At 63.2% G+C, this 55,664-nt stretch carries 54 protein-coding genes and 1 riboswitch (1 of these 55 only partly in view); of the genes, 24 read left to right on the top strand and 30 right to left on the bottom strand.

Going from position 1 to position 55,664, the window contains the following annotated elements; genetic code table 11:
• Window positions 1-149: 149 nt before the first annotated feature.
• Window positions 150-1,364, bottom strand: a complete 1,215-nt coding sequence (locus ACEXP3_RS14715; RefSeq protein WP_377297960.1) for an MFS transporter — start codon at window positions 1,362-1,364, stop codon at window positions 150-152.
• A 141-nt stretch (window positions 1,365-1,505) separates the two neighbouring features.
• Window positions 1,506-2,327: a UDP-2,3-diacylglucosamine diphosphatase gene (locus tag ACEXP3_RS14710; RefSeq protein ID WP_377297959.1), complete on the bottom strand. Its 822-nt coding sequence runs from the start codon at window positions 2,325-2,327 to the stop codon at window positions 1,506-1,508.
• 224 nt (window positions 2,328-2,551) lie between these two features.
• Between ACEXP3_RS14710 and ACEXP3_RS14705 the strand changes: the two genes are divergently transcribed.
• Window positions 2,552-4,882 carry an NADP-dependent malic enzyme gene (locus tag ACEXP3_RS14705; protein WP_210105227.1) on the top strand — a complete coding sequence of 777 codons (2,331 nt, stop codon included), beginning with the start codon at window positions 2,552-2,554 and terminating at the stop codon, window positions 4,880-4,882.
• A 98-nt stretch (window positions 4,883-4,980) separates the two neighbouring features.
• Complete coding sequence (locus ACEXP3_RS14700; RefSeq protein ID WP_210104918.1) at window positions 4,981-5,682, top strand: hypothetical protein; 702 nt, start codon at window positions 4,981-4,983, stop codon at window positions 5,680-5,682.
• Between the two features lie 21 nt (window positions 5,683-5,703).
• Here the strand turns inward: ACEXP3_RS14700 and bluB are convergent, their stop codons facing one another.
• From bluB to ACEXP3_RS14675, 5 genes are all read right to left on the bottom strand, one after another.
• A complete protein-coding gene (bluB, locus tag ACEXP3_RS14695; protein WP_377297958.1) occupies window positions 5,704-6,405 on the bottom strand; it encodes a 5,6-dimethylbenzimidazole synthase in 702 nt (233 codons plus the stop codon).
• Window positions 6,402-7,232, bottom strand: a complete 831-nt coding sequence (locus ACEXP3_RS14690) for a TolB family protein (RefSeq protein ID WP_377297957.1) — start codon at window positions 7,230-7,232, stop codon at window positions 6,402-6,404. The genes bluB and ACEXP3_RS14690 overlap by 4 nt, the downstream gene beginning before the upstream one ends.
• 95 nt (window positions 7,233-7,327) lie before the next feature.
• Window positions 7,328-9,004: an NAD+ synthase gene (locus ACEXP3_RS14685; RefSeq protein WP_377297956.1), complete on the bottom strand. Its 1,677-nt coding sequence runs from the start codon at window positions 9,002-9,004 to the stop codon at window positions 7,328-7,330.
• A gap of 88 nt (window positions 9,005-9,092) precedes the next feature.
• A complete protein-coding gene (locus tag ACEXP3_RS14680) occupies window positions 9,093-9,527 on the bottom strand; it encodes a GFA family protein (protein WP_377297955.1) in 435 nt (144 codons plus the stop codon).
• A gap of 162 nt (window positions 9,528-9,689) precedes the next feature.
• On the bottom strand, window positions 9,690-11,063 hold the full coding sequence (locus ACEXP3_RS14675; protein WP_377297954.1) for a class II 3-deoxy-7-phosphoheptulonate synthase: 1,374 nt from the start codon (window positions 11,061-11,063) through the stop codon (window positions 9,690-9,692).
• Between the two features lie 255 nt (window positions 11,064-11,318).
• Between ACEXP3_RS14675 and ACEXP3_RS14670 the strand changes: the two genes are divergently transcribed.
• Entirely contained in the window at window positions 11,319-12,596 is a 1,278-nt protein-coding gene (locus ACEXP3_RS14670; RefSeq protein ID WP_377297953.1) for a Tad domain-containing protein, read from the top strand.
• Between the two features lie 18 nt (window positions 12,597-12,614).
• Here the strand turns inward: ACEXP3_RS14670 and gor are convergent, their stop codons facing one another.
• The 3 genes from gor to rpiA all read right to left on the bottom strand — a co-directional run bounded on the left by gor (window position 12,615) and on the right by rpiA (window position 15,444).
• Entirely contained in the window at window positions 12,615-14,009 is a 1,395-nt protein-coding gene (gor, locus tag ACEXP3_RS14665) for a glutathione-disulfide reductase (RefSeq protein WP_377297952.1), read from the bottom strand.
• Between the two features lie 158 nt (window positions 14,010-14,167).
• Window positions 14,168-14,731, bottom strand: coding sequence for a DUF2059 domain-containing protein (locus ACEXP3_RS14660; RefSeq protein WP_210104910.1), 564 nt, complete (start codon window positions 14,729-14,731; stop codon window positions 14,168-14,170).
• 17 nt (window positions 14,732-14,748) lie between these two features.
• On the bottom strand, window positions 14,749-15,444 hold the full coding sequence (gene rpiA, locus ACEXP3_RS14655; RefSeq protein WP_210104909.1) for a ribose-5-phosphate isomerase RpiA: 696 nt from the start codon (window positions 15,442-15,444) through the stop codon (window positions 14,749-14,751).
• Window positions 15,445-15,657: 213 nt separating this feature from the next.
• Between rpiA and ACEXP3_RS14650 the strand changes: the two genes are divergently transcribed.
• Window positions 15,658-16,356, top strand: coding sequence for an HAD family hydrolase (locus tag ACEXP3_RS14650; RefSeq protein WP_377297951.1), 699 nt, complete (start codon window positions 15,658-15,660; stop codon window positions 16,354-16,356).
• Between the two features lie 87 nt (window positions 16,357-16,443).
• Here ACEXP3_RS14650 and ACEXP3_RS14645 read toward each other — a convergent pair whose 3' ends face one another.
• The gene (locus ACEXP3_RS14645; RefSeq protein ID WP_377297950.1) at window positions 16,444-18,441 is read right to left on the bottom strand and encodes a L,D-transpeptidase family protein; all 1,998 of its coding nucleotides are present in this window, start codon (window positions 18,439-18,441) and stop codon (window positions 16,444-16,446) included.
• A 427-nt stretch (window positions 18,442-18,868) separates the two neighbouring features.
• Between ACEXP3_RS14645 and fumC the strand changes: the two genes are divergently transcribed.
• A complete protein-coding gene (gene fumC / locus ACEXP3_RS14640) occupies window positions 18,869-20,257 on the top strand; it encodes a class II fumarate hydratase (protein WP_210104908.1) in 1,389 nt (462 codons plus the stop codon).
• Between the two features lie 235 nt (window positions 20,258-20,492).
• Window positions 20,493-21,563 (top strand): GGDEF domain-containing protein, encoded by a 1,071-nt coding sequence (locus ACEXP3_RS14635; RefSeq protein ID WP_377297949.1) that lies wholly within the window; start codon window positions 20,493-20,495, stop codon window positions 21,561-21,563.
• A gap of 50 nt (window positions 21,564-21,613) precedes the next feature.
• On the opposite strand, the gene ACEXP3_RS14630 is transcribed toward ACEXP3_RS14635, so the two are convergent.
• The 3 genes from ACEXP3_RS14630 to ACEXP3_RS14620 form a co-directional block, all read right to left on the bottom strand.
• Window positions 21,614-22,222, bottom strand: coding sequence for a pyridoxamine 5'-phosphate oxidase family protein (locus ACEXP3_RS14630; RefSeq protein WP_377297948.1), 609 nt, complete (start codon window positions 22,220-22,222; stop codon window positions 21,614-21,616).
• A 78-nt stretch (window positions 22,223-22,300) separates the two neighbouring features.
• Window positions 22,301-23,512: a low temperature requirement protein A gene (locus ACEXP3_RS14625; protein WP_377297947.1), complete on the bottom strand. Its 1,212-nt coding sequence runs from the start codon at window positions 23,510-23,512 to the stop codon at window positions 22,301-22,303.
• Between the two features lie 3 nt (window positions 23,513-23,515).
• Window positions 23,516-23,902 carry a gamma-butyrobetaine hydroxylase family protein gene (locus tag ACEXP3_RS14620; protein WP_377297946.1) on the bottom strand — a complete coding sequence of 129 codons (387 nt, stop codon included), beginning with the start codon at window positions 23,900-23,902 and terminating at the stop codon, window positions 23,516-23,518.
• A 210-nt stretch (window positions 23,903-24,112) separates the two neighbouring features.
• Here ACEXP3_RS14620 and moaA point away from each other — a divergent pair, with 210 nt between their 5' ends.
• The 3 genes from moaA to ACEXP3_RS14605 all read left to right on the top strand — a co-directional run bounded on the left by moaA (window position 24,113) and on the right by ACEXP3_RS14605 (window position 27,208).
• Window positions 24,113-25,099 carry a GTP 3',8-cyclase MoaA gene (gene moaA, locus ACEXP3_RS14615; protein WP_377297999.1) on the top strand — a complete coding sequence of 329 codons (987 nt, stop codon included), beginning with the start codon at window positions 24,113-24,115 and terminating at the stop codon, window positions 25,097-25,099.
• Between the two features lie 287 nt (window positions 25,100-25,386).
• Window positions 25,387-26,682, top strand: coding sequence for an MFS transporter (locus ACEXP3_RS14610; RefSeq protein ID WP_377297945.1), 1,296 nt, complete (start codon window positions 25,387-25,389; stop codon window positions 26,680-26,682).
• A gap of 85 nt (window positions 26,683-26,767) precedes the next feature.
• Window positions 26,768-27,208, top strand: coding sequence for a hypothetical protein (locus ACEXP3_RS14605; RefSeq protein ID WP_377297944.1), 441 nt, complete (start codon window positions 26,768-26,770; stop codon window positions 27,206-27,208).
• 97 nt (window positions 27,209-27,305) lie between these two features.
• On the opposite strand, the gene ACEXP3_RS14600 is transcribed toward ACEXP3_RS14605, so the two are convergent.
• On the bottom strand, window positions 27,306-29,840 hold the full coding sequence (locus tag ACEXP3_RS14600; RefSeq protein WP_377297943.1) for a methyl-accepting chemotaxis protein: 2,535 nt from the start codon (window positions 29,838-29,840) through the stop codon (window positions 27,306-27,308).
• A gap of 251 nt (window positions 29,841-30,091) precedes the next feature.
• Here ACEXP3_RS14600 and ACEXP3_RS14595 point away from each other — a divergent pair, with 251 nt between their 5' ends.
• Genes ACEXP3_RS14595 through mobB form a run of 3 tightly spaced genes read left to right on the top strand, consistent with a single transcriptional unit; the run spans window position 30,092 to window position 32,185 of the window.
• Entirely contained in the window at window positions 30,092-31,012 is a 921-nt protein-coding gene (locus ACEXP3_RS14595) for a DMT family transporter (RefSeq protein WP_377297942.1), read from the top strand.
• On the top strand, window positions 31,012-31,644 hold the full coding sequence (gene mobA, locus ACEXP3_RS14590) for a molybdenum cofactor guanylyltransferase MobA (RefSeq protein WP_377297941.1): 633 nt from the start codon (window positions 31,012-31,014) through the stop codon (window positions 31,642-31,644). The genes ACEXP3_RS14595 and mobA overlap by 1 nt, the downstream gene beginning before the upstream one ends.
• Window position 31,645: 1 nt before the next feature.
• Window positions 31,646-32,185 (top strand): molybdopterin-guanine dinucleotide biosynthesis protein B, encoded by a 540-nt coding sequence (mobB, locus tag ACEXP3_RS14585; protein ID WP_377297940.1) that lies wholly within the window; start codon window positions 31,646-31,648, stop codon window positions 32,183-32,185.
• Window positions 32,186-32,529: 344 nt separating this feature from the next.
• Here the strand turns inward: mobB and ACEXP3_RS14580 are convergent, their stop codons facing one another.
• On the bottom strand, window positions 32,530-33,468 hold the full coding sequence (locus tag ACEXP3_RS14580) for a hypothetical protein (protein WP_377297939.1): 939 nt from the start codon (window positions 33,466-33,468) through the stop codon (window positions 32,530-32,532).
• A gap of 393 nt (window positions 33,469-33,861) precedes the next feature.
• Window positions 33,862-36,243, bottom strand: coding sequence for an OmpA family protein (locus ACEXP3_RS14575; RefSeq protein WP_377297938.1), 2,382 nt, complete (start codon window positions 36,241-36,243; stop codon window positions 33,862-33,864).
• A gap of 277 nt (window positions 36,244-36,520) precedes the next feature.
• On the opposite strand from ACEXP3_RS14575, the gene ACEXP3_RS14570 reads away from it, so the two are divergent.
• On the top strand, window positions 36,521-36,787 hold the full coding sequence (locus ACEXP3_RS14570) for an usg protein (protein ID WP_210104895.1): 267 nt from the start codon (window positions 36,521-36,523) through the stop codon (window positions 36,785-36,787).
• Between the two features lie 81 nt (window positions 36,788-36,868).
• The gene (locus tag ACEXP3_RS14565; protein ID WP_377297937.1) at window positions 36,869-37,687 is read left to right on the top strand and encodes a class I SAM-dependent methyltransferase; all 819 of its coding nucleotides are present in this window, start codon (window positions 36,869-36,871) and stop codon (window positions 37,685-37,687) included.
• A 47-nt stretch (window positions 37,688-37,734) separates the two neighbouring features.
• Here the strand turns inward: ACEXP3_RS14565 and ACEXP3_RS14560 are convergent, their stop codons facing one another.
• Window positions 37,735-37,929 carry a hypothetical protein gene (locus ACEXP3_RS14560; RefSeq protein ID WP_377297936.1) on the bottom strand — a complete coding sequence of 65 codons (195 nt, stop codon included), beginning with the start codon at window positions 37,927-37,929 and terminating at the stop codon, window positions 37,735-37,737.
• Between the two features lie 163 nt (window positions 37,930-38,092).
• Here ACEXP3_RS14560 and ACEXP3_RS14555 point away from each other — a divergent pair, with 163 nt between their 5' ends.
• Window positions 38,093-38,653, top strand: a complete 561-nt coding sequence (locus ACEXP3_RS14555) for a DinB family protein (RefSeq protein ID WP_377297935.1) — start codon at window positions 38,093-38,095, stop codon at window positions 38,651-38,653.
• 3 nt (window positions 38,654-38,656) lie between these two features.
• Window positions 38,657-39,067 carry a CopD family protein gene (locus ACEXP3_RS14550; RefSeq protein ID WP_377297934.1) on the top strand — a complete coding sequence of 137 codons (411 nt, stop codon included), beginning with the start codon at window positions 38,657-38,659 and terminating at the stop codon, window positions 39,065-39,067.
• A gap of 55 nt (window positions 39,068-39,122) precedes the next feature.
• On the opposite strand, the gene ACEXP3_RS14545 is transcribed toward ACEXP3_RS14550, so the two are convergent.
• The 4 genes from ACEXP3_RS14545 to ACEXP3_RS14530 are packed head-to-tail and all read right to left on the bottom strand — an operon-like array spanning window position 39,123 to window position 43,044.
• Window positions 39,123-39,974, bottom strand: a complete 852-nt coding sequence (locus ACEXP3_RS14545) for an ABC transporter ATP-binding protein (RefSeq protein ID WP_377297933.1) — start codon at window positions 39,972-39,974, stop codon at window positions 39,123-39,125.
• 19 nt (window positions 39,975-39,993) lie between these two features.
• A complete protein-coding gene (locus tag ACEXP3_RS14540; RefSeq protein ID WP_377297932.1) occupies window positions 39,994-40,824 on the bottom strand; it encodes an ABC transporter permease subunit in 831 nt (276 codons plus the stop codon).
• Window positions 40,825-40,874: 50 nt separating this feature from the next.
• Window positions 40,875-42,050, bottom strand: a complete 1,176-nt coding sequence (gene ssuD / locus ACEXP3_RS14535) for an FMNH2-dependent alkanesulfonate monooxygenase (protein WP_377297931.1) — start codon at window positions 42,048-42,050, stop codon at window positions 40,875-40,877.
• 28 nt (window positions 42,051-42,078) lie between these two features.
• On the bottom strand, window positions 42,079-43,044 hold the full coding sequence (locus ACEXP3_RS14530) for an aliphatic sulfonate ABC transporter substrate-binding protein (protein WP_210104887.1): 966 nt from the start codon (window positions 43,042-43,044) through the stop codon (window positions 42,079-42,081).
• 252 nt (window positions 43,045-43,296) lie between these two features.
• Between ACEXP3_RS14530 and ACEXP3_RS14525 the strand changes: the two genes are divergently transcribed.
• On the top strand, window positions 43,297-44,208 hold the full coding sequence (locus tag ACEXP3_RS14525) for an NAD(P)-dependent oxidoreductase (protein ID WP_508436198.1): 912 nt from the start codon (window positions 43,297-43,299) through the stop codon (window positions 44,206-44,208).
• A 15-nt stretch (window positions 44,209-44,223) separates the two neighbouring features.
• Here ACEXP3_RS14525 and ACEXP3_RS14520 read toward each other — a convergent pair whose 3' ends face one another.
• The 5 genes from ACEXP3_RS14520 to ACEXP3_RS14500 form a co-directional block, all read right to left on the bottom strand.
• Window positions 44,224-44,862 carry an ATPase gene (locus ACEXP3_RS14520; RefSeq protein ID WP_377297930.1) on the bottom strand — a complete coding sequence of 213 codons (639 nt, stop codon included), beginning with the start codon at window positions 44,860-44,862 and terminating at the stop codon, window positions 44,224-44,226.
• Entirely contained in the window at window positions 44,859-45,056 is a 198-nt protein-coding gene (locus tag ACEXP3_RS14515) for a hypothetical protein (protein ID WP_377297929.1), read from the bottom strand. Before ACEXP3_RS14515 ends, ACEXP3_RS14520 begins: the two co-directional genes overlap by 4 nt.
• A gap of 64 nt (window positions 45,057-45,120) precedes the next feature.
• The gene (locus ACEXP3_RS14510; protein ID WP_210104883.1) at window positions 45,121-45,609 is read right to left on the bottom strand and encodes an Lrp/AsnC family transcriptional regulator; all 489 of its coding nucleotides are present in this window, start codon (window positions 45,607-45,609) and stop codon (window positions 45,121-45,123) included.
• 66 nt (window positions 45,610-45,675) lie between these two features.
• Window positions 45,676-46,323 carry a uracil-DNA glycosylase family protein gene (locus ACEXP3_RS14505; protein WP_377297928.1) on the bottom strand — a complete coding sequence of 216 codons (648 nt, stop codon included), beginning with the start codon at window positions 46,321-46,323 and terminating at the stop codon, window positions 45,676-45,678.
• Window positions 46,287-46,916, bottom strand: coding sequence for a thermonuclease family protein (locus tag ACEXP3_RS14500; RefSeq protein WP_377297927.1), 630 nt, complete (start codon window positions 46,914-46,916; stop codon window positions 46,287-46,289). The genes ACEXP3_RS14505 and ACEXP3_RS14500 overlap by 37 nt, the downstream gene beginning before the upstream one ends.
• A gap of 131 nt (window positions 46,917-47,047) precedes the next feature.
• On the opposite strand from ACEXP3_RS14500, the gene ACEXP3_RS14495 reads away from it, so the two are divergent.
• The 4 genes from ACEXP3_RS14495 (at window position 47,048) to ACEXP3_RS14480 (ending at window position 50,183) form a co-directional block, all read left to right on the top strand.
• Complete coding sequence (locus ACEXP3_RS14495) at window positions 47,048-48,586, top strand: sensor histidine kinase (protein ID WP_377297998.1); 1,539 nt, start codon at window positions 47,048-47,050, stop codon at window positions 48,584-48,586.
• A gap of 406 nt (window positions 48,587-48,992) precedes the next feature.
• The gene (locus ACEXP3_RS14490; RefSeq protein ID WP_377297926.1) at window positions 48,993-49,259 is read left to right on the top strand and encodes a DUF1488 family protein; all 267 of its coding nucleotides are present in this window, start codon (window positions 48,993-48,995) and stop codon (window positions 49,257-49,259) included.
• Between the two features lie 51 nt (window positions 49,260-49,310).
• A complete protein-coding gene (locus ACEXP3_RS14485; RefSeq protein ID WP_377297925.1) occupies window positions 49,311-49,496 on the top strand; it encodes a hypothetical protein in 186 nt (61 codons plus the stop codon).
• A gap of 129 nt (window positions 49,497-49,625) precedes the next feature.
• Window positions 49,626-50,183, top strand: a complete 558-nt coding sequence (locus ACEXP3_RS14480) for a hypothetical protein (protein WP_377297924.1) — start codon at window positions 49,626-49,628, stop codon at window positions 50,181-50,183.
• Between the two features lie 102 nt (window positions 50,184-50,285).
• On the opposite strand, the gene ACEXP3_RS14475 is transcribed toward ACEXP3_RS14480, so the two are convergent.
• Both ACEXP3_RS14475 and ACEXP3_RS14470 read right to left on the bottom strand, forming a co-directional pair.
• Window positions 50,286-51,272, bottom strand: coding sequence for an aldo/keto reductase (locus ACEXP3_RS14475; RefSeq protein WP_377297923.1), 987 nt, complete (start codon window positions 51,270-51,272; stop codon window positions 50,286-50,288).
• Between the two features lie 14 nt (window positions 51,273-51,286).
• On the bottom strand, window positions 51,287-52,063 hold the full coding sequence (locus ACEXP3_RS14470; RefSeq protein ID WP_377297922.1) for an SDR family NAD(P)-dependent oxidoreductase: 777 nt from the start codon (window positions 52,061-52,063) through the stop codon (window positions 51,287-51,289).
• A 108-nt stretch (window positions 52,064-52,171) separates the two neighbouring features.
• Between ACEXP3_RS14470 and ACEXP3_RS14465 the strand changes: the two genes are divergently transcribed.
• A complete protein-coding gene (locus ACEXP3_RS14465; protein ID WP_377297921.1) occupies window positions 52,172-53,089 on the top strand; it encodes a LysR family transcriptional regulator in 918 nt (305 codons plus the stop codon).
• Window positions 53,090-53,144: 55 nt separating this feature from the next.
• A riboswitch (Fluoride riboswitch) is annotated at window positions 53,145-53,221 on the top strand.
• A gap of 27 nt (window positions 53,222-53,248) precedes the next feature.
• Window positions 53,249-54,688, top strand: coding sequence for a voltage-gated chloride channel family protein (locus ACEXP3_RS14460; protein ID WP_377297920.1), 1,440 nt, complete (start codon window positions 53,249-53,251; stop codon window positions 54,686-54,688).
• Between the two features lie 4 nt (window positions 54,689-54,692).
• Here the strand turns inward: ACEXP3_RS14460 and ACEXP3_RS14455 are convergent, their stop codons facing one another.
• The gene (locus ACEXP3_RS14455; RefSeq protein ID WP_377297919.1) at window positions 54,693-55,373 is read right to left on the bottom strand and encodes an HAD family hydrolase; all 681 of its coding nucleotides are present in this window, start codon (window positions 55,371-55,373) and stop codon (window positions 54,693-54,695) included.
• Window positions 55,374-55,635: 262 nt separating this feature from the next.
• On the opposite strand from ACEXP3_RS14455, the gene ACEXP3_RS14450 reads away from it, so the two are divergent.
• Window positions 55,636-55,664: the 5' portion of an acyl-CoA thioesterase gene (locus ACEXP3_RS14450; RefSeq protein WP_210104873.1), read on the top strand. The gene runs 358 nt beyond the window's last position; the window shows 29 of its 387 coding nt (coding positions 1-29); its start codon is at window positions 55,636-55,638; its stop codon lies beyond the right edge, outside the window.

The following is a 55,664-nucleotide window of genomic DNA, read 5'->3' as shown; positions in this document are numbered from 1 at the left end:
ACGGGAATTGCCATGCCGCCGAACGGCAAAAAGGCCGGGCCGTAACCTCAAAGCCACAGGTCGTTTCCGCATGCCGGGCAAGGCTCGCAGAGAGCAAGACAGGCGCGTGCCGGCGCGATCCTGTCGGGCGTTTAGGTCCCCCGCGCTCATCAGCAGGATTTCTTCGCCACGGCAGCTGACGGTGCGCGTCTGGCAGCCCGCAGCGTCAGCACCAGGCCACCGGCTGCCACAAGCGCCATGAGATAGTAGCTGTTCTGGCCGAGAGCCCGGTATATCAGGCCGGAGAGGAAGGTCGAGGCGGCAAGAAACACGCCGTTATAGAAGAAATAGGTCCCCTGCACCGTCGATTCCCGGCTTTCATGCACGCTCTCGACGATCTTCTGCTGCATGCCGAAATGCAGGAAAGCGAAGCTGAAGGCATGGCTGCACTGCAAGAGCGTGGCGGCGGCAAAGCCGAGCGGCTGAACGAAAAGAAGCCAGCGCAGCACCGCCACCACCGAGCCGAAGGTCATCAGCGCAATCGGCGAGATTTTGCGGGCAATCAGGCCCGAGAGGAAGAAGAACAGGATTTCCGCCACCACGCCCGCCGACCACAAGACGCCGATCTGCGAGCCGGAAAATCCAAGCTGCTGCCAATGGATGCCGGAAAACGCGTAATACATGCCGTGGGTGGATTGGACCAGCGTGCAGCCGATCATCAGAAGGTTGAGGTCCGGCTCGACGGGAAGCGCCCGCTGGCGTGCGGCACCCTGCCCTTTGTCCGGATCCGCTTTCGCCGGAGAGGCAACCGCACGGCCGAGCCGCGGCACGATGAGGGCCGCGCCGAGTGTCAGCGAAAAGGCGATGGCGGCACTGAGCGGCACTATGGACGCCGAGAAACGCTGCACGGCCCAGCCGGCCAGAAGCGTCGTCACCACAAAGCCTATCGAGCCCCAGACCCTGATCGTGCCATAGCGATAACCCCAGCGGCGCACGCCCATCACCGTGATGCTTTCCAGGATCGGCGTAAACGGCGCAAAGGCTGCCCCCTGCAGACCAAACACCAGGAGCACCATCCAGAACCCGTCGACCACCATCAGCAGAAGCGCCGTGGTGATGGAGAGGATGGCGGAGAAGAGGAGGATGCGGACGCGTTCCGACAGCCGATCGGCCAGAAAGCCGGCCACCGGCGCCGACAGCACCCGCAGCACGATCGGCAGCGACAGGATAAGGCCGATCTGCCAGTCGGTGAGCGCCAGCGATTTCAGCCAGACCGGAAAAAACGGCAGGAGAATGCCATTGACGCCGAGCGCCGCGCCATAGGCCAGCGCACAGCGAACGGGAAACAGGCGCGGAATGGCAATCGGTGAAACAGCCTGGGCCACGGGGGCTCCCATGCGGACGGCGGGTGCGGCGATCGGGGAATCGTCAGTTATTTGATCGCTTTACCATGCACGGGCAAGAGGCGCTACAGGCTTGCAGCGCCCGCGCCTTCAAAGACGCACCAGCCTTGTCGCCATCACGCTTCAGGCCGCCTGCATGTCACCCTTTGCCGGAACGGGGGGCGACAGCAGAACCGGCGCTTCCGCCTTCTGTCCGGAATGCTGCCAGGAAATCAGCTCGAACGTGCCGTCCCTGTGTTCGACGACCGCCGTGCAGCTTTCCACCCAGTCGCCGGTGTTGATGTAGCGGATGCCGTCGATGTCCTCCATCACGGCGTGATGGATATGGCCGCAGATCACGCCATCGACATTGTTGCGGCGGGCTTCCTCGGCCACGACCTTCTGGAATTCGCCGATGAAATTGACCGCCTGTTTGACCTGCAGTTTTGCCCAGGCGGAAAACGACCAGTAGGGCAGATTGAGGCGCCGGCGCACCGCGGCCAGCACGACATTGATGGCAATGGCCGCGTCATAGGCCCAGTCGCCGAGATAGGCGAGCAGGCGGATATTGCGCACGACCACATCGAATTCGTCGCCATGCAGCACGAGGTATTTGCGACCGTCGGCCGCCTCGTGGACCATGCGGTCGGCCACTTCGATGCCGCCGAAGTGAACGCCGGGAAAGGCGCGCAGGAATTCGTCGTGATTGCCTGGAATATAGACGATGCGGGTGCCCTTGCGCGCCTTGCGCAGCAGTTTCTGCACCACGTCATTGCAGCCCTGCGGCCAGTACCAGCTGCGCTTCAGCCGCCAGCCATCCACCACATCGCCCACGAGAACGATCGTGTCGGCTTCATGATAGCGCAGGAAGTCCAGAAGGAAATCGGTCTTGGCTGCCTTGGAACCCAGGTGGATATCGGAAATGAACAAGGTCCTGAAGTGTCTGGTTTCCAGTATCTCTGCCATGTCGATCACCTTTTTGTCTCACCGCCCTCCTCTGTCCAAACCAGACTCGTATTTCAGGAACATGACAGCCAAGGCGCTCGGGGCACCTTGTCGCTCCAGCAAGCGGGTAGATGCGGCAACAGAGACACAGGCTTGTGTCATCCTCCCCAATATTTCACTACTGTTCCCCGGCGTCGTTTGATGTAAGAGACAGACCAAGACAAAAGACTGATAGGAGAATGGCGATGGAGCAGCAGGGCAATACACCTGTGGACAAGGACACCGCAAAGGCGGACCTGGATGAGCAGGCACTGTTTTTCCACCGCTATCCGCGTCCCGGCAAGCTGGAAATCGTCGCCACCAAGCCGCTTGGCAACCAGCGCGACCTGGCGCTTGCCTATTCGCCGGGGGTGGCCGCCCCCTGCCTTGCCATTCGTGACAATCCCGACATGGCAGCCGAGTATACCGCGCGCGCCAACCTCGTCGGCGTCGTGTCGAACGGCACGGCCGTGCTTGGCCTTGGCAATATCGGGCCGCTCGCTTCCAAGCCGGTGATGGAAGGCAAGGCCGTCCTCTTCAAGAAATTTGCCGCCATCGACGTGTTCGACATCGAAGTGGCCGCCGATACGGTGGAGGCCATGGTGTCCACCATCTCGGCGCTGGAGCCGACCTTTGGCGGCATCAACCTTGAAGACATCAAGGCGCCGGAATGTTTCGAGGTCGAGCGCCAGTTGCGCGAGAAGATGAACATTCCGGTCTTCCACGACGACCAGCACGGCACGGCCATCATCGTGGCGGCGGCCATCCTCAACGGTCTCGAACTCGCCGGCAAGCCGATTGCAGACGTCAAGATCGTCACCTCCGGCGCCGGTGCGGCAGCGCTTGCCTGTCTCAACCTTCTCGTTTCGCTCGGCGCTCGGCGCGAAAACATCTGGGTCCACGATATCGAAGGGCTCGTCTATGACGGTCGCAACGTGCTGATGGATCCGTGGAAGGAAATCTACGCCCAGAAGAGCGACAAGCGCGTGCTTGCCGAATCGATTGCCGGTGCGGACGTCTTCCTCGGCCTGTCGGCCGCCGGCGTGCTGAAGCCGGAACTTCTGGAACAGATGGCGGAAAAGCCGCTGATCATGGCGCTTGCCAACCCGACGCCGGAAATCATGCCGGAACTGGCGCGTGCCGCCCGTCCCGATGCGATGATCTGCACCGGCCGTTCGGATTTCCCAAACCAGGTCAACAACGTCCTCTGCTTCCCCTATATCTTCCGCGGTGCGCTTGATTGCGGCGCAACCACGATCAACGAAGAAATGAAGATGGCGGCGGTGAAGGCGATTGCAGGCCTCGCCCGCGAGGAAATCTCCGACGTGGCCGCGCGCGCCTATGCCGACGAAACGCCGGTCTTCGGTCCGAACTACCTGATCCCCTCGCCGTTCGATCCGCGACTCATCCTGCGCATCGCGCCGGCGGTTGCCAAGGCTGCCGCCGAAACCGGCGTTGCCTCGCGTCCGATCGCCGATTTCGACCACTATCTCGACCAGCTGAACCGCTTCGTCTGGCGCTCCGGCTTTGTGATGAAGCCGATCTTCACCAGCGCCAAGCAGGCGGAAAAGAACCGCGTGATCTTTGCCGAAGGCGAAGACGAGCGCGTGCTGCGCGCCGCCCAGGTTCTGCTCGAGGAAAAGACCGGCGTGCCGATCCTGATCGGCCGTCCCTCCGTCATCGAGGCCCGCCTCAAGCGTTTCGGCATCCGCATTCGCCCGAATGTCGATTTTGCCGTGGTCAATCCGGAAGACGATCCGCGCTACCGCGATTACGTCGATGATTATGTCGCGCTTGTCGGCCGCGCCGGCATCAATCCGGAAGCCGCCCGCACCATCGTTCGCACGAACAACACCGTCATCGGTGCCCTGTCGGTGAAGCGTGGCGAGGCGGATGCGCTGATCTGCGGCGTCGAAGGCCGCTTCGACCGCCACCTCAAGGATGTCGGCCAGATCATCGGCAAGCAGAAGGGCGTCTGCGCCTTTTCAAGCCTCAGCCTGCTGATCACCCAGAAGGGACCGGTCTTCTTCACGGACACCTTCGTCAACTACAACCCGACGCAAGAAGAGATCGCCGAAATCACGGTGCTCGCCGCGCAGGAAATCCGCCGCTTCGGCATCACGCCGAAGGCTGCCCTGATCTGCCACTCGAATTTTGGTTCGCGCAATTCCGAAAGCGCCACCAAGATGCGGGCGGCCCTGCAGATCATCCGCCAGCGTGCGCCGGATCTGGAAGTGGACGGTGAAATGCAGGCCGGCTCAGCGCTTTCGGAACAGTTGCGCAAGCGCGCCCTGCCGGACAGCAGCCTGGTCGGCGAAGCCAATCTGCTGGTCTTCCCGAACCTCGATGCGGCCAATATATCGCTCGGCATTGCCCGCACCATGATGGATGCGCTGCATGTCGGTCCGATCCTGCTCGGGGCAGCCCAGCCGGCGCATATCCTGTCGACCTCTGTCACCTCGCGCGGCGTCGTCAACATGGCAGCGCTTGCTGTGGTGGAAGCCTCGCATGCGGACTTTGCCGTCACCTCTGGCTAAAACAAAAACGTGCGCTAGATTTTGCGGTGATCTATCACATCTGAACCTGAAGTGGCATTCCGCCGCTTCGGGTCCTGTGCCATCGACGGACGCTTTCGATGCGAATTCCATCGCTGCTGACCACCGTATTTCTCCTCGTGCCTGCGGTCACGCATGCCGCGGAGAATGTCGAACGATGCCTGACGCTTGGGCGAAAACTTGCCGCGACACCCTCGACGGTCGGCGCGCCTGACACAGGTCGCGGCTTTCCCCAGTTGCTTGCGGCCCAGAACCGTGAAATCCGCAACGTCCGCCTGGAAATGCAGGAACTGCGCTGCCGTACCGGCAGCATCGTCACCTTTCAGAACGGCGCGCCGGACCCCTGCATCGCGCTCAACGATGCCCTGTCGGCCATGGAGACCAACCGGCGCGCCATGATTGCCCGTCGGCAAGGCCAGATGAGCGTGGTGTCGGCTCCCCAGCGCAGCGAGGACGATATCCGCGCCGAGATGCTCAGCCTGCGCTGTGGTGAAATCGATTATGCCGCCGTCGAGCAGGAGAGGCTCGCACCGCGCCCTGCCGTCCTGCCGCAGGTGCCGTCAACGCCCTCTGCAATTCCGGGGGCAGGTCTGTCGGGCTCTTCGTCCATCCTCAGCCTGCAGTCAAAGATCGAGCCCTTGCAGGCCGCGCGACCGCAGGGGCCACCGGAACGCGACTGGGATCCGTCCAAACCCGTGCGCATGGTGGGACCGATGTTCTTTCCCGACGAAAAGATCGATCTGGCCCATCCCAAGATGCCGGGTGCGCAGCCCACGCAGTGAGCGGCAAGATCCGACAATCGTTCAGAGCTTCGGGTCTTTCCATCTTTCGGTGCAGATGAGGTCATCGAGGGGCAGTCTCTGGCGCCAGCCCTTCAACGCCAGTTCCGGCGCGTCATAAAGTTCATCGACATAGCCGAGGCAGAGCCAGGCAACGATCTCGATGCGATCGGGAATGCCGAGCAGCGCGCGCACGTCCTCGTCGCGAAAGATGCTGACCCAGCCGACGCCGACGCCTTCGGCGCGGGCGGCAAGCCAGAGGTTCTGCACGGCGCAGACGGTGGAATAGACATCCATCCGCGGATTGTGCGTGCGCCCGAGCACCACCGGCCCTGCCCGGTCCGGATCGCAGGTGACGATGATGGAAAGCGGCGCCTTGGCGATCCCTTCGAGCTTCAGGCTGCGATAGAGCGCCTGTCGCTCGTCGGCAAACAGCGCGGCGGCTTCATCGTTGGCGCGTGAAAATGCCTCGACGGCACGCTGGCGCGTTTGCGGGTCGCGGACAAGGATGAAGCTCCATGGCTGCATGAAGCCAACCGAGGGGGCTGCATGGGCCGCCTCCAGAAGCCGGCGCACCAGATCGTCCGGCAGGGGCTTGGCCAAAAACTGGTCGCGCACGTCGCGCCGGGTGTGGATGGCCGCATAGACCGCGTCGCGCGCAGTCTTGTCGAACGGCGCTGCCGGGCAAAGCCCTGTTCCTTCAGGATTCTGTATCTCCGTGCTCATGGCTGCGGAAAATACCGGACATACGCAAAGGCCGATCCATCGGGCGCCCAGTTCGGTGAATTCATCGTGCCCTGCCCGCCGAACAGCTGGAACAGCGTCTCGACATTGCCTCCGTCCGGATCCATCAGCCGCACCCGCACGTCATGATCGCGCGGGTGGTCGAACACGTCGCTATCATAGGACACGAAGACCACCTTGCTGCCATCCGGCGAGGGATGCGGGAACCAGTCGCCGTAGTCGCTGTTGGTGATCCGTTCGGCCGTGCCGCCCGCTGCCGGCACCCGCCAGATCTGCATGCGCCCGCTGCGGCTGGAGTTGAAATAGATCCACCGGCCGTCGGCGGAATAATCCGGGCCGTCATTGCGACCCTCGCCATGGGTGAGCCGGGTCTCGTCACCGCCCTCGATGCCGATCGTGTAAATGTCGAAGACATCGTTGCGAATGCCGCAATAGGTGAACGTCCTGCCGTCCGGCGACCAGCCGTGCCAATAGCTTGGCAGGTTTTTCGTCACCAGTCTTGAAACACCGCCGTCCGCCGGCAGCACGTAGATGGCCGCCTTGCCGAACTCCACCTTGTCGGAGACCGCCATCAGCGTGCCGTCCGGCGAGATGCCGTGATCGTTGTTGCACTGGAGGGCAAAACCCGTGTCGATCACCTGCGGCTCCGCCCCGTCTTCGAGCGCAAGGCGGTACATCCGCCCCTCGCTGTTCATTACCAGGCTCTTGCCATCCGGCGCCCAGTTCGGCGCCTCAAACAGCGCTTTCGTCTGCCACAGCACGCGGGATGTCCGGCTTTTCAAGTCATAGATCTCGATCGAACTGCGCATGGTGGTTCTCCAGGAACGATGACCGGCACGACATCAGCAGATTTTTTGGGACGCGACCTCACCTCTCTGCTTTGGAGTGCAGAGAGGTCAACGGGTTAGGCGCGGTCGCGGAATCGGTTCGTGATCGGGTAGCGCCGGTCGCGGCCAAAGTTCTTCTTGGTGATCTTGACGCCCGGCGCCGACTGGCGGCGCTTGTATTCGGCAAGATAGAGCAGATGCTCGATGCGGTGGACGGTCGCCACGTCATGGCCGCGCGCCACAATGTCATCCGTGCCCATCTCGCCTTCCACCAGGCATTCCAGAATATCGTCCAGCACCGGATAGGGCGGCAGCGAATCCTGGTCGGTCTGGTTGGGACGCAGTTCCGCCGACGGCGCCTTTGCGATGATGTTGTGCGGGATGACCTCGCCACCCGGCCCGAGCGCGCCAGCCGGGACATGCCGGTTGCGCCATTCGGCAATCGCATAGACCTGCATCTTGTAGAGGTCCTTGATCGGGTTGAAGCCGCCGTTCATGTCGCCATAGAGCGTGGCATAGCCGACCGACATTTCCGACTTGTTACCGGTCGTCACCACCATGGCGCCGAACTTGTTGGAGATCGCCATCAGGATGGTGCCGCGCGTACGGCTCTGCAGGTTTTCCTCTGTGATGCCCTCTTCGGTTCCCTCGAAGGTATCGGACAGGGCCGAGAGAAAACCCTCGACCGGCTCGGAGATCGGCACGATGTCATAGCGGCAGCCGAGCGCATTGGCGCAATCGGCGGCATCCTTGAAGCTGTCTTCCGACGTGTAGCGATAGGGCAGCATCACGGTGCGCACCCGCTCGGAGCCCAGCGCATCGACGGCAATGGCGGCGCAGACGGCCGAATCGATGCCGCCGGAAAGCCCGAGCACCACCGACTTGAAGCCGTTCTTGTTCACATAGTCGCGAAAGCCCAGCAGGCAGGCCCGGTAGTCGGCCTCTTCCTTTTCCGGGATCGGCAGGATCGGGCCCGATGTCGAGCGCCAGGTATCGCCCTCGCGGTGCCAGTCGCCGATCACCAGCCCCGTTTCGAACTGGCTCATCTGGAAGGCGAGCGTCTTGTCGGCGTTGAAGCCGAAGCTTGCGCCATCGAAGACCAGTTCGTCCTGGCCGCCGAGTTGGTTGACGAAGATCAGCGGCAGGCCGCTTTCGATCACCTGGCGCAGCGCCACCTGATGGCGCACGTCGAGCTTGCCGCGGTAGTAGGGCGAGCCGTTCGGCACGATCAAAAGCTCGGCGCCCGATTCGGCCAGTGTCTCGCAGACCCCGAGATCGTTCCAGATTTCCTCGCAGATCGGCACGCCGAGCCGCACGCCGCGAAAATTGACCGGCCCCGGCATTTCGCCTTCGTCGAACACACGCTTTTCGTCGAACTCGCCATAATTGGGCAGGTCAATCTTGTCGCGCAGCGCAAGGATCTTGCCGCCATCGATGGTGGCAGCGGAATTGTGCCGGCCCTTTTCGCCCTGCCTCGGCAGGCCGATGATGACGCCGGGACCGCCATCCTTCGTATCTTCGACCAGCGTCTCGAGAGCCGCCCAGCAGGCTTTCAGAAAAGCCGGCTTCAGCACGAGATCTTCCGGCGGGTAGCCGGAGAGAAACAGCTCGGTAAAGACAATCAGGTCGGCGCCCTGCAGCGCCGCCTCGCGGCGCGCCTCGCGGGCGAGCGCCAGATTGCCGGCGACATCGCCGAGCGTCGGATTGAGTTGCGCATAGGCGATACGAAGGGTCTGGGCGGGTTCCTGGGTCATGGGTCTGATTTAGCGTGCCGCTTTCGCCGGAGCAATGCGGCAGAGGGTGAATTTTCGGTGTCAGGCAGCGGCGTCAGGCGCCTCCGGTTCAGTCGACCGCATCAACCGGCGGCTGCGCACGGCCTGCCGGATAGCGCGGCACATCGTCGGCAATCGTGTAAAAATCCGCCTTGTCGGCGCAGTAGATGTGCTGGAGCATCACCAGCCCCGTCGGATCGTCGAAGGCGCCGGCCATCACGGACACCTGATCAAGCCCGTCGCCCTGCCAGAACAGTGCTGAACCGCAGCGGCTGCAGAAACCGCGCGCGGCGGTGTCGCTTGCCCGGTACCAGCTGAGCGTGCCGCTATCCTTGATGGTGATATCCGCCAGCGCGCAGTCGGTCGCAGCATAGTAAAGCCCCGTCTGACGGCGACACTGGGAGCAATGGCAGCCGACCACGCCGCCGCGCTCGCCTCTCACCACAAATCTTACTGAGCCGCAGAGACAGCCGCCATGATGGGCCGGCCAATGTTCGTCCTGCATGCCTTGTCCTCCTGTTGCATCGGAGGATCTTCACCGTTCAACGCCTTCAATGCAAATGGCTTCGGCTGACAGGACGGGTCAGGAAAATTGAACTGCGGGATGCGAAAAGGCCGGCCCCGTTTCCGGAGCCGGCCTCTCAAACGATCCTCTGCGCGGCAGAGATCAGCCGTTCACCACCATGCGCTTTTCATCGCGGCCGGTCTTCATGCGCTCGGCGAGAAGGAAGGCCAGTTCCAGCGCCTGGTCGGCATTGAGGCGCGGGTCGCAATGGGTGTGGTAACGGTCCTGCAGGTCGCCGGCCGTGACGGCGCGGGCGCCGCCGGTGCATTCGGTCACATCCTTGCCGGTCATCTCGACATGGATGCCACCCGGATGCGAGCCTTCGGCGCGGTGGATCTGGAAGAAGCTTTCGACTTCCGACAGAACCCGCTCGAAGGGCCGGGTCTTGTAGTTGTTGAGCGTGATCGTGTTGCCATGCATCGGGTCGCAGGACCACACGACCTTGCGGCCCTCGCGCTCGACGGCACGGATCAGACGCGGCAGGTGGTCCGCCACCTTGTCATAGCCGAAGCGGCAGATCAGCGTCAGGCGGCCCGCCTCGTTGGCCGGGTTGAGGATGTCGATGAGGCGCAGCAGATCGTCGGCCTGCATGGACGGGCCGCACTTCATGCCGATCGGGTTCTTGATGCCGCGGCAGAATTCCACATGCGCATGGTCGGCCTGGCGGGTGCGGTCGCCGATCCAGATCATGTGGCCGGACGTGGCATACCAGTCGCCGGACGTCGAATCGACGCGGGTCAGCGCTTCCTCATAGCCCAGAAGCAGCGCCTCATGGCTGGTGAAGAAATCGGTCTCGCGCAGCGCCGGGTTGTTTTCCGAGGTGATCCCGACGGCCTTCATGAAGTCCATCGTCTCGGAAATCCGGTCGGCAAGCTTGCGGTAGCGCTCGCCCTGGGGTGAGTCCTTGACGAAGCCGAGCATCCACTGGTGCACGTTTTCCAGATTGGCATAGCCGCCCATCGCAAAGGCGCGCAGCAGGTTGAGCGTTGCGGCCGACTGGCGGTAGGCCATCAGCTGGCGTTCCGGGTTCGGAATGCGCGCTTCCGGATTGAACTCGATGCCGTTGATGATGTCGCCGCGGTAGGACGGCAGTTCCACTTCACCCTGCATTTCGATGTTGGACGAGCGCGGCTTGGCGAACTGGCCGGCAATGCGGCCGACCTTCACCACCGGCTGCTGGGCACCGAAGGTCAGAACAACGGCCATCTGCAGGAAGGCGCGGAAGAAGTCGCGGATCGTATCGGCGCCATGCTCCTGGAAGCTTTCGGCGCAATCGCCGCCCTGCAGCAGGAAGCCGTTGCCGTCTGCCACCTGGGCAAGGCTCTTCTTCAGGCGGCGGGCCTCACCGGCAAAGACCAGCGGCGGAAAGGTTGCCAGCTGCGCTTCCGTTGCCTTCAGCGCCTCCATGTCCGGATATTCCGGAACCTGCTGGATCGGTTTTTGCCGCCACGTGTTCGGGGTCCAGTTCTGTGCCATGGTCTTCAATCCGTCCTTCGCACCGGAAAATGCCGGTGCTGTTTCTTAAGTTGGCGGCTTATAAACCTTTGCGGGCTGCTTGCATAGACCGGGAAACCGGGGCCGGCCCCTGCTCTTTCAGGCATTCGTTAAGTGTGTTTGTTGAGGGATCGGCAAGGCTGGCGCTCTACTGTCGGTCAGTTGGGGCGCCTGGCTGCCCGTCCGCCGCATGATGCAGCATCTTCTTGACGATCCTTTCACGATAGATGGCTTTTCATGCGCTTGCTTTCGCTTCTGCGGGACCGATCCGGCAATTTCGGCATCACCACCGCCCTCATCGCGGCCCCGCTCATCGGCGCGGCCGGCATGGCGGTTGATCTCGCCTATGCGCTCGACCAGCGCATGGCGCTGATGGCGGCTGCCGATGCCGCAGCCGTCGGTGCGCTGGCGGAAAAGTCTCCGGGTGTGGCGGCAGCCCTTGCCATGGGCGGCGACGGCGCGGTTGCCCTCGGTGCGAGCGATGCGCTGGCGCTGTTTCGGGCCCAGATGGGCAATGTCCAGGCGCAGGTGACGAATGTCGGCGTCACGGTCAATCGAAGCGGCAAGGATCTCTTCTCGTCGCTCACCTTCACCGCCACGGTGCCCACCGCCTTCATGCGGGTGCTCGGCGTCAACAGCCTGACCATCTCGGGCACGGCCACTGCGACCTACCAGACCAATGCCTTCATCGATTTCTACATGCTGCTCGACAATACACCATCGATGGGGCTTGCCGCCACCACGGCCGATATCGCCACCATGAAGCGCAACACGCCCGACCAGTGTGCCTTTGCCTGCCACGAAACGAGCAATGCGGACAATTACTACCTGCTTGCCAAGTCGCTCGGCGTCAGCATGCGCATCGACGTGGTGCGCGAAGCAACCCAGGCGCTGACCCATGATGCCACGCAGTATGCGCAGCTTCCCAACCAGTACCGCATGGCCGTCTACACATTCGGCGCCACCGCCGATACCGCCGGTCTGACCGAAGTCTCGGCGATGAGTGCCGACATGGCCAAGGTGCGCAGCGCCACGGACCTCGTCGACCTGATGACGACGCCGAAGAACAATTACAAGAGCAACCAGCTGACGGATTTCGATTCAGCCCTCACCAGTCTGAAACCGATCATCGGCAAGGGCGGAGCCGGCGCCAGCGCGTCAGACCGCCAGAAGGTGTTGTTCTTCGTGGCAGACGGCGTCTACGACGCGGCAAAGCCCACCTGCAGCCAGGTGCTGAACAACACCCGCTGCCAGGAGCCGATCGACATTTCCTATTGCACGGCGCTGAAGCAGAACGGCGTCAAGATCGCCGTCCTATACACCACTTATCTGCCGCTGCCCGAAGACAGCTGGTGGAAGAAGTGGATCAAACCCTTCGACGCAAAGATCTCGCCGCACATGCAGGCCTGCGCCTCCACCGGCTATTTCTTCGAGGTAAGTCCGACGCAGGGCATAGCGGAAGCCATGCAGGCGCTGTTCCGCATGGTCATCAGCGCTCCCCGCCTCACCGGCTGAGGCGGGGAAACAACCGTATCAGCCGTCGATGCGCTGGCCGCCCTTCACGCGGTAGCTCGGCTTGTACATGGTCACAAGCTCTTCGGCCGCCGTCGGATGCACCGCCATGGTGCGGTCAAAATCATCCTTGGTGACGCCGGCCTTCAGCGAGACGCCGAGAAGCTGCGCCATCTCGCCGGCGTCGTGGCCGAGAATATGGGCACCCACCACCTTGCGGTCGGCGCCATTGACGACGAGCTTCATGATCATCTTTTCGGCGCGGCCGGACAGTGTCGCCTTCATCGGGCGGAATTCGGCGCGGTAGACCTCGATCTCGTCGAACCGCTGTGCCGCTTCCTCCTCCGACAGGCCGACGGTGCCGATTTCGGGCTGCGAGAACACAGCCGTTGCAATCAGGTCATGGTCCGGAGACGTCGGGTTGCCGCGATACTCGGTCTCGATGAAGCACATCGCCTCGTGGATCGCGACCGGCGTCAGCTGCACCCGGTCGGTCACATCGCCGAGCGCAAAGATATGCGGCACATTGGTGCGCGAATAGGCGTCGACGATGACGGCGCCGCGTTCATCGACGGCAACGCCTGCCTTTTCAAGGCCGAGGCCCTTCGTATAGGGGTCGCGGCCGAGCGCCAGCATCACCTGGTCGGCAACGATGGTGGCGCCGGTCTTGGTGCGCGCCGTCAGCCCGCCGGCGGGCGATTGCGTCACCTCTTCGATGATGTCGGTGAGCAGGATACGGATGCCCTTGGCTTCCATCGCCTTGTGCAGGCCCTGGCGCATGTCGTGGTCGAAGCGCGACAGGATTTCCTGGCCGCGATAGATCAGCGTCGTTTCCACACCCAGCCCGTGGAAGATGTTGGCAAATTCGACCGCAATATAGCCGCCGCCGGCAATCAGGATGGATTTCGGCAGTTCGGTCAGGTGGAAGGCCTCGTTGGAGGTGATGCAGAGCTCGTGGCCGGGCAGCGCCGCATGCGGATTGGCGGTGCCACCGGTCGCGATGATGATGCGTTCGGCCGTCACCGTCGTGTCGGTCTTCACCAGCCGGATCGTGTGGGCATCGACCAGTTCGGCGCGGGTATCCAGAAGCTCGGCGCCAGCATTTTCAAGGCCGCGACGATAGAGCCCTTCGAGGCGAGCGATTTCCTTGTCCTTGGCGGCGACCAGCGCCGTCCAGTCGAAGCGGCTTTCGCCGACAGTCCAGCCGTAGCCGGCGGCATCTTCAAAATGCTCGTGAAACTGCGAGGCATAGACGAAAAGCTTCTTCGGCACGCAGCCGCGGATGACGCAGGTGCCACCAAACCGGTATTCCTCGGCAATCGCCACCTTCTTGCCGAGACCCGCCGCCAGACGTGCCGAGCGCACGCCGCCCGATCCGCCCCCGATGACAAAAAGATCGTAATCGTAGCTGGCCATGGAAAACTCCTGTCGGGATTGAATGTGCAGGTGCGGCATCAGGCGGTATCGACCTGCCGCTGCCGCGGGGTCTGCCAGCGCATATAATGCGAGCGCTGCAAAAGCAAAAGCCCGGATTGCTCCGGGCTTTCAAGGCTGTCATGCACAAATGGCAGGGATCACGGCTTGGCGGCGGGCGCCTGGCCTTCCACCTGCGCCACCGGCGGTGCAATCGGCTTGGCATCGATGGTGCCGCGCAGCTTTTCCGTGCTCTTGGTGGTCAGATCGCGCGACACGCCGTTTGCCCAGATCTGTGCGGCCCGAACGGATTCGCGCTGCACCAGCGGCAGGGTCTTCAGATACTTCTGGCCGACATCCGAGGAGTAGAAGGCCGAAATCTGCTTCAGCTCCTCTGCCGTGAAGGAGCGGGCAAAGATCGTTGCCACTTCCTTCTCCAGGTCGGCGCGGCGCGGCGCCAGAGCCAGCGCCTGTGCGTCAACCGTCTTGGAAATCTGGTCCTGGAAGTTCGGCGAAGCGGTGATGTACTCGCTCTTCAGACGCTCGGCGAGGCCGGGAAGAATGGCATCGTAACGCTCGGTTGCCTTGAGGGCCGCAATCACGTCGCGGGCGGCCTTCAGGTGGTCGGCCGAGACCTCCTGCGCCTGCGCCGTCGCGCCGAACATGGCGCCTGAGAAAAGGATTGCGAGCGCCGCGGCGCGGCCGAGAACGGCTTGTCTGATCATACTTCGTTGCTCCTGTCTTAATTCGCCTTCAGCGTCCGCGCTCCTGCCGCTCCGGCAATGATCGCGAAGGACGCCATGTTGATGAAAAGCCCGTGCTCCACGACGCCGGGAATGGAATTCAGCTCGGTCGAAAGAGCCTCTGCATCAGGAATACGGCCAAAGAATGCGTCAAAAATGTAGTGACCGCCATCAGTTGTGAAGACATCCTCACCTGAACGGCGAAGCTTGATGTCGCCGGCAAGGCCGAGCCGTGCGGCCACCGTCTCGATGGCAATGCGTGTCGAGGCAAGGCCGAACGGGTTCACTTCGATCGGCAAGGGAAACTTTCCGAGCGTCTCCACGACCTTGGTCTCGTCGGCAATCACGATCATCCGCGCCGAGGCGGCCGCCACGATCTTTTCGCGCAGCAATGCGCCGCCGCCGCCCTTGATCAGGGTCAGATGCCCGTCCACTTCATCTGCGCCGTCAATGGTAAGGTCAAGCTGCGGCAGTTCATCGAGCGACTTCAGCGGCACGCCCAGTTCCAGGCACAGCCGCGCCGTGCGCTCGGAGGTCGGAACCCCGAGAACCGACAGGCCGTCGGCCACCTTTTCCGCCAGCAGCCGGACAAATTCTTCCGCCGTGGAGCCGGTGCCAATGCCCAGCCGCATGCCGTCTTCCACATATTGAAGGGCCGCTTCGGCTGCCTTCACCTTCATGTCCCGGGCGTCCATGCGCCGCTCGCTCCCCGTCTGTTTCGCCGCAAGCTGTTTACACGCCCCGCCTGTCAAACAAAAGTCCCCTGCATGCATGTTATACCGGGTTCCGCTGTCGCAGATGAAGGGAAACGCGGCGGGGTGCGCCTGCGAAAATCCCGGGCCGTTTGCTTTTTGCAGCGCAAGACCGTAATCGGGCAGGCGTCCCCTTTTTGAAAGCAGAGGCCTGCCGTGACCCTTTCCGTGCCCCCCGCCCTCGTCGTCTTCGATCTCGACGGCACGATGATCGATACCGCACCGGACCTCATCGCCAGCCTCAACCACACGATTGCGGTGGCCGACCTTGCCCCGGTCAATTTCGACGATCTGACGCATCTGGTCGGCCAGGGCGCGCGCGTGATGATCCGGCGCGCCTTCGAGCTGCGCAAGGCTCCGCTCGACGAGAGCGCGGTCGAGCCTCTGCTCAAGCGTTTCCTCGATCATTACAAGGCCGAAATGCCGGGACAAAGCCGGATCTACGACGGTCTGGTGGAAAGCTTCGACCGCCTGGAATCGGCCGGCATGCGGCTTGCGGTCTGCACAAACAAGCTCGGCGAGCTGGCCTATCCGCTGCTGGAGCAGATGGGACTGTCGGGACGCTTTGCGACGATGACGGCCGGCGACACCTTTGCCGTGCGCAAGCCCGATGCCCGCCATCTTCTCGGCACGATCGAGAAAGCCGGCGGCGATCCCGCCCGCTCCGTGATGATCGGTGACAGCGTCAACGATATCCTGGCCGCCAGAAACGCCGGCGTCGCCTCGATTGCCGTCACCTTCGGCTATTCGGACGTGCCCGTCGACACGCTCAATCCGACCCGCGTCATCTCCCATTTCGACCAGTTGTCGGTCGACCTCATCCAGGACGTGCTGGCGCAGCACAAGGCGGCCTGAGCGAAGCCCCCTTCCCGAGTCTCAAGCCCAAACAAAAAAAGGCGGCCCACCGAGCCGCCTTTTTGCTGTCTGTAGAAAAGACTTGCCTCAGGCGCCGCGCGCCTTGCTGGTTGCCTCGAACGCCTTCACCACCGCGTCGTCGCGACCATAGACGTCATCGAAGAATTCGACCTTTCCGTCCTTGTTCGGCCAGGCGGTGAAATAGGCGATATAGACCGGGATCTTCGCCGTCACCGGCAGCGCCTGGTTCTTGCCCTGGGCAATACGGGCGCCGACGTCCTGCTCGCTGATGCCGAGCACTGCAGCCGCCATCTTGCGCGGCTCCTGCAGGCGCACACAGCCGTGGCTGAGAGCCCGCATGTCCTTCTGGAAGAAGCTCTTCGACGGCGTGTCATGCATGTAGATGGCATGGCTGTTGGGGAAGAGGATTTTTAGTTCGCCCAGCGCATTGTCGCTCGACGGCGGCTGGCGCACGGACACCGACTGGGTCGAACCGTACCAGTTGACCGCCGTCGAAGAGACGGCCTTGCCGCCCACTTCCACCTGATAGCCGAGGCGGTCGAGATAGCTCGGATCCTGGCGCAGTTTTGGCAGCATCTCGTTGATGATGATCGACTGAGGCACGCCCCAGTAGGGGTTCACTTCCACGGTCTTGATCTCGTCCTGGAAGAAATAGGTCTGGTTGGACTTCGATCCGACCACGACGCGCATCGAAAACTGCTCGCGACCCTGATCGTGATAATAGACGCGAAAGGCAGGCTGGTTGATGAAGACATAGCGGTCGCCGAGCGTGTTGGGCAGCCACTTGGTCTGTTCCATGGCAACGACAAGCTTCTCAAGCTTGTTCTGGCTCGTCTCGCCCACCATGGCGCGCACGGTGGCAGGCCCGATCACGCCATCGGCCTTGAGGCCGGCTTCCTGCTGGAAACCCTTGACCAGATCGACGATCTCCGGCGCATAATCCGGGCTTGCCTGGTAGCTTGCAAGGGTTGCGGCATGGGTGGCCTTGAGGGCAGCGGAACCGCGATGCTGGATGGCGGCCACCACATGGGCCACTTCCGCGCTGCTATTGCCCGGCTTCAAAACGAGGTCGCTCGGCAGATGCACGGCCTGCGCCTGGATCGTGCCCTCGGCGCGAAGGCGCAGAAGCTCGGCCTTCAGCGTGCGGTATTCGGCACCCGTCGGCTCAAGTCCCTGCAGATAGGCGCTGGCATCCGGCGCTGCGGCAGCAGAGGCCAGCAGACCGTCGAGATTGAAGTCACGGCGCTTCAGGTCGTGATAGCCGGACAGACGGTTCGGATCGACGCGGCCGCGCACGAGATCCTGGGCAAACAGCACCATCTTGGCGGACATGGCCAGTTCGAACTGCATGAGGTCGCGGTCGTGGCTGTCGGCAAGCGTGGCGGGGGCCGCAGCAGCCGGCGCCGGTGCTGCCGGAACCTGTGCAGGCTGGGCCGGCGTTGCAGCCGTCGACGCGTCTGGGGCGGTTGCCGGCACGTCCGCATTCGCGGCCGGCGTGGTGGCAGCCACGGCCGGTGCTGCGACCGGCTCCGGCGTCACGCTTGCCGTCGTCATGGTCGGCACGGCGAGCTGGTAGTCGGCCGGGTCGAGGCCAAAATCTTCCGCCTTGGCAAAGAGAGCCAGCACCGCATGGGCGCGCTCGTTCACATCGCCCTGCTCCACCCAGAGCGGCGCGCCGCCCTTCGTGTAATAGGCTTCGACGGCGGCGGCGACATCGGAGGGGGCGCTCACCGTCGCATTGGCAAGGAATCGCGTCTGGTCGGTCGCGTGGGCAGCGGCAAAGCCCTGCGTGCGGATCTGGCGGTTCGCGTCCGTCTTGTAGGTGAGGTATTTCGGGGCGGAAACCTTCGGCAGCGGCTCCGGATCGCTGCGGTCGACCTGGCGCTGCAGGGCCGGTGAAACGGTCCTGCTGCGGCTTTCAACCTGTTCCTGAACACTCTGGCGGTTACCGCGCAGCATCTCCATCAGCGTCAGGGCATGCGCATGTCCGGCACCCATCGAGGAAAACGAAATGCCCGAGAGGAGGGCAAGCGCGAGCGAAGTCTTTTTCTGGGAGTGCGACAATGTTGTCCCCGTCACCTTGTGAGCCGTGAATCAGCGTGCGTTCGACATATTCCGCAGTCTCTAACGGAAGCGGCGCGCCGTGAAAAGCAAACGACAAACGCCGCAGGGCCTGCATGGATGCGCCTGCTTCGTCGTTATCGTTTCCAGAACCTTAAGAAACCACAGGTTAATTTTTTCTAACCGGTGTCGAAATGCCGTTTCACGCTGGCGTGAGCGGTCGGATGCGCGCACGATTTTATCCATGGGCGTGTCTTTCAAGGCACGCCTGCGAACGCGGATCCGACAGGTCGTCGCAGACCGGCGCCTCGGCCCTTCCGCTTGCAGTCGCCCGCTGTTCGTATAGTAATTCGCGCGCCCGATCTTGCGCGGCGCCGGTGGCTTGGCTAACCCGGTGCCACGACCCCATTTGTCACACAGAGGCTTAGAGATGACCACGCGCACCGAAACCGATACCTTTGGCCCGATCGACGTGCAGAGCGACCGCTACTGGGGCGCCCAGGCGCAGCGCTCGCTCGGCAATTTCAAGATCGGCTGGGAGAAGCAGCCGCTGTCCGTGGTGCGCGCGCTTGGCATCGTCAAGCAGGCAGCGGCCCGCGCCAACATGGCGCTCGGCGGCCTTGACGCCAAGCTTGGCGAAACCATCATCGCGGCGGCCCAGGAAGTCATCGACGGCAAGCTGAACGAGCATTTTCCCCTCGTTGTCTGGCAGACCGGTTCCGGCACGCAGTCGAACATGAATGCCAATGAAGTCATCTCCAACCGCGCCATCGAAATGCTGGGCGGCGTGATGGGCTCCAAGAAGCCGGTTCACCCGAACGATCACGTCAACATGAGCCAGTCGTCCAACGACACCTATCCGACGGCCATGCACATTGCCTGCGCCGAGCAGATCGTGCGCCACCTGATCCCGTCGCTGAAGCATCTGCACCAGGCGCTGGACGCCAAGGCCAAGGCCTTTGCCCATATCATCAAGATCGGCCGCACGCATACGCAGGACGCAACGCCGCTGACGCTCGGCCAGGAATTCGGCGGCTATGCCGCGCAGGTTGCATCGGCCATCAAGCGCCTGGAGGTCTCCCTCTCCGGCCTTTACGAACTGGCGCAGGGCGGCACCGCCGTTGGCACCGGGCTTAACGCGCCGGTCGGCTTTGCGGAAAAAGTCGCCGAAGAAATCGCCAAGATCACCGGCCTGCCCTTCGTCACCGCGCCGAACAAGTTCGAGGCCCTTGCCGCCCATGATGCGATGGTCTTCTCCCATGGCGCGATCAATGCCGCCGCCGCTGCCCTCTTCAAGATCGCCAACGACATCCGCTTCCTCGGCTCCGGCCCGCGCGCCGGTCTGGGCGAACTGGCGCTGCCGGAAAACGAACCGGGCTCGTCCATCATGCCGGGCAAGGTCAACCCGACGCAGTCGGAAGCGCTGACCCAGGTTTGCGCGCACATTTTCGGCAACAATGCCGCCATCACCTTTGCCGGCAGCCAGGGCCATTTCGAGCTTAACGTCTACAATCCGATGATGGCCTACAACTTCCTGCAGTCGGTGCAGCTGCTCGGCGATGCCGCCGTCTCCTTCACCGACAATTGCGTCGTCGGCATCGAAGCCCGCGAGGACAACATCAAGCGCGGTGTCGAAAACTCGCTGATGCTGGTGACCGCACTCAACTCCAAGCTCGGCTATGACGCCTGCGCCAAGATCGCCAAGACCGCCCACAAGAACGGCACGACGCTGCGCGAAGAGGCCGTCGGCGGCGGCTATCTGACGAACGAGGAGTTCGACCAGTATGTCCGTCCGGAAAACATGATCGGCCCGAAGTAAGCCGCGCAGGCTGCTCCGGTCGGATTGGACCAATCATTATCTGACGCAATCATGGGGCGGCCTGAGGGTCGCCCTTTTCGTTAATCGCGGCCCCGATCGACAGCTTTGGCGGGGAACGAGGCCCCGACAGCCCCTTCTTGTCGCTGCGCCATCTTAAGGCTTTTCCAACATCTTGCTTTTAAAGCTTTCTGCAGGATTAACCGTGTAATACCGAGTGTAAGCCGGAGGAATTGCAATGACATCGGCGGCCGGGCCCAAGGCCCCTATCGTGGAAATCGCCGGTCACATCCTGCAGGCCATGCGCAGCATGGGCGTGTCACCCATCCCGCGCAACTACCAGCTTTTCTACGAGGCGATGGTCGGCAGCAATGCGGAATTGTCGCGCGATTTTACCAAGCTCGCGCCGCGCGCCCGTCAGGAAGACCTCGATCAGCTCGCGGCACTTCATCTCGGCAACCAGGGCGCAACGGCGGTGGAGCGGGCGCAAACCCGCATCCAGGCGGAGCTGGAGGGCGTGCTTGCACTGCTGCGGCAGGAAAAGGCCTCGCTTGAAAGCTATAACAAGCTTCTCTTCCAGACGCAGGAAAGCGTCAACGCCAAGAACGCGCTTTCGGCCGAGCTTCTGGCAAGCGCCATCAATCTTCTGGCCACCGCCACCGGCGAAACGCTTGCCTCGGGCGAGCGCACCGTCGAAGGCATGGTGCAGCGCTCGCGCGAGATGGAGGCGGTGCGCAAGGAACTCGATACGTACAAGCGCATCGCCAATACCGATTCGCTGACGCGCCTTGCCAACCGGCGTGCCTTCGACGAGCGGCTCTCCAGCCTCTACGACGATGCCATGCCGCTTCCCGTCACCGCGCTCGTTCTGGCCGACATCGATCATTTCAAGAAGATCAACGACACCTTCGGTCATCCGGTCGGCGACAAGATCCTCGCCTCGGTTGCCGGCATCATCCGCGCCGGCCTGCCGCGCGACATTTTCGTTGCCCGCAGCGGCGGCGAAGAATTTGCCATCATCGCCACCCACAAGACCATGGACGAGGTGATGGAGATGTGCGAGCGCATCCGAACGGCGCTGAACGGCCGCGCCTTCCGCAATTCCCGCACGGGTGTCGACTACGGCCCCGTCACGCTGTCCCTGGGCTTTGCCATGGGCTCGCAGGCCACCGATCCGGGTGAGCTCTATGCCAGGGCCGATACGGCACTCTACTGTGCCAAAAACGCTGGACGAAACCGCACCATGCTGTTCGAGGACGGCATGGCCAAGGATTATGCGGGCAAGAGCTGGCTGATCTACCGGGGCTGAACCGCCCCGCCTCTCCCATCCGCCAACAACGTGCTCGATTGATCGTTCGCTCACCACATGGTCGCGGCGGCGCGTGCGGCCCATTCGCGATCATAGGTCTCCTTGTCGAAGTCGGCCTTCGCCGCTTTCAGCATGTCGCCGGGTGTCGGTAGCGTGGCCGGATCGACATAATGATCGCTGTTCCAAAGCTCGGCGCGCATCACGGCGCGCGCGCACTGGAAATACACTTCATCCACGGTGACGATGGTGACGCTTCGCGGGTGACGCCCGTCCATGGTAAAGCTTTCGAGAAGCTCCGGATCCACCGAAATCACCGCGCGGCCGTTGATTCGCATCACGGTGTTGGACCCGGGCACGAGGAACATCAGCGCCACGCGCGGATCGCGCACGATGTTTTCCAGACTGTCGATCCGGTTGTTGCCGCGCCAGTCGGGCAGCGCCACGGTTCTGGCGTCCATCACGCGCACCACGCCGCCGAGATCGCCGCGCGGCGAACAGTCGAGCCCTTCCGGTCCGACGGTTGCGAGCGCGACGAAGGGCGAAGTCTCGATCATCTGCCGGTAGGGCTCCGTCAGCACAGGCGTCACCTTGGCAAGCGAGGCCTCCGATTTCTGCTGATAAATGGCGCGAAGCGCCTCCACGCTATCGATGATGGTCATGTCATGCTCTCCGGTGCAACGGCCGGACGCTAGTGCGCCAGAGGCTGGGAGGCAAGCCGAAGCCGCAAGGCGATGGCGCTATTCGCTGCTCTGTCCATCGATCGCCTGCGGCTCTATCCCACGACGTGCAAGCTTGCGGTATTCCCAGACGGCGACCACCAGCAGAACACCAACCGCGGCAAGGCCCGTGACATGCGTGGAGACAAAGGGAGCCAGGAAAACTAGCAGGATGGAGAGGCCGATTCCAGCGACATGCGAGGCGGGCAGCCGGCCGGTCGTCATGCGTTTCACCCAGAGATTGCCGAGAAGAAAGAGCAGGGGCCCGCCAAGGATCACGGCAGAACGCTGCACATCGCCCGCCTCCGGCGCATGGGACAGCAGGTGCTCGGCAGCCACCGCCGTCAGGATGATGCCGGCCACGACCGGCATGTGTCCGTAGGTGAAGACATGCAGCGCCACCTCGCCCGGCTCGTCGGTCGTTTCAATCTCGTGGCTCGCCCTTGCCTGGCCGAAATGGAAATAGATCCACCACATCAGCACCGTTGCGGCAAAGGCGCCGCAGAAGCTTGCCATCAGGAGAGGGCCTATCTCCTCCTCGGCAAAGGTGCGCCCGATGGCCAGCACGCTTTCGCCCAGACAGATCAGCACGAAGAGTGCGCAGCGTTCGGCCATGTGCTCGCCGGAAATGTCCCAGTCGCGCGTGCGCGAATAGCCGAAACCCGGCACGTAGAACCGCAGTTCCGGAGCTGCGTAATCGATGCCAAGCGCCAGAAGCCAGAGAATGACGCGCGTCTCCTCTTCAGAGAGCGCCCCGGCAAGCCACAGGCAGCCGGACAGGGCAAACCAGACGGAGACGCGGCCGAAATTGCGCCGCACGGCCGGATTGACCTCCTTGAAGGCATAGATGGCAAAGAGCGAGCGGCCAAGCTGCATGGCGATATAGGCGCCGGCGAACATCAGCCCCGCCTCGTCGAAGGCATGCGGAATGGCGGCAGACAGCAGAAGGCCGAAGAACATCAGGCCGAACAACATGGCGCGCACCGCACCATGTTCCGGATCGAGCCAGTTCATCACCCAGGCGGTGTGGTTCCACAGCCACCAGAGCGCCAGCGCGATCATGCCGCCCTGCAACAGGCCGAGCGGCGTAAAATCCGTGACGATGAAATGCGACAGCTGGATGAGGGAAAAGACGAAGATCAGGTCGAAGAACAGTTCGGGAAAGCCGACGCGCTTATCCTCCTGGCGTTCCTCCCGCAGCAGTTCGCCGGCGTCGTCTTCGCCCTCGCCCATCGTCTAGCGCGCCATCGCAGGCGTATCGCGGTTGAGGCCCTTCTCGGCAAGCTCGGCCTCGTAGGCGCCAAACAGGGCGTCGCCCGTTTCACCGAGTTCCCTGAGATAGCGCCAGGTGAAGATGCCGCTGTCGTGACCATCGTCAAAGGCGATGCGCACGGCATAGTTACCCGCAGCCACCACATTGCGGATGCCGACCAGGCGCTTTCCCGGGACCGTCACCTTCTGGCCCGGACCATGGCCCTGCACCTCAGCGGACGGCGACAGCACGCGCAGCATTTCGGCCGGTAACTCGAACCGCCTGCCATCGTCAAAGGCAACCGTCAGCAGGCGCTTATCCTCAGAGACGCGAAGCTCGGTCGGCCAGGCCTTGTCGTAAGTGTCACTCATCGGGGGATCTTCCGTTACGAGAGCAAGATGGAGCGCAGCGCTTTCCTTGCAAGGGCAGGCGTTGCGGCAGGTGCGCATCCTATCCGACTTGACGACACAAGCATCAAGACCCATCTTGGCGCTTAAGGAGAAATTGCCTTGAACAGTTTTGTCCAGCCGCCCCTCGCCCTTGACGGTGCCCATGCGCCGCTCACCCTCGATCGCCAGCCGATGATCGACCCGTTTGGGCGGGCCGTCACCTATCTGCGCGTCTCTGTGACAGACCGCTGCGATTTCCGCTGCACCTATTGCATGGCGGAAAACATGACCTTCCTGCCGAAGAGGGATCTGCTGACGCTCGAAGAACTCGACCGTCTCTGTTCCGCCTTCATCGCCAAGGGTGTGCGCAAGCTGCGGCTGACCGGTGGCGAGCCGCTGGTGCGCAAGAACATCATGTTTCTGGTGCGCGCGCTCGGTCGCCACATCGAAGCGGGCGCGCTCGACGAATTGACGCTGACCACCAACGGCTCGCAGCTTTCCCGCTATGCACAGGAACTTTACGATTGCGGCGTGCGGCGCATCAACGTCTCGCTCGATACGCTCGACCCGCAAAAATTTAAGGCCATCACCCGCTGGGGCGATTTTGCCCGCGTGATGGAGGGCATGGAGGCCGCCCAGAAGGCGGGCCTCAAGATCAAGCTCAATGCCGTGGCGCTGAAAGGCTTTAACGACCACGAGATTCCGGAGATGCTGCGCTTTGCACATGGCCGGGGCATGGACCTGACCGTCATCGAGACCATGCCGATGGGCGAGATCGACGAGGATCGCACCGACCAGTACCTGCCTTTGTCGCAGCTGCGCGCATCGCTCGAAGACCAGTTTACCTTGACCGATATCGGCTACCAGACCGGCGGTCCGGCGCGCTATGTGCGGGTCGAAGAAACCGGCGGCCGGCTCGGCTTCATCACGCCGATGACGCATAATTTCTGCGAAAGCTGCAACCGCGTGCGCCTCACCTGCACCGGCACGCTCTACATGTGCCTTGGCCAGAACGACGCGGCGGACCTTCGCACGGCGCTGCGCGCGTCTCCCGATGACGCCTATCTGTCGTCGGCCATCGACGAGGCGATCACCCGCAAGCCGAAGGGCCATGATTTCATCATCGACCGCAACAACCGCCCGGCCGTGTCGCGCCATATGAGCGTCACCGGCGGCTGACCGAATCGGGCCGGGTTGCACCATGGACACACATGTTGCGACCCCGGCGACGGGCCGCCGCATCGCCTGCCGGGACAAGGCGGCGACCGTGTTTTGACCGATTTTTGCCGGCTTTCGGTCGCAAACCCGTTGCGGGGTGCGGTCAACGGGTATAGCCAGCTTGGCTGCCAGCACGCCCGTCCGGGCGACCGGCATCCATGAGATTCATCAGAGGTCTGCCATCGGCGCCTCGGCCGGGGCTCCCAGACCGGCCTGCGAGTGGCACCCTTCCTCAAAGGAGTACGTTCGTGGCAGAATCACGAGCCGAGACGATCAAGACGGTGCTGCGCGTCACGAGCGGCAACTTTCTCGAAATGTTCGATTTCTTCCTGTTCGGCATCTATGCCTCGCATATCGCCGCAACCTTCTTCCCCAATGACAATCCGTTCGTGTCGCTGATGGTGACCTTCCTCAGCTTCGCCGCGGGCTTCGTCATGCGCCCCATCGGCGCGCTCACGCTCGGGCCCTATATCGACCGCATCGGCCGGCGCAAGGGTCTCATCGTCACCCTGCTGATCATGGCCATGGGTACGGTTCTCATCGCCTTCGTGCCCTCCTATGCCACCATCGGCATCGCGGCACCCATCCTCGTCCTCATCGGCCGGCTTCTGCAGGGCTTTTCGGCAGGCGTGGAACTCGGCGGCGTATCGGTTTACCTCTCGGAAATGGCAACGCCCGGGCGCAAGGGCTTTTATGTCAGCTGGCAGTCGGCCAGCCAGCAGGTGGCGATCGTTGTTGCCGCGCTCCTCGGCTTTCTCCTCAACAAGATTCTGATGCCGCAGCAGATTTCCGACTGGGGCTGGCGCATTCCCTTCTTCGTCGGCTGCATGATCATTCCGTTCATCTTCATCATCCGCCGTTCGCTGCAGGAAACCAAGGAATTTGCCGCCCGCAAGCACCAGCCGGATACCAAGGAGATCTTCCGCACGCTGTTTACCAACTGGCCGATCGTGCTCGGCGGCGTCGGCATGGTGATGATGACGACCGTCTCCTTCTATCTGATCACCGTCTACACGCCTTCCTTCGGCAAGACGGTTCTGCATCTGACGGAATCGCAGGCCCTGCTCGTCACCATGGCGGTCGGCGTTTCGAACTTCATCTGGCTGCCGATCGCCGGTGCCGTCTCCGATATCATCGGGCGAAAGACGATCCTCATCGCTTTCACGGTGCTCGCCGTGCTGACCGCTTATCCAGCCTTGTCCTGGCTGGTGTCCGACATCACCTTCGGCCATATGTTGATCGTCGAGCTGTGGCTCTCCTTCATCTACGCCTGGTATAACGGCGCCATGGTCGTGGCACTGACGGAAGTGGTGCCGGTCACGGTGCGCACCGCCGGCTTCTCGCTCGCCTACAGCCTTGCCACCACGCTTGGCGGCTCGTCGCTCGCCATTTCCACCTTCGCCATCGAAGCGACCGGCGACAAGGCCGCCCCCGGCTACTGGATGAGCTTTGCCGCCGTCTGCGGCCTCGTTGCGACCCTCTTCCTCTATCGCCGCAAGTCGACGCCGGCGGCTGAGGGCAAGACGGCAGCACCCCACGCTTGACCGCTCACGATTCGGGGCGTCTTGTCCCGCATCGCTCCCAACTGTTCGGCTTTCCCATAAAACGCGGATGCTGTAGAAACCAGGCATGACCGCACCGCCGCTTACCCGTCTCGCTTCCGTCGCCACAGACCTTGCATCGCGCCAGTGCGGCACCTGCACCTTCTGCTGCCATCTTCCGGATATCGAAGCGCTCGACAAACCGGCCAATACCCTCTGCCGTCACTGTGTCGAGGAGAAGGGCTGCACGATCTACGACAGCCGCCCAACACTCTGCCGGGATTTTCTCTGCCTCTGGCGCAGCTGCGGGGAGTTTGGCCCGGAATGGCAGCCGCAGCAGGCTGGAATGATGCTCTACCGCCAGGGGCCGCAGACCACCGTCCTCGTCGATCCCACCCGCCCCGACGCCCTTTCGCACGAACCCTATGCCACGCGCCTGCGCGCGCTCGCGGCCGATGCCGAACGCACCGGCGGCTATGTCATCGCGTTTGTCGGAGACACGGTGACGAAGGTGAAGGCCGTCCCGTAAAGCTCTTATCGACCTGGTTCTGACTTGGCGTCAGAAAAACGAAAAAGCCGCCGCAGATCACGCCGCGACGGCTTTGCTGACATCAGAAAGTCGTGGGTTACGCCGCCCACTCCCGCCGTGCCCCGCCCGACACCGGCTCACTGGTGCGAAAATGCTCGATCTTTTCCGACAGTGCCTCGACGCGGCCGCGAAGACCGTGGATTTCGGCATTGTTTTCCTCGACCATGGCGGCATTGCGCTGGGTGATCAGCTCCACCTCGCCGAGCGCATGGGTCACCTCGTTGATGCCGACGGACTGTTCGCCGGTCGCGGCCGAAATGTCTGCGACGAGCTTCTGCACGGTGCCGATATGGCCGATGATTTCGCTCAGCGCCTCCCCGGTCTGCTCAACCAGCTGCACGCCGTTTTCCACCTGCCGGGCGCTTTCGGAAATCAGGCCCTTGATCTCCTTTGCAGAATTGGCGCTGCGCTGGGCAAGCTCGCGCACCTCCTGGGCCACCACCGCAAAGCCGCGGCCGGCTTCGCCCGCACGCGCCGCCTCGACGCCGGCATTCAGCGCCAGAAGATTGGTCTGGAAGGCGATTTCATCGATCACGCCGATAATCGTGCCGATCTTTTCCGAGGAGCGGCTGATCTCGCCCATCGCCGTAATGGCAGTGGTGACGACCGCCCCGGAACGGGTGGCGAAGGCTTCGGTCTGGTCAACCGATTGCGCCGTGCGCTTGGCGCTTTCGGCGGTGGCGCTGACGATCTGGCCAAGCTGGCGCAGCGCCCGCGTGCTCTCCTCGAGCGCTGCGGCCTGCTGCTCGGTGCGGCGGGCCAGATCGTCGGCGGATGCGGCGAGATTGCCGGTGCCGCTGTCGATATCCCCGGCCACCAGCCGGACGTCCGAAAGGGTCGCGCGCAGCGTTGCCACGGCGCGGTTATAGGTGCGGGCCATTTCGACGAATTCCGCCGGCAGGTCCTCGCTCATCTGGCGTTCCAGGTCGCCATCGGCCAAAAGGTTGAGCACATCCGAGAGCGCGGAAAGCGCCACGCGCTGTTCGTTGGAGATCCGCGCCCGCTCGGCCGCGCGCCGGTCGGCCTCGGTCTGGCTTGCGGTGCGCGCCGCATTGGCTTCCTCTTCCAGCCGGACGTTTTCGAGCGCCGCATCGCGAAATACGCTGACCGAGCGCACCATGTCGCCGATCTCGTCGCCGCGCTCGCGCCCGTCGATCTTGACCTCCAGGTCGCCGCTCGCGAGCCGCGTCATGATGTCGGTCACCCTGCGCAGAGGCCCGCGCAGCGTCTCCACCAGCATCAGCGCCCCGATGATCGCCAGAAGCGTGCCGATCACGGTGGCCGCGACCGACAGATTGGCCGAGCGCTCGCTGTCCTGCTTGCCGGCCTCCTGCGCCTCGGCTACGAAATTCTTCAGCCCTGCCATGCCGTTTGCCAGCGTTTCCTCAGCCGTCGTGCGAGCCCTCTTCCACTCACCGGAGAGCTGCAGGATGATCTCGCTGTTGCGGGTCAGCTGGTCGAGCTGCGGCGCAAGCTGCGGTGCAAACTCCCGCATGACCTCGTTCTTGACGCCAAGCGTGCTGACATTGCCGCTGGCCGCCGTCAGCCCGCGGATATCGGCCAGAACCTCTTCACGCGCCGGCATGGTAAGCGTCACCCGCAGCCGCTCGGTATGCAACTGCAAGAGGTCGGTGAGCTGCAGGGACTTGCCGATTTCGGCAAGCAGGCTGCGCATCAGCTGCACGTCGTCTTCCAGGTTGGCAAAGCGGTCGGTGGCGGTGGCCGTGCTGCGCAGGACTTCCTGTCGAAACACCTCCTGCACCGGCGCAAATGCTGCCACGGCCGCGCGCACCGCCGCTGCCTTTTCCGGTGTCGGGAGCGGCCCGGCAATCAGCTCCTGCAGTTTTTGCACCTGCAGCTTTACGCCGTCCACCATGCGGGCGGATTTGGTCGTGCCGCGACCCTCGAGCTTCGGGAACTGCTTTTGCAGCACGCCGAGATAGGCGGATGCGGCCTTGATCGTCGTGTCGTCCTCGGCCACGCCGCGAATGGCATCGACAATGTTTTCGATATGGCGGTCGACCGTCTTCAGCACGAAGGCATCAAACAGAGCGCCCTTGGCAAAGCGCTCCTTGCTTTCCGCTTCCTGGCGCACGGTGGTGATCTGCGCATTGACGGAGGAGGCCTGCGCGCGGATCCCGTCGACGCCTGCTTCCATCGCCTGTTCGGCCCGGGTCATCTTGCGCCGGATCTCCCAAAGGGCCGCCGTCTGCTGTTGCAGCGCCGGCGCCGTCTGGCGCACCACCTCAAGCCGGCCCTGGTCGGCATCCGAGAGCTGCAACCCGTCAAGCGTCGTGACGCCCTTGCCCAGGCGGTCGATGCCTTCGCGCAGGCTGGCGAGATTGGCGCTTGAGGAATCGGCGAAGAACCCCAGGAGATCGGCCTGCAACTCTTCGAAGTCGCCGATGTTTTCAATGGTCGCCCGGGTCACGGTCATGTGGCCGTTCAGCATCCGTGCCGTATAAAAGCCGGCAAGACCGACACCCGCGATCAGCAGGATCAACGGTACGACGAAGAGCAGGACCTTGGTAACGATCCGGCGGCTCTGCAAGAGACGGTCCAGGAATGACATCGCACTACCCCGTGCTGCAACCCGGTCTGCCCGCATCGGCACCGGTCACGCGTCATTCCACCTCATGCGGAACGTCGGCAAAACTGGCCCATCAGCTATTGCGCATTCGTTAACATACGACGCCCTCTGCCCATTTATGGGATAAAATACGACTATTAGTCGCAGCGGTTGCACGGACGGCTGGTCCACTTCCCGACGATGCTTTAAGCCCTTGCTAAAATCAGCTCGAAAATCCGTCTAGGGAATTGGAAATGCCTCTGTCACCGAATGCGCGCGGCGCGCTGATGATGACGCTTGCCATGGGGGTCTTCACCACCAACGATGCCTTCGTGAAAATGGTAACGCCGGAAATGAATGTCGGCCAGATCATGTTTCTGCGCGGCACGATGACGCTGGTCATGCTGGTGATTCTGGCCCGCCATTTCGGGCTTCTGTACCGGATCCGGCTGATGTTTTCACCCATCGTCATCCTGCGCTCCGCCTTCGAGATCGGGGCGGCCGTTACCTATATCTCGGCGCTCGCCCATATCGATCTGGCCGTGGCTGCCACCATTCTCCTGTCACTGCCGCTCGCCGTCACCTTTGGCGCCTGGGCTGTCTTCAAGGAGCCCGTCGGCTGGCGGCGCTGGGTGGCCATCATCGTCGGCTTCATCGGCGTGCTGATCGTGCTGAGGCCAAGCCCGGAGGCTTTCGTGCCAGCCTCGCTGTTTGCCGTGATTGCCGTCCTCTTCACTGCCGGGCGCGACCTCACCACGCGGCGGATCCATACCGGTATCCCGACGCTGCTGGTTTCGCTGTTTGCGGCGCTGACCAATACGCTCTTCGGCGCCATCCTGATCATTCCGATGGGCGGCTGGAGCCCGGTCAGCGCCTCCGCGCTCGGGCATCTCGCCATTGCCTCGCTGCTTATCCTCGCCGGCTACCAGACCATCGTGATTGCCATGCGCTCCGGCGACATCTCGCTGGTCGCGCCCCTGCGCTATACCAGCCTGATCTTTTCGCTGACGCTCGGATTCTATTTCTTCGGCGAGCGCCCGGACGGCTATATGGCGATCGGTGCAAGTCTCATCGTCGCCTCCGGCCTTTATGCCTTCTACCGCGAAAAGCGGCGAGTCCGCAGCCTTGCCGCCAGATCCATCCGCCCGACGGCAAACATTGACGAGGGGACATGATGCCGGACCAGCCTCTTCTCCACAAACCGCCGGGCGTCATCCTGGCCGGTGGCCGCTCGAGCCGCATGGGGCGAGACAAGGCCCATGTCCTGCTGGGGGATCAGCCGCTCCTGTCCCACGCGGTTGCGCGCCTTGCCCCCCAGCTTTCGACACTTGCCATCAATGCCCCGGAAGGGTTTACGCTCCCGGCCGATCTGCCCCGTGTGCCCGATACACTGCCCGGCCAGCGCGGCCCGCTTGCCGGCATTCTGACGGCCCTTCGCCACGCCGCATCCACGGCGCCGGCCGCGCATCATGTCCTCTGCGCTCCCGTCGATAGCCCATTCCTGCCAAAAAATCTGGTCGAACGCCTGCAACAGGCCATCGACGAGGGCCACGAAATTGCCGTTGCCGCCTCGCGCGGCGCAGAACACCCGGTCTGCGGCCTCTTTCCTGCGAAAATCGCGGATGCACTACAGGCCTTTCTCGAAGGCCCGGAAAACCCGAGGGTCAAAGCGTTTCTCGCGCGCTATGACACGGTGACGGTGGCGTTTCCGGATCAGGCAACGGGTATCGGCCCGCTCGATCCCTTCCTCAACGTCAACACGCCGGACGACCTGCACATCGCCCATCGCTATCTTGAGGCACTCTGACATGACGGCACCCGACGAAAAGCCACGGATCTTCGGCATTTCCGGCTGGAAGAATTCCGGCAAGACCGGCCTTGCGGTGCGACTGGTGGAGGAACTGACCCGGCGCGGCTTTCGCGTCTCTACCGTCAAGCACGCCCATCACGATTTCGATATCGACAAGGTCGGCGCCGACAGCTACCGCCATCGCCAGGCCGGCGCCCATGAGGTGGCGCTGGTGTCCGGCACGCGCTTTGCCATCATGCACGAGCTGCGCGGAGCCCCCGAGCCGAGTTTCGAAGACATTCTCGCCCGCCTTGCACCCTGCGACCTCGTCCTCATCGAGGGCTACAAGCGCGAGCCCGTGCCCAAGATCGAGGCACGCCGGCTGGAGGCGACGAGCCGCGAACCGCTTGCGCCGAGCGATCCCTATATCAAAGCCATCGCGGCCGACCACCCCGTCCCCGACGCCACCCTTCCGATTTTCGATCTGAACGACACCGGCGCCATCGCCGATTTCGTGCTCGACGTGGTGGGCCTTGGCAGGACGGGGCGCGACGCCTGACCCACTGCTCTTGCCTGTCTCGACATGCCTGCCGCTTCACGATGATCGTCGCACAATCCACCACTGCGCCTGGTCCACTCTGTGGCGGGGCCCCCATAACCTCGTATGGTCCAGACCGTAACTGCCATACTCACCGAAAGACTTCGGCAATCCGGCTCAACCACATCCGGCTATGGGCCCGGACCTGAGACCGCTCGACCCGCAATCGGCGCCGAGAGACAAAAGCCGGCAGCGCGAAAGGCGATTTTCCGGGGAGGTCTCCGCCTGTCAGGCTCGATCACGGCAGCCATTGCGACCAACCGCCCATACCGGACTCGCTTCTGTTGCGTAGCCCGGTGCGAAAATCAGCCTTGTGTGGAGAGGGTGGGGTCATATTTCCGCCCCCTCTCCCATAGCACCCTCAGTTTGCGAAGGCGCTTCTTCCACTTTTGCCAGCGGGTCCTGGGCGGCGCATGAGCCTCGGTCCCTCTGCCATTGATCAGAGCGCAATCAATGAAAAGCCGACCGCCACGCCGGCGCACCCCCTCATTAAAGGCCACATGCTCGCAAACTTCACGGCCATCATCGCCAAGCCCCACATAACGGCACCCGGAAATCGCGGAAAACCGATAAAGGCCCAATCCGCCGAAGGCACTTTCTACCTCCACACGCCCTTGATCTGGCGGTAGCGAAAACGAGAGCGCTGTGACGAAGCGCGCAACGGCGTCCTCCCGGCTCATCTCCTTGGGGCGCTCGCGCACCTTTTTCCAGACATCGTCCGGGCAGAGCCTGGCATGACGCAAGGCCCACAGATCGTAATAGTGGTCCGCTTGATTGGCGAAGAGGCCAGCCCAGTCGCCGGTGTCATTTTCGACAAGATTGACCAGATAATCGACGGTAACGGTGGAATTGACGTCATCAAGGTCCAGCAGCAATAGAAAAGCATGCTGAGGATCCGCGACACAGGCTTCGGCGCGCTGCAGAATGGCATTGCGCAGATAGGCCAATCGAGCCGTCCGCTTGCGGTAAGTCCGGCCAATTCCGTCCAAGCTATCAAAATAACAAGAGGAATGTTTTTTAGCGAAAGCCTGGAGAACTTCCTTTGTCCTATCGAGGGAATCGTTTTCGAGAAAGATGAAATGACGACGGGAAAAACGCTCGGCCAGTTTCTCCAGCACCGGAAGCAACCGCGGCAGCGAGTGCGCGCAGTCGCGAGCGAGACCGGCGATTACAATCTCCTTGTCAATCCGCCCTGCTTGCAAAGATCCGCCATCCAGCAATGGCTGCTGAAGCTGCAAGTTCACGGCGCCGTCCCTCTATTCACATTCCGGCCGGAATACGCGGCCATGGCTTGTTCCCTCAGCATTTTGAACCCAACCCTCAATTTCCCCTATGAGCGGCCTGACCGCCCACTTTTGACGGTAGGATAGCCAGGTTCCGGAACAACCGGTAGTCGGGATGCTGTTGCCGCAAGCCTCAGCCACAGCATAATCTTCACCTCGACCGCCTTGGTGGTCTCCTGCCCGACGTGCAAACGCATCCCAGCCCGTACGACCGATGCACCCACACATTGCTTTGCGCAATCTTCATCGCCGCGACATGGTGCTATTGGAGGGCATCATGAGTCGCGAGCCTAGCTCGCGCACGAAAAAGCCGCCGGATCTCTCCGGCGGCCATGATTGCAGTGCAGAAGTGCTTCAGCGATTCTGCGCGACTGGCTTCACCAGTGCGGTGATGCGGCGGATGGTGACGCGGCGGTTCTCCTGCGAGGGGCCCGCTGTATTGACCTTGAGGTAACGCTCGCCATAGCCCTGCGTCGTCATGTTTTCCGGCGGAATGCCGTAGACTTCGCTCAGCACGACCGCCACCTGCTCGGCGCGCCGGTCAGACAGCACGAGGTTGCTCTCGTCGGAGCCCACGGCATCGGTATGGCCTTCGATGAGGAAGGTTTCGCTCGGGTCCTTCTTCAGCACCTCATTGATGGCATCGGCCACCTTGCGCAGCGAGCGGGCCTGGCTCATCGGAATGTCGGCGCTGCCCGTTGCAAAGGTGATGGTATCGAGATCGATACGGCGCACCTTGTCGCGGATACGGGCGGAATAGCGCACCTCATCCAGCGAATAGACCCGCTCGACGCGCTCCACTGGCGGCTGTTCCAGGAACTGGTAATAGTCCCGGTCCGGATCCGTCGAGGTGTCGATGATGTACTGGCTGACAGGAATCGTCAGACGCATCGGCGGCAGATCGTAGGCCGGGTCGCGCCATTCATAGTCGGGGCCGCGGTCATCGCGCTGGTCGCCGGCGTAGAACAGGACATATTCACGACCGTCCCGCCCGATGCGCGAGCGCTGCACCACGTCGCCATAACGGTCGCGGATCGTCACGATCTGCACGCCATTGTCGCGATCAATGATTTCGCGGGTCCGGCCGCCGGGCAGGCGCTCGTATTCCGGCGTATAGCCGCTGTCGTAGAAGCGACGGCTGTCGTCGTGGCGGACGATGGTGCGGTTGTCGAAGTTGATGATGATACGGCCGTCATCGGCCGGACCACCGACATTGCGTCCGTCGAAACCGGGCGGCAGGTCGTAGCGCGGGCGTTCGCGCATCCGCTCGCCGCGTTCGGCGGTAATCGCCTCGATGCGCACCGGCGGTGCGGCACGGCCGGCAGGGCCCGCCTGGGCATCGGCATCCGAGCGCGGCGGGGGCGGCGGCGGTGCGTTCGGATCAACGACCGGGACCGGTCCACCCCGCGGACCACCGTCGCGCGGCCCTGCCCCACGCGGTCCGCCGTCTCTTGGCGTACCATCACGCGGGCCGCCATCGCGGGGGCCGGCAGGGCGCTGGCCGGCTACCGGCGGCGCTTCCTTGGCGCTGTCGAGAACGGCTGCGCCATTTTCCACCGGCAGAACGATCGGCTGCGTGCTGGAGGCCGGATTGTCGGCGATCTTGCGGGCCCGCTCGATCTGTTCAGGCGTCGTCGGCGATGCAACGGTCGGGGCAACAGGGGTTGCGGCCTGGCCCGGTGCTGCCGGCTGGCCGGGAACCGGAGGCTGGCCCGGAACCGGGGGCTGACCGGGAACAGGGGGCTGACCGGGAACAGGCGGCTGGCCGGCAACGGGCGGCTTCGGCACGCCGGGACGAGCAGCGGGTGCGCCTTCAGGCGGCTGTGCGCCAGGGGCCGTCGGGCGGGCGGCGGGAGCCGGCGCTTCGCCGGAGAGCGGCGTGGCAGGACGCTCGGCCGGAGCCGGAGCCTCAGCGGGCGCTTCGCCGGCGGCCGGAGCCGGTCTGCCGGTTTCGCCCGGACGCTGCTGCTGGCGTGCCGGTGCTGCCTCGGACGGAGCGGCCGGTTCTGCAGCGGGCGGATGCTTCGGCTTTTCGCCGGCCGGCGCAGGGGGCGCTTCCGCGGCAGGCTTTTCGGCCGGTGCCGGCTTTTCCGCATCACCGGGGCGCGCGGCAGGCGAAGGCTTGCCGATCGGTGCCGGCTTTTCGGCCGGTGCAAGTGCAGGCTCTGCCGGCTTTTCACGCGCAGGCTTTGGCGCGACCGGCTTCGGTTCGACGGGCTGCGCGTCGACAGGACGGGGCTCTTCCGGTGCCGCACGGGCCGGCGCCTGCGGCCGCTCGGCGGGCGCTTCCTGCTGGGCGGCACGCGGCTTCGGGGCCGCTTCCGGCGCTTCGCGCTGCGGCTCGGCCTTGGGTTCCGGACGCTGTTCGGCCCTGGGCGCCGGCTCGGCGCGCGGTGCAGGCTCTGCCCTCGGTTCCGGGCGCGGCTCGGCGCGGGGCTCAGGGCGCGGCTCGGCCTTCGGTTCCGGGCGCGCCTCTGCCTTCGGTTCCGGGCGGGCTTCCGGTGCGCCCCGTGCGGCGGGCTCTTCGCCGGCCGGCATCTGGTGGCGCTTCTTTAGTTCCTCGGCGTCGGCCCCATCGGGCCCGCCCGGCTGCGCCTGCACGCGGATGAGATCCTGGGCCATCGCGGCCGGTTGCAGCGGCGGCATGGCGGGCATTGCCAGCGCCTGGGGCACCATCAGACTCATCGAGATCAGCGGCATTGCCACGCTCGCAAGATATCCGGTTCGCTTGGACATGTTTTCTCCTGATCGTCTTTATAACCACTCCCTGTGCGCCAGGTGCGGCGCGCTTAAACGGGAAGCGGTCTGGTTTGTTCCATCATCAGAATGACGCCTCACCGTCTGAACCGCAGATGAACCAGTTTGGCAGCAGCCGTTCAGATAGAGTGATAACATCATGATTTTGCACGGACATTTCGAAATATTACGTCTTGTTAAGCCACGATTAAGCCTGCAGTGTTCCAATTTCGCTGACGCTGCGGCGTCATCAAGGCTCAACTCCAGGGGACACGATATGACACCCGAAATGGACATGATGCTGAAAGGCTACGGCCTCACCACCGCGCAGATCCTCTACCGCCTGCCCGATCATCCCACACTCTTGCAAACCTATATCTGGCAGCATTACGATCTTGCGCCGGATTTTCCCGAAATGCGGGGTTTCCTCAAATTCTGGCAGGAGAAGCTCGACGGGCCGCTGCATTCGGTGCGCTACGTCCATCGCAAGCTGATCGCCGCCAGCGAATGGCGCTCGCTGAAGGGCGAGTTCATCCTGCATTGAGCGCGGGCCGCCGCTTGTCCTTGCCATTGGGTGGCACTTTGCTTAAATCCGGGCGCAACGGTTCGGAAAAAGAAGGCTGCCATGACCAAGATCGACGAAGACGCGCTGGCGGAAGCCTATAACCGGGCTCTCGCCCATGAGAAGGCGGGCGAAATCGATGCGGCCGTCGCCGCCTATGGCGAGGTTCTGGAGATCGATCCGGACGATCACGGCGGCGCCTCGGTGCGCATCGCCTCGCTCGGGCGCGGCGAAACGCCACCCAAGGCGCCCGATGCCTATGTGGAAACGCTGTTTGACCAGCATGCGGAAAGCTTTGAGGATATCCTCGTCGCGCAGCTGGGCTATGACGTGCCGAAAATGGTGCTGCAGCGTCTGCAGGAGCGCGAGCTTGGACCTTTCAAGCGCATGCTCGATCTCGGCTGCGGCACGGGGCTCACCGGCGGCACGCTGCGTGATCTCTGCGAGGATATTACCGGCATCGACATTTCCGAAAACATGGTCGAGATCGCCCATGAAAAGGATCTGTACGAAACGCTCTATGTGGCCGAAATCGAGGATTTCCTCGAAGACAATGATGACGAGCCCTTCGATCTCATCACCGCCACCGACGTGCTGCCCTATCTCGGCGCGCTGGAGCCGTTGTTTTTCGGCGCTGCCGAAAACATGGTCGATGGCGGCATTTTCGTCTTCTCGTCGGAAACGCTTTCCGAGGAAGCCATGGCCGGCCGTCCCTATATGGTCGGCCCCCACCAGCGCTTCGTCCATTCGCCCGCCTATATCCGCGAACGGCTGGCCGATACCGGCTTTTCCCTGATCGAGATGGAAGAGATCAATGTGCGGATGCAGGAGGGCAATCCGAGCCCCGGCCATCTGGTGATTGCCCGCCTCGCCCGGCAGTAACGCGGACGGCTCTTAGCCCTGCACCCGCCTGCGGAATCGACAGGACGCTAGCGAAACAGGGCGGAAAACGCCGCATGGATCACCGTTGCGCCACCGATCGGCGCAACGAAAAGCAGCACGAGATTGACGCAGATGACCCAGAGCATCACCTTCTGCTCTCTTGCCGTCAGCGACCGGCGCCCCGGGTTTTGCGGCGGTGGGTCCGGGAGGCGGCGATAATAGCCGTTAAGGTCGAGAAACATTGCGGGGCCTCTTCTTTTTAAGGCATCTGCCTTGGCTGAGCCTATCGCAAAGGCGACGGCCGGAAAACCCCGCCCGCTCCGCCCCCGCAATGAACCGCGGATCAGAACGGATCTAGCCAGCGCTGCCCGGCCACTCTAAATTGATCGGCAATCGGAGGGGACCATGACACCGAACCGCTATTTCCTCGTCCAGGCCTATAACAATGCCTGGGCCAATCATCGGCTTCTCGGCGCCTGCCGGACGCTGACGCCGCAGGAACTGCAGGTCACCCGCACGAGCTTCTTTCCCTCCATCCTGAAGACGCTGAACCATATCCTGACGGTGGACTGGTTTTATGTGAGCGCGCTTGAAGGCCGGCCGATGGGTCCGTCCGCTTTCGAGCCGGAACTGCCCTTTCTCGACTTTACCGATCTGGAGCGCGAGCAACGCGCCATCGACCGCCGCCTGATCGATCACTGTCGCCAGATGACGCCGGATGATCTTGAGCGCGAGGTTGTCATTCCGCGCCAGACGCATGAGCAGCGTGAACGGGCAGACCGGCTCCTGCTGCATCTCTTCCAGCACCAGATCCACCATCGCGGCCAAGTGCATGCCATGCTGTCGGGCACGCGCACGAAGCCGCCGCAACTGGATGAATTCTTCTGCGCCTCCGCCACCGATCAGGCGCTGCGCCGGGGCGATCTTGCCGAACTCGGCTTTTCCGAAACACAGATCTGGGATTGATCAATGCTGTATTTCCTCTTCAAGGCGCTTCACGTCGCCTCCGATATCATCTGGGTCGGCGGCATGCTGATCAATGCCTTCGTTATCGGCATGGTGCCGGCGCCGATCCGCACCGGCGTCATCAGCGCGCTGCGCCGCTATGACCGGATCGTCACCACCGGCGCGCTCGCCGGCGCCTGGATCTTCGGCCTGATCCTCGCCTTCGGCTATGTCGGCTTTACCGGCGGCTGGCTGCATTTGAAGCTGTTGATCGTCGTCCTCTTGTCCGCCCTCCACGGCATGCAGAGCGCCTGGCTGCGCCGCATGGAGGCCAATCCGCTTCTCGACCCGCCAGCCTTCGTCGCCAAGGGCATGCTGATCGTGCTTGTTTCGGTGGTGATCGTCGTCGGCCTTGCCATCATCAAGCCGTTCTGAGAGGCGGCCGCTTGCCGGGCGAGGCGAATGCGCCTCGCCTACTGCGTCCCCTCACCTACTGCGTTCCCAGGATCGCCGACAGAAGCCGTCCTTCCAGGCGCGCCAGTTCCGGGTCGCCATGCTCGCGCGGATGCGCCTGCGGCACGTCGAGATCGAGCGTCACCCGCCCCTCGTCGAGCACGATCACCCGGTCGGCCAGATGCACGGCCTCGTTGACGTCATGCGTTACCAGAACCGCGGTGAAGCTGAGCTCGCGCCAGACGCGGGACACAAGCTGCTGCATGCCGATCCGCGTTAACGCATCGAGCGCGCCGAGCGGCTCGTCGAGCGCCAGAAACCCCGGCCGGCTGACCAGGGCGCGTGCCAGAGCCACGCGCTGCCGCTGGCCGCCAGAAAGACTGGCCGGCCAGTCGAGCGCCTTGTCGCGCAGATGCATTTCCCACAGCACCTGCTCGGCCCGTGCCCGCGCCTCGGCACGCGAGATCCCCTCGCCGAGCCCCACGCCGACATTGTCGATCACGTTGAACCAGGGCAGAAGCCGCGGCTCCTGAAACATGATGCGCGCCTCCGGCGCAATCGCCCGGCCCTCTTCGTCGGTGAAGACGATGTCGCCGCTGCTTGCCGTTTCCAGGCCCACCAGCAGCCTCAGCAGCGTGCTCTTGCCGCAGCCGCTCTTGCCGACGATCGCCACGAACTGGCCGGCGGGGATGACGAGGTCGATACCGCGCAGCACGCGGTTTGCCCCGAAGCTTTTTTCAGCGCCGCGCAGTGTCAGCGCCGCAGCCTTTGCCGGAGCACCCGGCTGGGGGACCGGCGAAGCGGCCCGGCCGGTCCTCAAATTTGTCCTCGTGTCGGTCTCAGGCTCGGTCAGCAGTGACAGCGTCGTATGGAAGGGGGCAATCGACATGGCGTTCTAACTTTCCGGCTCAGCGTTGATAGGCAGCGTTCCAGGACAGCGTCCAGCGCTCCAGGGACCGGGCGATCACGTCGGCGAGCTTGCCGAGCACGGCATAGATAACGAGTGCCAGCACCACGACATCGGTCATCATGAATTCCCGGGCATTGTTGGCCATGTAGCCGATGCCGGACGAGGCGGCGATCGATTCCGACACGATGAGTGTCAGCCACATGATGCCGAGCGCATAGCGCAGCCCGACGAAAATCGAGGGCAGCGCGCCGGGAAAGATCACCTTGGAAAACAGCGACCAGTTGCTCATGCCATAGATGCGGCCCATCTCGATCAGCCCGCGGTCGACATTGCGCACGCCGTGATAGGTGTTGAGATAGATCGGAAACAGAACGCCGAGCGAGGTGAGAAACAGCTTTGCCTCCTCACCGATGCCGAACCACAGGATGACGAGCGGAATCATCGCCAGATGCGGAATGGTGCGGATCATCTGCAGCGTCGTGTCGGTCAGCTGCTCCGACAGTTTCGACACGCCGTTTGCGATGCCGAGCAGGAAGCCGATCGATCCGCCGATCGCAAGTCCTGCGAGCGCCCGCACGCCGCTCACGAGAATATTATGACCAAGGCTGCCATCGGCCGCTACCGACCAGAAGGCCTGCGTGACGGCAACCGGCGACGGCATCACCCGGTCGGAGATGAGCCCCAGAGAAGATCCCGCCTGCCATAACAGGACAAGGGCCAGTGGCACGGCAAAAGGCAGCAGGCGTTCGCGATCAAGTCTTGGGAGGCGAAGGGAACGAGGCTTCCTGCCTGTGACGGTGCGGCCGGCCTCGATATCGATGCTGGTCATGGCGGGATCTCCTGGGACGGAACGTGGTGGGTGGATCGGCTGGCGCCCTCTCAAGAGGCCGCAACCGCCTTCAGTGTCTGGTGGCCGCCACCGGCAAACACCGCCTTTTGTGAAAATTCCGAGCCAAATCCGGTCGGCTGTTCGGGCCGGGCAATGCCGAGCTCCGGAAACAGCAGTTCCGCCACCCGGTAGGCTTCTTCCAGATGCGGATAGCCGGAGCCGATCACAGTCTCGATGCCGATCTCCTGGTATTCCCGCAGCCTGGCCGCCACCGTCTTCGGCGAGCCGACGAGAGCGGTGCCAGCACCGGAGCGCACCAGGCCGATGCCGGCCCAGAGATTGGGCGAGACTTCCAGACGGTCGCGGCGGCCGCCATGCAGCGCCGCCATGCGCTTCTGGCCAACCGAATCGGACGATTTTTCGAAATGCGCCTGGGCCTTGGCAATCGTCTCGTCGTCGAGCTTGGAAATCAGCCGGTCGGCCGCCTCGAAAGCCTCGTCATCGGTTTCGCGCACGATGAAATGCAACCGGATGCCGAAGGATACCTCGCGGCCCTTGGCGGCGGCGGACTTGCGCACCCGCGCCACCTTTTCCGCCACCTGCTCCGGCGGTTCGCCCCAGGTCAGGTACTTGTCGGCGCGCCCCGTCGAAAATTCGATACCGGCATCGGAGGAACCGCCGAAATAAAGCGGCGGGCGCGGCTGCTGGATCGAGGGAAAGCCGAGACGGGCCTCCTTCGCCTGCACGTATTTGCCGTCGAGATCGGCCTTGCCGGTGGCGAGCAGATCCTCGAACACCTGGAAGAATTCCTCCGCATGGGCATAGCGTTCATCATGCGGATGAAAGATGCCGTCGCCGGCCAGTTCCGCCGGACTGCCGCCCACCACGATATTGAGGAGCAGCCGGCCGCCCGAGATGCGGTCGAGCGTCGAGGCCAAGCGGGCATAATAGGCAGGCGATGCCGTGCCAGGGCGAATGGCGACCAGAAACTTCAGCTTCTCCGTAAACGGCGCAAGCGAGGCGGCGGTCACAAAACTTTCCTCGCAGGACACGCCGGTCGGCAACAGCACGCCGCTATAGCCGAGCCGGTCCACGGCCACGGCAATCTCGCGCAGGTAGCGGTTGTCGGGCGCGCGGTTGAGATCGCTGGCACCGATATAGGTGCCATCGCCGCTGGTCGGAATGAACCACAGGAAGTCGATGGGCTTCTCGGCGTTAAGGGTCATGTATCAGGCCTCCAGGCTGCGGATCGGTTCAGCTGGCCTTCGGGCGCCAGACGATATCGGTGATGGTGAGTTTCTTCGGCAGGATCTTCAGCTCGAAGAACTCGTCCGCCAGCGCCTGCTGATAGGCGATGGCTGCATCCGAAACGGTATCGACGGCACCGAGATCAAAGCCTGCGCGGGTGAGCGTGATGCGGGTCACATCCTCCGGCACGCCGGTGATGGCAGACAGCGCCGGCACGGTCGTGGCGAGGTCGGCCTGCGCCCGCTTGCCGACCTTCGAAAGCTCGCCGAAAATTTCCGGAATGAGGTCGCCATGCTCCTTTGCGAAGTCGCCATTGGCAAGGAAATAGCTCCAGCTGTCGACAATGCCTTCGGCTGTCGTCAGCACCCGCGTCTGCGGATCTGCTTCGGCGACGGCCGTGTACGGATCCCAGATCGACCAGGCGTCGATGCTGCCGGTCTTGAAGGCCGCTGCCGCATCCGGCGGCGCCAGATCGACGAGCGTCACGTCGGAAAGCGACAGGCCAGCCTTGCGCAGCGCCTGTACCGCTACGTTATGGGCGCTCGAGCCGCGTTTGAAGGCAAGCTTCTTGCCCTTGAGGTCGGCAAGCGTGCGGATCGGTGAATCCTTGTTGACGAGAATGGCCGAGCCTGCCGCGCTTCCCTTATAGGTGCCGATATAGACGAGGTTTCCGCGGGCCGCCTGGGCAAACAGCGGCGGCACGTCGCCGGTCGGTCCAAGGTCCAGGGCTCCGGCGCCCAGTGCCTCAAGCAGCGGCGGGCCGGAGGAGAATTCCGACCAGGTGATCTGGACGCCACGGTCGGCAAACAGCTTTTCCAGCGCGCCCTGGCTCTTGGCGAGCGCGAGCACGCCATTCTTCTGCCAGCCGATGCGAAGCGTCTTCGGCAATGCCGCCTGAGCCCCCCGTGCGAGCGGCAATGTCGCGGCCGCCGCCGCGCCCATCAGTCCCAGTACCTGTCTGCGATTGACCATGATCCATCCCCTTCCTGCGTCCGATGTCGGACTTGCACCTTTCAAGCTGCGGCCGTCCGCCGTCGCCTTCTCATGCCCTTATGTTCCATCAACCCATAGAATTGATCGACATTATTTCATTCCGAAATACGCATATATTGGGAGAAATTTTTCCAAGCTTTCCGAGGTTCTGCGCCAAGAAACCCGGAGCGGCGATTTTTTCGATGCGCCGGTCAGCGCTCTGCTTTCACCTCAGACCGCTTTCCGATCCGGATGATTTCAGCTAATCATCGCCCATCACAGTTGGAGCATGACATGGCGAAAGTTGCATTCATCGGTCTCGGCGTCATGGGTTTCCCCATGGCAGGTTATCTGAAGGAGAAGGGCGGCCACGCGGTCACGGTCTATAACCGCACCGCCGCCAAGGCGGATGCCTGGGCGAAAAAGTTCGGCGGCGCATCGGCCCCCACCCCGCGCGCGGCGGCCGAAGATGCCGATTTCGTCTTCACCTGCGTCGGCAATGACGATGATCTGCGCTCGGTCACGCTCGGCGAAACCGGCGTGCTTGCCGGCATGAAGCCCGGCGCCATCCTCATCGACAATACCACGGCCTCTGCCGAAGTTGCCCGCGAGCTTTACGCCGCAGCGACCGCAAAAGGCTGCGGCTTTATCGATGCGCCGGTCTCGGGCGGCCAGGCGGGCGCCGAAAACGGCGTGCTGACCGTCATGTGCGGCGGCGATGCGGAGGTCTTTGAAAAGGCGCGGCCGGTCATCGATGCCTATGCCCGCATGGTCGGCCTGATGGGCCCGGCCGGCTCCGGCCAGCTCACGAAGATGGTCAACCAGATCTGCATCGCCGGCGTCGTACAAGGCCTTGCCGAAGGGATTCACTTTGGCAAGAAAGCCGGCCTTGATATTGAAAAGGTTATCGAAGTCATCTCAAAGGGGGCAGCCGGCTCCTGGCAGATGGAAAACCGCTACAAGACGATGAATGCCGGCACCTACACGTTCGGCTTTGCCGTCGATTGGATGCGCAAGGATCTCGACATCGTGCTGACCGAAGCCAAGCGCAATGGTGCGACGCTTCCCGTCACCGCCGTCGTCGACCAGTTTTATGGCGAAGTGCAGAAGCTTGGCGGCAATCGCTGGGACACGTCCTCACTGCTCGCCCGGCTGGAAAAATAACCGGACCGACCGGTTCTACCCGACAAAGAGATCCTCGGCGCGCATCGACAGCGCCGGGGCCACACAGGCCGCGATCCTGCGGTCGAAGGGCCGCGTGCGGGAGAGCGCGTTGGTGGCGATGGTGCCGTGATCGATCGTCAACCGCAACGACGGTCCCGCTGCATGACTATTGTCGAACACCGCAAGCTCGTCACTCAGCGCCACGGCAATCGTCAGGTTGTCGAAGGCAACGTCGTAGCGCCTGCGGATGACGGCTTCCGGAATATGGTGGCCACCCTTCAACACCCTGTCGCGAACGCGCTGCACATGAAGGTCCACCTGCTGAAGCGCGACGAAGACAAGCTGCGTGCGAAAACCCGACATCCGCGCCCGCCGAAGAACATTGATCGACTGATGGCTGCTGAGCGTCGTTTCATACACAAAGCTTTCATGCGCCAGAAAGGCCTCGTCAAGCAGGCGCAGGGCCTCCCGGCCAGCCTGAAGCGCCGCGTTTGCGGGCTGAGCTGGATCAATTCGCGCGGCAATTTCATCGGCGTTTATGAAGATGCCGGGAAGATCGATCAGGGAAAAGATCGTAGATTTGCCGGCACCGTTCGGGCCTGCCAGCAGACTGCAGCTTGGCTGAACGGCGCTGCGGGACACGGCTGCGCTCACATCTGGGCTTTGCGCGGAAAAGCCTTGGCCTTCATCGATGCGACGTCATCGCTGGTTTCGACCACGATCACGTCTGGCCGCGACGGATCGATATAGGAGAATGACGCACCGCGCTTCAATGCATCCTCACGGATGGTATGTCCCGCGGTCTCGATCGTTGATGCCTTGGCTGCCAGTTCTTTCAGCAACGACATGGTGTTTCCTCGCTTTGGCGGAATGATACACCAAGCGAGGCACACTGAACAGTTGGCCTGCCCCTCAGTCCTCACCGGCCTTCTGGTTGTCCAGGAGCATGTAATCCAGCGGCAGTTCGGTCGTGTACTTGATCTGCTCCATGGCGAAGGCGGAGGAGACGTCGCGGATTTCAATGCGGGCGATCATCCGCTTGTAGAAGGCGTCATAGGCGGCGATATCGGGCACGACGACGCGCAGCAGATAGTCGACGTCGCCGCTCATGCGGTAGAATTCCACCACTTCGGGAAAATCAGCCACCACTTCCGAAAACCGCTTCAGCCATTCGATGGAGTGGCTGGCGGTGCGGATCGACACGAAAACCGTGACCTTGGTGTTGACCTTGACCGGATCGAGCAGCGCCACACGCCGACGAATGACGCCGTCTTCCTCCATCTTCTGGATGCGGCGCCAGCAGGGCGTTGTGGACAGGCCGACCTTCTTGGCGAGATCGGCGACGGCAAGCGTCGAATCCTCCTGCAGGATGCGCAGAATTTTGCGGTCTAGACGGTCCATATTCACTCCTTCGGGGATTCTTTTTCTTCTTAGCGCGAAAAATTGAGGATGTAACCGAAATTCGTTTCAACGCACCAGACTGTCCACATGCTGGCGCAGCACCGGCAGAAGCTCGGCCTCGAACCAGGCATTCTTCTTCAGCCAGCCGCTGTTTCGCCAGCTCGGATGCGGCAGCGCCATCACTTTCGGGCCGTCATTGGCAAAGAAGCCGGCGCGCCAGTTGGCAACCGTCGCGGTCATCGTCTTTTGCACCCGCCCCGGCATATGCCAGGACTGCGCATAGGCCCCGACGGCGAGCACCAGTTCGATCTGCGGCATGGCATCGATCACCGCCCTCCTCCACATCGGCGCACATTCGATACGTGGAGGCAGATCGCTTCCGCGCGCATCATAGCCCGGAAAGCAGAAGCCCATGGGCACGATGGCAAAGCGGTCGGCATCGTAAAATTCCTCCCGCGTCACGGACAGCCATTGGCGCAGGCGGTCGCCGGAGGCATCGTTGAACGGCAGGCCGCTTTCATGCACCCGAAGTCCCGGCGCCTGCCCCGCAATCAGCACCTTTGCCCGCGTCGACAGAACAACAACCGGGCGCGGCTCATGGGCAAGGCGATCGGCAATGCCGCGCACCGGCACATCGCGACAGATGCGGCAGCCGGTGATGGCGTGCCGGAGCAGGCTCAGCCGCTCATCGCCGGCGCTGTTGGCGCTATCCAAAGCGTCTGAAGAAACCGCATTATCCACTGCCAAACCTGCCCCGCCTCGTCCTCATCCTGTGCCATTCCCTGTCTTTCGCGCCAAAGGCGCGGCATCTCGAACTGTGCCTGCCAGAGGCCGGCGCGATCCTTCTGCGCGAGCGCCTGTTCGCGGCCATAGGGTCCGCCACCGCTTGCCACCGCCATGCCGGCACGCACCATGGCGGCATTGATGCTCCCCTGGTCGCCTGTACAATTTACGAGAAGACGGCCATAGCGATCAACCGAGGTTCCGCGACATTCCGGCGCACCGGCAGTCATCAGCTGCGCCAGCGCCTTGCGCGCCTGCCTGCCGCACGGCCAGCCGCTGGCGCCCAAGGTTTCCACGCCACAGGTCTGCGCCAGCTCCGGCGCATCGATGCCGGAAAGCCGCAGCCGCTGCTGGCCAAGCGCCAGCGTGTCGCCATCCACCACCCGGAACGGCCCGGTGAGCCGCGTCTCCTCGCGCCGCAGCAGCATCGTCAAGGCGGCCAGCAACAGAACCACGCACAGCACCGCCGCGGCGGTGCGCCCCATGCGCAAAACAATGCGGTCCTTGCGGCGGATTGTCGTCACCGGTCGGCCCCAATTGCAAACGCATCCTTGGCAGGCATGGCAAACAGATCCTTTCTGGCAGATCGACCCTGTCAGGAACTTCTTAAGATTTGGATCCTATGCTCGCCTGATCCGGAAGAGTACCCATGGCCATGAGTAGCGGCGTCAGCACCTCCACAGACAAGATCATCGTGGACCGTTCCCGCGCACACCGCAACAAGGCGGTGTCGAAAGCCGTGCGCGCCATGCGCGAGCGCCTGCAGTCGAGCGGCAAGGGGCCGCTCGTTTTCGATCGCGAGACGCTGGCGCTCCATATCAATACCATGCTGCAGGGCGCCATGATCATGCCGGTGTTTATCATCGTCGTGGCCGCCATCGGCATCTATATCAGCGGCGATGCGCGCCTGTTTCCCTGGGCGCTGCTGACACTGGCCGTGCATTCGATCAATCTTCTTCTGGCCCGCCGCGCCGCGCGCCTCGACTGGACGGTGACCGCCACGGAAAAGTGGCGCCTGCGGCTGTTGGTCGCCCAGTTTGTCTTCGGCTGCTGCTTTGCCGTCTTCACACTGTCGGATTGTGCCGCCTGCGGCAGCAGCGGAAGTTTCTATTTCTACAAGGGCGCGGTGCTGCTGGTGGCGATCTCCATCACCGCCATGGCCAATGTCATGCTGCGCCAGGCGCTGCTGCTTGCCTTTCTGCCGGCCGTCCTCACGCTCGCGGCCGGTGCGGCCTGGTCGGGCAATGTCTTCGATCTCGGCCTTGCCGGGCTCTGCGCCACAGCGCTTGCGCTGTTTCATTATATTTCCGACCGTCTGCATCGCTCGTCCCTGACGCTCATGTCCTACCAGTCGGAAAAGGACGATCTGATTGCGGAACTGGAAGTGGCAAAGTCGATGTCCGACGAGGCACGGCGGCGCGCCGAGGAGGCAAACCTTGCCAAGTCGCGCTTCCTCGCATCCATGTCGCACGAGCTGCGCACGCCGCTCAACGCCATCCTGGGCTTTTCCGAGGTGATGAGCAGCGAAGTGCTCGGCCCCCTGCAGAACCCGACCTACCGGGAATATGCCGGCGACATCCACCGCTCCGGCCAGCACCTGCTCAACCTCATCAACGAGATCCTTGATCTGTCGCGCATCGAAGCCGGCCGCTACGAACTCAACGAGGAAGCGCTGTCGCTTCTGGAAATCGCAGAGGATTGCATCGGCATGGTGCAGCTGCGTGCGCGCGCCAAGAATATCAGCATCCAGCAGCAGTTCGAGCCGAACCTGCCGCAGGTCTGGGCGGATGAAAAATCGATCCGCCAGGTGCTGCTCAATCTTCTCTCCAACGCGGTCAAGTTCACCAGCCAGGGCGGCACCGTCACCGTCAAGGTCGGCTGGACGGCGGGCGGCGGCCAGTATGTCGCGATCAAGGACAATGGACCGGGCATTGCGGAAGAGGAGATCCCGGTGGTGCTCTCGGCCTTCGGCCAGGGTTCCATCGCCATCAAGAGCGCCGAACAGGGCACCGGGCTCGGGCTTCCGATCGTGCAGGCGATCCTTGCCAAGCATGACGGTCAGTTCATCCTGAAATCGCAGCTGCGCGAAGGCACCGAAGTCATCGCTATCCTGCCGGCCACCCGCGTGCTGCAATCGCTTGCCCCGGTTGCCGGCACACCGGCCGTAGAGCCGCGGCGCAGAAGTTTCGGCTGATCACGATAGATTGCGGCGCCTGATTGGCGCATTCCGCCTCACCGGTCATTTGGCAATGGACTTGCCGGCGCATCTGTGCGCTAATCGCGAAGAAAGGCCTTTTGCCTTTGCCGTCGGCCGGAACGCCGCTGCTTTCACACCTTTGCGCGCGAACCAGACGCTCATCGCGGCATGCGTCGCGAACAGGTGAAGCCGTCGTCATGTTGAAAAATCCGACGTGCGGCGCAAACAGATGTCCCGCCAGCGTGATGTGCGCCCGCTCAAGGGCCAGACCTTTTCGCGCGGAACGCCCGCCTGTCATGGATGTCTCCGCGTTGCAAAACCACTCGGCGCCGTCCCGATATTGCGCCCATTTACTGACCGTCATGCCCACGTGTCGTGAGGCGACCTCCCGAAAGAAGTTTCGATGCCCCTTGAGTTTCCAAACCGTAGCCGCAGCTTTGATGAAGCCAGGCAGACCGTCCGCTTCCAGGGCTATGACGGCATGTTCGAAGTGCGCTTTCTTGTGGAAGCCGCTGCCCTCCTCAAAAGTACGGCAGGACGCCCTGTGGTCGAAGCCGACTGCCTGCATGCCTTCGATACGGCGCGCACCACCATCCAGGATGCCGCGCTTAAGCTTTACAAGCGCAACCGGCGTTCGATGTACACGCTCACGGCCACGGACCTGAAATAAAGCCCTCTCGCCCGCCCTTATCACCAATCTTACCGCATGTCGGAGAACACCATGATCAAGTTTGAAAACGCTCGGCCGGATACGTCGCCCAGCCTCGAGGAGAAGACGGCGCTGGGGAAAAAACTCGCCACCGACACCGGTGAAGTCGATGGTTCCGGCGCGAGGAAGCGCAGCACGCCGGCCGCAAAACCGGCGAAAGAGCCAAAGGCGCCGCCGTCGGACATGCTTGATCTCTGAAGCATGCCAGGCCGAACGCGTTTTGCCTGCATCGGCCACCGCGACTGTCCGAATCAAGGGTGCAGGACTCTTCTCCACCCAGGCCGTCGAACCCTAAATCGAACAAAGCTTGCAGACAGGAATACGCCCATGAACCCGCCCCACCCGGATGGACCGGCAGTGACCATGTCCGATGCCCCGGAACAGTCCGGTAAACCGCGGCTCATCGAAACCGCCCAGGCCCAGCCGTCCAACCTTCGCGCACGCATTGCCGCAACGGTCGCGGCCGCGCAGTCCGAGCGGGAGTTCGAACGGCAACGTGCCGCCGATCGCGTCAGCGCCGAACTGCGCAAGGCGCAGGCCAAGGCCAAGGCTGCCCTCCTGTCGCTATTGAACGATGATGTGCTCATCATGGTCATCGGTAAGCATGCAAGCCTCGGTGAACTGAATGTCGGCACCCTCAAGGTCACCAAGCACGGCATCGAACTGTTTCGCAGCGGTGGCGTGGGTGCAGCTCATACCGTCGGCGAACGGCTGGACATCCGCTTCGACGGCGCCATTCTCCAGGCCGGCCAGCAGTTGAAATCGAACGAATTCCGCAGCCGCGTCGCCGACCTCCTTACGCAGGGGATCAAGATCGAAGGGGCCTATGATGCCTCGGCGCAGGGGCTGTTCATCACCTTCGATTACGAAAAGGCGCTCAGCTAAAGGCCGGAGCTGTGCGCCAAGCGTGCGGCGATCTTGCCGCCGGGAGCACGCAAAGACCGATCCGCCGCGCCCGAACGAGCCCGGCGGATCCGATTCCATCGCCTACCAGGCGTGGTGGACGTGCGGTGCAATGCGGCTTTCATACAGCGCGCGAAGCGCCGCCATCGTTTCGGCCGACAGGGCGGGCAGATCGCTTGCCTGCGCATTACCCTTGGCCTGCGCCGCGTTCTTTGCGCCCGGAATGACGGTCGAGACGGCATCGCTCATCAGGATATAGCGCAGCGCAAACTGCGCCATGGTCTCGTTTTCCCACACCAGGGGACGGATCTCCTCGACGGCCGACAGCGCGACATCATAGGGCACGCCGGCAAAGGTCTCGCCCTTGTCAAAAGCCTCGCCATGGCGATTGAAGGCGCGGTGGTCGTCCTTGGCAAAAGCGGTGTCAGTGCTCATCTTGCCGGTCAGCAGACCGGAGGCCAGCGGCACGCGCACGATGACCGCTACATCCTTGGCTTTCGCCTCGCGGAAGAACAGCTCCGCCGGGCGCTGGCGAAAGATGTTGTAGATGATCTGCACCGAGGCAACACCCGGATAGGCGATCGCCTTCAGGCCCTCCTCGACCTTTTCCACCGAGACGCCGTAGTGGCGGATTTTTCCCGCCTCGATCATTCTCTCCATCGCCTCGAACACGTCCGGCCGGTAATAGACCTCCGTCGGCGGGCAGTGCAATTGCACGAGGTCGAGGCAATCGGTTTCGAGATTCTTCAGCGAGCGCTCGACAAAGCCGGTGAGGTTTTCCGCCGTATAGCCCTCCGCCACATGCGGAGAGAGCCGGCGCCCGGCCTTTGTCGCAACGTAAGGCCGCTCGCCGCCGCGCGCCTTCAGCACGCCGGCAATGATCTTTTCCGAGCGTCCGTCGCCATAGACATCCGCCGTGTCGATGAAGGTGGTGCCGGCGTCGAGGGCCGCGTTCAGCGCCGCGCGCGCATCCTCTTCCGAGACGTCGCCCCACGATCCGCCGATCGCCCAGGCGCCGAAGCCGATATCCGAAACCGTGCGGCCGGTTTTCCCAAATGTTCTGTATTGCATGTCTGTCATTCTCCTTACGGCATCAATTGTCCGCCATTCACCTCGATCACCTGCCCGGTGATGTAGCCGGACAGAGTTTCCGAGGCGAGGAAGAGGAAGGCGCCGACGCATTCCTCCGGCGTGCCCTCACGCCCCATCGGTATGGTGCCGCGCTGGGCGGCCATCACATCCGGCGGAGTATAGCGATCGTGGAACGGTGTCTGGATCAGCCCCGGGGCAACTGCGTTGACGCGGATGCGGTCTTTCACGAATTCTTTTGCCTGCCCGCGCGTCAGACTGCTGACAAAGGCTTTCGCCGCCGCATAGATCACCGCGCCACCGCCGCCGCCGTTTCGCGCGGCGATCGAGGATGTGTTGATGATGAAGCCACCACCGGCGGCCGAAAGCAGCGGATGGGCGGCAACGGTCGCCTCCCAGACCGATTTGGCGTTGAGGTCCATCACCCGGTCGAAATGGTCAGCGGTCATTTCGGTCGTCGGAATGCGGCCGAGCATGCCGCCGGCATTGTTGATGAGCCCGTCGAGTCCGCCAAGCAGTGCCGCCGCCTCTTTCACGACGCGTTCGGCAACGCCGGCAGCACTCATATCGCCCTTCACGAGGAAGATGTATTGCGGATAGTGTTCCTGGACGGCGGCTGCGGCGGCGATGCTTTCATTGTAATGCAGCGCCACCTTGGCGCCTTGCGCGGCAAAGGCCAGCGCCACGGCTGCTCCGATCCCCGTCGAGCCACCTGTCACGAGCACACGCTTGCCCTTCAAATCGGGCAGGCTGATCTGGTCGAATGCCGGCATGGTTCCTCCTCCTGCGGTCAGATGATGACGTGTCATCATAGCGGTTGCAGGCCCGGATGGGGCATGGTTTAACTTGCTTGTCTTTCATTCAAACGATGAACCAGTTTCATGCATCCCGTCGACCGCGTCGATTTCGCTGATCTCAGACTTTTCCTCACCATCGTGCGGCGGCGCAGCTTCAAGATGGCAGCCTTCGAGCTTGGGCTCACGGCGTCGGCTGCAAGCCATGCCATGCGCCGGCTGGAGGCACGGCTTGACGCCAAGCTGCTCAACCGCACCAGCCGCGCCGTTTCCCCCACTGATCTCGGCCTGGAGCTTGCCCGCAAGATCGGCGACGGTTTCGATGCCATCGGCTCGGCGCTCGAGGCGCTGGAAGCGCCCGGCGCCGGGCGCTTCGGCGATCTGCGCATCAATGTCTTTGCCGATGCGGCGCACCTGCTCATCGCGCCCGCCTTGCCGGAATTTGCCCGCCAGTGCCCGGATGTGCGCCTGACCGTGGTCGTCGACGACCGCCCGATCGAGATTGCCGCCGAGGGCTATGATGCCGGCATCCGCTATGGCCATCACGTGCCGGAAGACATGGTGGCCGTGGCGCTCACCGGGCCGCAGCGCTGGGTGATTGCCGCCGCTCCCTGCTATCTGGATGCCAACGGACGGCCCGCCTCGCCCGCCGATCTGTCACGCCATACCGGCCTACAGCTGCTGCTCGGCGACAATTCCCTCTACCGCTGGGAGCTTGGAGAAAATGAATCCGCCGAGCGTGTGCGGGTGCCGGGCCTCATTACCATCAACGACACGGCCACCACCATCGCCGCGGCACGTGCCGGCCTCGGCCTTGCCTACCTGCTGGAGGCGCGCATTGCCGAAGAGCTTGCCTCAGGCCAGCTTGAAATCGTTCTGCCCGAGCACGCATCGCCCGGCGATGCCTTCCACATCTATTACGACAGCCGCCGCCACGGCCACCCGGCGCTGCGCACCCTCGTCAACATCATCCGCAGCGAAAACGGCCTGACGCGGCTGGGATGATCCATCCTCTGCTGCAGTGCAGCGATTGACATGCGCCGCAGCGAACGGATATGGCAATTCCAACGGTAATGGATTCTGCCGGGCATCACGCCGAACCGCTTCCCCGATGAAGCTGATGACTCCTACTCAACACGCGCCTCGGCGCCAAGGAGTAGGATTGTGCCTGGAATTTTTCGTTTCTCTTCCCATCTCAACGCCCGCCTGCCGCGCGCCACTCTGGCGCTCCTGCCGAAGCTTTTCGGTCTTCGGCTGCGCCAGATCAGCCGCCTTGGACGCTGGGTGTGCCTCGTCGTGCCGATGGCGGTCTCCGTCGGGGCGCTGGTCGCGCTGTTTCTCACAAGCCTTGATGCGGCAACCCGGCTGCGCTTTGCCCATCCCTCGCTCATCTATGCCATGCCGTTCGCCGGTTTTGCGATGGTCTGGTGCTATCAGCGCTTCGGCCACACTGCCGAAGCAGGCAACAATCTCATCGTCGAGGAGATCCACCAGCCGGGTGGCGGCGTGCCGCTGCGCATGGCGCCCTTCATTCTCGTCTCCACCGTGCTGACGCATCTTGTCGGTGGCTCGGCCGGGCGCGAGGGGACGGCGGTGCAGCTCGGCGGCAGTCTTGCGAGCGCCTTTGCCCGCCTGTTTGGCCTGTCGGCGCCGGAGATCCGCATTCTGCTGATGGCCGGCATCGCCGCCGGTTTCGGCGCCGTCTTCGGCACGCCGATTGCCGGTGCGGTCTTTGCACTGGAAGTGCTGGCTATCGGGCGCATGCAATACGAGGCGCTGCTGCCCGCCCTTCTCGCGGCCATTATCGCCGATTGGACCTGCCAGGCGCTCGGCATCACCCATACGCATTATGCCATTGCGGCGCTGTCCGGCGTGACGGGAGATGCGCGCTCCGGCTTGACGTTCGCACCGCTGCTGATGCTGAAAGTGGCCGTAGCCGGTGTCGTCTTCGGGCTTGCCGCCCATGCATTCGCCGAACTGTCACACCGGGCGTCCGGCGCCTTCAAGACGCTGATCGCCTATCCACCGCTGCGCCCCGTGGTCGCCAGTCTCATTCTTCTCGGCCTTGTCTATCTCGCAGGCACCCGCGCCTATCTCGGCCTCGGCGTCTGGTCGCCCGATCCGGATGACGCGACGATCCTCGGCTTCTTCCGGCCCGATCACATCGATTCTGTCAGCTGGGCCTGGAAGGCGCTGTTTACCATCGTCACCTTGAGCGCCGGCTTCAAGGGTGGCGAGGTGACACCGCTTTTCTTCATCGGCGCCGGGCTTGGAAGCGCGCTTGCCGGGCTTTTCGGCGCGCCGGTGGATCTGTTTGCCGGGCTCGGCTTCGTCGCCGTCTTTGCCGGCGCCACCAACACGCCGCTCGCCTGCCTGATCATGGGCATCGAACTGTTCGGCGCCACCCACGCCGTCTATCTCGCGACCGCCTGTTTCCTCGCCTATCTCTGCAGCGGCCATTCCAGCATCTATCTGGCGCAGCGCATTGCGGTGCCCAAAAGTGCGCTGGGCGTTCGGCTTGGGCCGGACATGTCGATCCGCCACATCCGGGCCGGCAAGCGCCCGGCCGTCGCCGAAACGCCCCGGGCCGCCGCTGGAGAATGATGGCTCAGCGGCGGTTCAGCCGAAGCTCGCCGGAGGGCGTGACGGAAGCGGAAAGCCCCAGATAGTCCACCGTGTCGAACTCGTTCCCCTCGACCGGCATGTCGTGCGTGGCGGTGATCACCACGACGCCCGCCCGAAGCGTCTGGGCGGCCTGAATGCCGGCCGGAGCGTCCTCGAACACCACGCAGCGTTCTGGCGCAAAGCCTAGGCGCTCGGCCGCCGTACGGTAGCCTTCCGGATCCGGCTTGCCGTTTGCCACGTCCTCGCCGCAGATCATCACGCCCGGCGTCGGAATGCCGGCGGCGGCCATGCGCTTCACCGCAAGTTCCCGCGGCGCCGATGTGACGATCGCCCAACGATCGGCCGGCAGGGCATTCACGAAGTCGACGGCTCCGGCAATTTCAACGATCCCGTCCGTATCGTCCAGTTCCTTGTCCAGGATGATCTGCGCCTCTTCCTCGACATCCATGCCGGCAATTTCCTCGCGGCGGATGACGTCGATGGCGCGCACGCCATGCAGCCGGCGCATGAACTCCTCCACATCCAGCCCATGGGCCACGGCCCATTCGCGCCAGACCCGCTCGACCACCGCAATCGAATTGATCAGCGTTCCGTCCATGTCGAACAGGAAGGCATCATGGGAGCGGGCGAGCAGGTCATGGGCATCGGTCGTCAGATCAGTCATCAGCAAATCCCGGGTCAAATCATCGTTGTCCTTCATCGACGTTTCGCAAAGGCCCGACAAGGGCAAATCGACCGGGCGCGCCTCCTTCGTGAACGACTTGTCCCTCGCACAGCAGGGATAAAGCCTCGGCTGGTGCAGCCCGCGAAAGCCCATTGCCAGCCGTTCGGGCCGCCCCTAAAGTTACAGCATTTCGCAGCGCAGCATATCCGCCCGCCGGATTGATCTCGCCCGCTTGACCCCGCCCAATTGACAAGGAGCCCGCATGACAGACCACGCCGCCCCCGAAGGAGA

Source organism: Neorhizobium fuzhouense (assembly GCF_042611105.1).
Taxonomy (GTDB): Bacteria; Pseudomonadota; Alphaproteobacteria; order Rhizobiales; family Rhizobiaceae; genus Neorhizobium; species Neorhizobium galegae_A.
Note: the sequence above shows the minus strand (reverse complement) of the source record. Positions and strands in the feature narration are given on the sequence as shown.

Excerpts from the sequence above, each read along its gene's own strand:
- ACEXP3_RS14710 (WP_377297959.1), bottom strand. The coding sequence starts at position 2,327 with ATGGCAGAGATACTGGAAACCAGACACTTCAGGACCTTGTTCATTTCC.
- ACEXP3_RS14705 (WP_210105227.1), top strand. The coding sequence starts at position 2,552 with ATGGAGCAGCAGGGCAATACACCTGTGGACAAGGACACCGCAAAGGCG.
- ACEXP3_RS14700 (WP_210104918.1), top strand. The coding sequence starts at position 4,981 with ATGCGAATTCCATCGCTGCTGACCACCGTATTTCTCCTCGTGCCTGCG.
- bluB (WP_377297958.1), bottom strand. The coding sequence starts at position 6,405 with ATGAGCACGGAGATACAGAATCCTGAAGGAACAGGGCTTTGCCCGGCA.
- ACEXP3_RS14690 (WP_377297957.1), bottom strand. The coding sequence starts at position 7,232 with ATGCGCAGTTCGATCGAGATCTATGACTTGAAAAGCCGGACATCCCGC.
- ACEXP3_RS14685 (WP_377297956.1), bottom strand. The coding sequence starts at position 9,004 with ATGACCCAGGAACCCGCCCAGACCCTTCGTATCGCCTATGCGCAACTC.
- ACEXP3_RS14680 (WP_377297955.1), bottom strand. The coding sequence starts at position 9,527 with ATGCAGGACGAACATTGGCCGGCCCATCATGGCGGCTGTCTCTGCGGC.
- ACEXP3_RS14675 (WP_377297954.1), bottom strand. The coding sequence starts at position 11,063 with ATGGCACAGAACTGGACCCCGAACACGTGGCGGCAAAAACCGATCCAG.
- ACEXP3_RS14670 (WP_377297953.1), top strand. The coding sequence starts at position 11,319 with ATGCGCTTGCTTTCGCTTCTGCGGGACCGATCCGGCAATTTCGGCATC.
- gor (WP_377297952.1), bottom strand. The coding sequence starts at position 14,009 with ATGGCCAGCTACGATTACGATCTTTTTGTCATCGGGGGCGGATCGGGC.
- ACEXP3_RS14660 (WP_210104910.1), bottom strand. The coding sequence starts at position 14,731 with ATGATCAGACAAGCCGTTCTCGGCCGCGCCGCGGCGCTCGCAATCCTT.
- rpiA (WP_210104909.1), bottom strand. The coding sequence starts at position 15,444 with ATGGACGCCCGGGACATGAAGGTGAAGGCAGCCGAAGCGGCCCTTCAA.
- fumC (WP_210104908.1), top strand. The coding sequence starts at position 18,869 with ATGACCACGCGCACCGAAACCGATACCTTTGGCCCGATCGACGTGCAG.
- ACEXP3_RS14635 (WP_377297949.1), top strand. The coding sequence starts at position 20,493 with ATGACATCGGCGGCCGGGCCCAAGGCCCCTATCGTGGAAATCGCCGGT.
- ACEXP3_RS14630 (WP_377297948.1), bottom strand. The coding sequence starts at position 22,222 with ATGACCATCATCGATAGCGTGGAGGCGCTTCGCGCCATTTATCAGCAG.
- ACEXP3_RS14625 (WP_377297947.1), bottom strand. The coding sequence starts at position 23,512 with ATGGGCGAGGGCGAAGACGACGCCGGCGAACTGCTGCGGGAGGAACGC.
- ACEXP3_RS14620 (WP_377297946.1), bottom strand. The coding sequence starts at position 23,902 with ATGAGTGACACTTACGACAAGGCCTGGCCGACCGAGCTTCGCGTCTCT.
- moaA (WP_377297999.1), top strand. The coding sequence starts at position 24,113 with ATGATCGACCCGTTTGGGCGGGCCGTCACCTATCTGCGCGTCTCTGTG.
- ACEXP3_RS14605 (WP_377297944.1), top strand. The coding sequence starts at position 26,768 with ATGACCGCACCGCCGCTTACCCGTCTCGCTTCCGTCGCCACAGACCTT.
- ACEXP3_RS14600 (WP_377297943.1), bottom strand. The coding sequence starts at position 29,840 with ATGTCATTCCTGGACCGTCTCTTGCAGAGCCGCCGGATCGTTACCAAG.
- ACEXP3_RS14595 (WP_377297942.1), top strand. The coding sequence starts at position 30,092 with ATGCCTCTGTCACCGAATGCGCGCGGCGCGCTGATGATGACGCTTGCC.
- mobA (WP_377297941.1), top strand. The coding sequence starts at position 31,012 with ATGCCGGACCAGCCTCTTCTCCACAAACCGCCGGGCGTCATCCTGGCC.
- mobB (WP_377297940.1), top strand. The coding sequence starts at position 31,646 with ATGACGGCACCCGACGAAAAGCCACGGATCTTCGGCATTTCCGGCTGG.
- ACEXP3_RS14575 (WP_377297938.1), bottom strand. The coding sequence starts at position 36,243 with ATGTCCAAGCGAACCGGATATCTTGCGAGCGTGGCAATGCCGCTGATC.
- ACEXP3_RS14570 (WP_210104895.1), top strand. The coding sequence starts at position 36,521 with ATGACACCCGAAATGGACATGATGCTGAAAGGCTACGGCCTCACCACC.
- ACEXP3_RS14565 (WP_377297937.1), top strand. The coding sequence starts at position 36,869 with ATGACCAAGATCGACGAAGACGCGCTGGCGGAAGCCTATAACCGGGCT.
- ACEXP3_RS14560 (WP_377297936.1), bottom strand. The coding sequence starts at position 37,929 with ATGTTTCTCGACCTTAACGGCTATTATCGCCGCCTCCCGGACCCACCG.
- ACEXP3_RS14555 (WP_377297935.1), top strand. The coding sequence starts at position 38,093 with ATGACACCGAACCGCTATTTCCTCGTCCAGGCCTATAACAATGCCTGG.
- ACEXP3_RS14550 (WP_377297934.1), top strand. The coding sequence starts at position 38,657 with ATGCTGTATTTCCTCTTCAAGGCGCTTCACGTCGCCTCCGATATCATC.
- ACEXP3_RS14545 (WP_377297933.1), bottom strand. The coding sequence starts at position 39,974 with ATGTCGATTGCCCCCTTCCATACGACGCTGTCACTGCTGACCGAGCCT.
- ACEXP3_RS14540 (WP_377297932.1), bottom strand. The coding sequence starts at position 40,824 with ATGACCAGCATCGATATCGAGGCCGGCCGCACCGTCACAGGCAGGAAG.
- ssuD (WP_377297931.1), bottom strand. The coding sequence starts at position 42,050 with ATGACCCTTAACGCCGAGAAGCCCATCGACTTCCTGTGGTTCATTCCG.
- ACEXP3_RS14530 (WP_210104887.1), bottom strand. The coding sequence starts at position 43,044 with ATGGTCAATCGCAGACAGGTACTGGGACTGATGGGCGCGGCGGCGGCC.
- ACEXP3_RS14525 (WP_508436198.1), top strand. The coding sequence starts at position 43,297 with ATGATTTCAGCTAATCATCGCCCATCACAGTTGGAGCATGACATGGCG.
- ACEXP3_RS14515 (WP_377297929.1), bottom strand. The coding sequence starts at position 45,056 with ATGTCGTTGCTGAAAGAACTGGCAGCCAAGGCATCAACGATCGAGACC.
- ACEXP3_RS14510 (WP_210104883.1), bottom strand. The coding sequence starts at position 45,609 with ATGGACCGTCTAGACCGCAAAATTCTGCGCATCCTGCAGGAGGATTCG.
- ACEXP3_RS14495 (WP_377297998.1), top strand. The coding sequence starts at position 47,048 with ATGAGTAGCGGCGTCAGCACCTCCACAGACAAGATCATCGTGGACCGT.
- ACEXP3_RS14490 (WP_377297926.1), top strand. The coding sequence starts at position 48,993 with ATGCCCCTTGAGTTTCCAAACCGTAGCCGCAGCTTTGATGAAGCCAGG.
- ACEXP3_RS14485 (WP_377297925.1), top strand. The coding sequence starts at position 49,311 with ATGATCAAGTTTGAAAACGCTCGGCCGGATACGTCGCCCAGCCTCGAG.
- ACEXP3_RS14480 (WP_377297924.1), top strand. The coding sequence starts at position 49,626 with ATGAACCCGCCCCACCCGGATGGACCGGCAGTGACCATGTCCGATGCC.
- ACEXP3_RS14475 (WP_377297923.1), bottom strand. The coding sequence starts at position 51,272 with ATGCAATACAGAACATTTGGGAAAACCGGCCGCACGGTTTCGGATATC.
- ACEXP3_RS14470 (WP_377297922.1), bottom strand. The coding sequence starts at position 52,063 with ATGCCGGCATTCGACCAGATCAGCCTGCCCGATTTGAAGGGCAAGCGT.
- ACEXP3_RS14465 (WP_377297921.1), top strand. The coding sequence starts at position 52,172 with ATGCATCCCGTCGACCGCGTCGATTTCGCTGATCTCAGACTTTTCCTC.
- ACEXP3_RS14455 (WP_377297919.1), bottom strand. The coding sequence starts at position 55,373 with ATGACTGATCTGACGACCGATGCCCATGACCTGCTCGCCCGCTCCCAT.